This window comes from Janthinobacterium sp. SUN033 (assembly GCF_030397595.1).
GTDB lineage: Bacteria > Pseudomonadota > Gammaproteobacteria > Burkholderiales > Burkholderiaceae_D > Janthinobacterium > Janthinobacterium kumbetense.
In genome coordinates, this window is the sequence record NZ_JAPQNV010000001.1 from 1480739 (window position 1) to 1538409 (window position 57671).

32 protein-coding genes (2 of these 32 running past the window's edge) are annotated in these 57671 nt (G+C 66.3%); 16 read left to right on the top strand and 16 right to left on the bottom strand.

The window, feature by feature from the left end:
- The 4 genes from OX460_RS06785 to OX460_RS06800 all read right to left on the bottom strand — a co-directional run.
- Positions 1–1370, bottom strand: the 5' portion of a protein-coding gene (locus OX460_RS06785; protein WP_289898158.1) for a Gfo/Idh/MocA family oxidoreductase. The gene continues 22 nt to the left of window position 1, outside the view; only the first 1370 of its 1392 coding nucleotides appear in the window; the start codon lies at positions 1368–1370; the stop codon falls past the left edge of the window.
- Positions 1371–1436: 66 nt separating this feature from the next.
- A complete protein-coding gene (locus OX460_RS06790; protein ID WP_289898159.1) occupies positions 1437–4484 on the bottom strand; it encodes a TonB-dependent receptor in 3048 nt (1015 codons plus the stop codon).
- A 503-nt stretch (positions 4485–4987) separates the two neighbouring features.
- The gene (locus tag OX460_RS06795) at positions 4988–7933 is read right to left on the bottom strand and encodes a TonB-dependent receptor (RefSeq protein WP_289898160.1); all 2946 of its coding nucleotides are present in this window, start codon (positions 7931–7933) and stop codon (positions 4988–4990) included.
- Between the two features lie 104 nt (positions 7934–8037).
- A complete protein-coding gene (locus OX460_RS06800; RefSeq protein ID WP_289898161.1) occupies positions 8038–11388 on the bottom strand; it encodes a TIM-barrel domain-containing protein in 3351 nt (1116 codons plus the stop codon).
- 345 nt (positions 11389–11733) lie between these two features.
- Here OX460_RS06800 and OX460_RS06805 point away from each other — a divergent pair, with 345 nt between their 5' ends.
- From OX460_RS06805 to OX460_RS06840, 8 genes are all read left to right on the top strand, one after another.
- Positions 11734–12882, top strand: a complete 1149-nt coding sequence (locus OX460_RS06805) for an SIS domain-containing protein (protein WP_289898162.1) — start codon at positions 11734–11736, stop codon at positions 12880–12882.
- On the top strand, positions 12869–13822 hold the full coding sequence (locus OX460_RS06810; RefSeq protein WP_289898163.1) for an ROK family protein: 954 nt from the start codon (positions 12869–12871) through the stop codon (positions 13820–13822). The genes OX460_RS06805 and OX460_RS06810 overlap by 14 nt, the downstream gene beginning before the upstream one ends.
- Positions 13822–15165, top strand: a complete 1344-nt coding sequence (locus OX460_RS06815; RefSeq protein WP_289898422.1) for a D-tagatose-bisphosphate aldolase, class II, non-catalytic subunit — start codon at positions 13822–13824, stop codon at positions 15163–15165. Before OX460_RS06810 ends, OX460_RS06815 begins: the two co-directional genes overlap by 1 nt.
- 35 nt (positions 15166–15200) lie before the next feature.
- Positions 15201–15968: a DeoR family transcriptional regulator gene (locus OX460_RS06820; RefSeq protein WP_034781637.1), complete on the top strand. Its 768-nt coding sequence runs from the start codon at positions 15201–15203 to the stop codon at positions 15966–15968.
- A 3-nt stretch (positions 15969–15971) separates the two neighbouring features.
- Complete coding sequence (locus OX460_RS06825) at positions 15972–17066, top strand: N-acetylglucosamine-6-phosphate deacetylase (protein WP_289898164.1); 1095 nt, start codon at positions 15972–15974, stop codon at positions 17064–17066.
- Positions 17067–17104: 38 nt separating this feature from the next.
- The gene (locus tag OX460_RS06830; RefSeq protein WP_289898165.1) at positions 17105–18892 is read left to right on the top strand and encodes an MFS transporter; all 1788 of its coding nucleotides are present in this window, start codon (positions 17105–17107) and stop codon (positions 18890–18892) included.
- 208 nt (positions 18893–19100) lie between these two features.
- Positions 19101–20498: an amino acid permease gene (locus tag OX460_RS06835; RefSeq protein ID WP_289898166.1), complete on the top strand. Its 1398-nt coding sequence runs from the start codon at positions 19101–19103 to the stop codon at positions 20496–20498.
- Between the two features lie 59 nt (positions 20499–20557).
- A complete protein-coding gene (locus tag OX460_RS06840) occupies positions 20558–21844 on the top strand; it encodes a DUF445 domain-containing protein (protein WP_289898167.1) in 1287 nt (428 codons plus the stop codon).
- A 7-nt stretch (positions 21845–21851) separates the two neighbouring features.
- Here the strand turns inward: OX460_RS06840 and OX460_RS06845 are convergent, their stop codons facing one another.
- From OX460_RS06845 to OX460_RS06855, 3 genes are read right to left on the bottom strand one after another with little or no spacing between them, the layout of a single operon-like run.
- On the bottom strand, positions 21852–22874 hold the full coding sequence (locus OX460_RS06845; protein WP_289898168.1) for an LLM class oxidoreductase: 1023 nt from the start codon (positions 22872–22874) through the stop codon (positions 21852–21854).
- A gap of 18 nt (positions 22875–22892) precedes the next feature.
- The gene (locus tag OX460_RS06850) at positions 22893–23516 is read right to left on the bottom strand and encodes a glutathione S-transferase family protein (protein WP_289898169.1); all 624 of its coding nucleotides are present in this window, start codon (positions 23514–23516) and stop codon (positions 22893–22895) included.
- The gene (locus OX460_RS06855; RefSeq protein WP_289898170.1) at positions 23513–24910 is read right to left on the bottom strand and encodes an MFS transporter; all 1398 of its coding nucleotides are present in this window, start codon (positions 24908–24910) and stop codon (positions 23513–23515) included. The genes OX460_RS06850 and OX460_RS06855 overlap by 4 nt, the downstream gene beginning before the upstream one ends.
- A gap of 123 nt (positions 24911–25033) precedes the next feature.
- On the opposite strand from OX460_RS06855, the gene gcvA reads away from it, so the two are divergent.
- On the top strand, positions 25034–25936 hold the full coding sequence (gcvA, locus tag OX460_RS06860; RefSeq protein ID WP_289898171.1) for a transcriptional regulator GcvA: 903 nt from the start codon (positions 25034–25036) through the stop codon (positions 25934–25936).
- On the opposite strand, the gene OX460_RS06865 is transcribed toward gcvA, so the two are convergent.
- Entirely contained in the window at positions 25933–26190 is a 258-nt protein-coding gene (locus OX460_RS06865) for a hypothetical protein (protein WP_289898172.1), read from the bottom strand. The genes gcvA and OX460_RS06865 overlap by 4 nt on opposite strands.
- A 425-nt stretch (positions 26191–26615) precedes the next feature.
- On the opposite strand from OX460_RS06865, the gene OX460_RS06870 reads away from it, so the two are divergent.
- From OX460_RS06870 to OX460_RS06885, 4 genes are all read left to right on the top strand, one after another.
- Positions 26616–28421: an alpha/beta fold hydrolase gene (locus OX460_RS06870; RefSeq protein WP_289898173.1), complete on the top strand. Its 1806-nt coding sequence runs from the start codon at positions 26616–26618 to the stop codon at positions 28419–28421.
- Between the two features lie 23 nt (positions 28422–28444).
- On the top strand, positions 28445–29290 hold the full coding sequence (locus OX460_RS06875; RefSeq protein WP_289898174.1) for a universal stress protein: 846 nt from the start codon (positions 28445–28447) through the stop codon (positions 29288–29290).
- A gap of 101 nt (positions 29291–29391) precedes the next feature.
- Complete coding sequence (locus OX460_RS06880; RefSeq protein WP_289898175.1) at positions 29392–30450, top strand: alpha/beta fold hydrolase; 1059 nt, start codon at positions 29392–29394, stop codon at positions 30448–30450.
- A 79-nt stretch (positions 30451–30529) separates the two neighbouring features.
- Positions 30530–31228, top strand: a complete 699-nt coding sequence (locus OX460_RS06885; protein WP_289898176.1) for an alpha/beta hydrolase — start codon at positions 30530–30532, stop codon at positions 31226–31228.
- Positions 31229–31237: 9 nt separating this feature from the next.
- Here the strand turns inward: OX460_RS06885 and OX460_RS06890 are convergent, their stop codons facing one another.
- A complete protein-coding gene (locus OX460_RS06890) occupies positions 31238–32224 on the bottom strand; it encodes a magnesium and cobalt transport protein CorA (RefSeq protein ID WP_289898177.1) in 987 nt (328 codons plus the stop codon).
- Between the two features lie 185 nt (positions 32225–32409).
- Here OX460_RS06890 and OX460_RS06895 point away from each other — a divergent pair, with 185 nt between their 5' ends.
- From OX460_RS06895 to OX460_RS06905, 3 genes are all read left to right on the top strand, one after another.
- Positions 32410–32937 (top strand): sigma-70 family RNA polymerase sigma factor, encoded by a 528-nt coding sequence (locus OX460_RS06895; protein WP_289898178.1) that lies wholly within the window; start codon positions 32410–32412, stop codon positions 32935–32937.
- 1 nt (position 32938) lies between these two features.
- Positions 32939–33907: a FecR domain-containing protein gene (locus OX460_RS06900; protein ID WP_289898179.1), complete on the top strand. Its 969-nt coding sequence runs from the start codon at positions 32939–32941 to the stop codon at positions 33905–33907.
- Positions 33908–33969: 62 nt separating this feature from the next.
- Positions 33970–36390, top strand: a complete 2421-nt coding sequence (locus OX460_RS06905) for a TonB-dependent receptor (RefSeq protein ID WP_289898180.1) — start codon at positions 33970–33972, stop codon at positions 36388–36390.
- 60 nt (positions 36391–36450) lie between these two features.
- Here the strand turns inward: OX460_RS06905 and OX460_RS06910 are convergent, their stop codons facing one another.
- The 7 genes from OX460_RS06910 to OX460_RS06940 form a co-directional block, all read right to left on the bottom strand.
- Complete coding sequence (locus OX460_RS06910) at positions 36451–38007, bottom strand: hypothetical protein (RefSeq protein WP_289898181.1); 1557 nt, start codon at positions 38005–38007, stop codon at positions 36451–36453.
- Between the two features lie 479 nt (positions 38008–38486).
- A complete protein-coding gene (locus OX460_RS06915) occupies positions 38487–41006 on the bottom strand; it encodes an ATP-binding protein (protein WP_289898182.1) in 2520 nt (839 codons plus the stop codon).
- A 10-nt stretch (positions 41007–41016) separates the two neighbouring features.
- A complete protein-coding gene (locus tag OX460_RS06920) occupies positions 41017–42045 on the bottom strand; it encodes an NrtA/SsuA/CpmA family ABC transporter substrate-binding protein (RefSeq protein WP_289898183.1) in 1029 nt (342 codons plus the stop codon).
- The gene (locus OX460_RS06925; protein WP_289898184.1) at positions 42042–43679 is read right to left on the bottom strand and encodes a response regulator; all 1638 of its coding nucleotides are present in this window, start codon (positions 43677–43679) and stop codon (positions 42042–42044) included. The genes OX460_RS06920 and OX460_RS06925 overlap by 4 nt, the downstream gene beginning before the upstream one ends.
- A 174-nt stretch (positions 43680–43853) precedes the next feature.
- Positions 43854–44603: a sigma-70 family RNA polymerase sigma factor gene (locus OX460_RS06930; protein WP_289898185.1), complete on the bottom strand. Its 750-nt coding sequence runs from the start codon at positions 44601–44603 to the stop codon at positions 43854–43856.
- Positions 44600–57196: a filamentous haemagglutinin family protein gene (locus OX460_RS06935; RefSeq protein ID WP_289898186.1), complete on the bottom strand. Its 12597-nt coding sequence runs from the start codon at positions 57194–57196 to the stop codon at positions 44600–44602. Before OX460_RS06935 ends, OX460_RS06930 begins: the two co-directional genes overlap by 4 nt.
- A 165-nt stretch (positions 57197–57361) precedes the next feature.
- Positions 57362–57671, bottom strand: partial view of a FecR domain-containing protein gene (locus OX460_RS06940; protein WP_289898187.1) — the end only. The gene runs 668 nt beyond the window's last position; 310 of the gene's 978 nt are visible here — the last part of the coding sequence; its start codon lies beyond the right edge, outside the window — the gene reads right to left on this strand; it ends in the stop codon at positions 57362–57364.

A 57671-nucleotide genomic window follows, 5' to 3' on the forward strand; every position in this document is an offset into this window, starting at 1 on the left:
AAGATAGGCTTGCGCGATTTCCACTGCCCGCCCGTGAAGTCCGGGAAGTCCAGGGTCTGGAAGTTGGCGGCGATCGATTGCTCGGACAGGGGCGTGATGGCGCTCCACGTCACGGCATCGTAGATATCGATCGGCATCGGCGCATTGGCCTTCAGCGCTTCGACGAAGGCGTGGATGACGAAGAAGTCCATGCCGCCGTGGCCCGCGCCTTCCGCTTGCGCCGCATACTTGCGCCATACCGGGTGCTCATACTTGTCCTGGTAAGCCTTGAAGTCATCCCACTGGTGCGGCTTGCTGACGCCCTCGATATGGATGGCATTGTTCAAGTCCATCCACAGGCCGTCCGTGCCTTGCACGCGGAAGCCCAGCGAATACGGGCGCGGCAGGCTCGTATCGTGCTGCAGGATGATGGTTTCGCCGTTTTCGCACGCCAGGGTGGTGGTGACTACGTCGCCCAGCTTGAATTTCACCTTGGCGTTCGCATGCTGCGCGCCGCCCGGCTGCTTGACGATATAGTCGTGCAAGCCGCGCGCCTTGGTGGCGAAGGCGTTGATGCGCGTAAAACGGTTGCCGCGGTTGATGTTGGTGTACATGGCGCACGGGCCGATGCCGTGGCTCGGATACAGTTCGCCATTGCGCTCGACCGAGTGCTGCGTGCGCCAATGGGCTTCCGACCAGCCCTTTTCGCCGAATTCCACGCCGCCGCCATACGGCTTGGCCGGATTGCCGCTGTTGAATTTGACGACGCGCAAATCGTGCTGGTAGCCGCCCTGCAGGTGCAGCAGTTCGCCGAACAGGCCCGCGCGCACCATCTGCAGCGCAGCCATCACGTCGCGGCGGTAGCACACATTTTCCAGCAACATGTACGGCGTGCCCGTTTTCAGCTGGGTGTTCAGGACATCCCAGTGGTCTTGCAGGCTGATGCCGGCCACCACTTCGCAGCCGACGGCGATCTTCGCCTGCATGGCGGCGATCGCCATGGGCGCGTGGAATTCCCACGGCGTGGCGATGATCACGCCATCGAGGCCGCCCGCGTCCAGCATGCGCTTGTATGCTTTCTGGTCGCGGTCTTCGCCATACGTGCGCGGACGGGGCTTGCCGGCTTTGGCCACCTGGCCCAGCGCGTGTTTCAGCATGATCGGCTCGATATCGCACAGGGCGACCACTTCCACGTCGTCGCGGCGCACCAGTTCAGCCAGCAGCACCTGGCCGCGCATGCCCGTGCCGATCACGCCCAGGCGGACCTTGTCGCGGCCGGCCACGGGGGCGGCGTTGGCGTCGCCAGGCAGCAGTGCGCTGCCGGCCATGGCGCCACCGGCCAGCGCGGCGCTGGCGGAGAGGAAATTGCGTCGATTGATTTGTGTTGTCATTGGTCTCTACTCGCTTCCATTGGTAATGTTCGTCGCCGGCCCGCCATACAGCGGGCCGGCTGCAGTTTAATAGGTGTATTCAGCCGTGAAGCGCACCGAACGCGGCGCCGTGCGGCCATCGACCTGCAGGTAATTGCGGGAGATGGCGCCATGGTCTTCGCGCGTTTCGGTGTAGCGGGTCACGGTCTGGCTGTTGAACACATTGAAGACGTCCACTTTCAGGCTCAGGCCCTTGACGGCGCTGGGAGTATAGGCCACATTCATGTCCAGCTGGGCTTGCCAAGGCAGGCGGCCCTGGCTGCCGCGCGGCGCCGGCTTGCCATTGCAATAAAAGTAGGAATCGCCGTAGTCTTTCTCGAACCTCAGGTTATCGGGCAGCGCGCCGATGCAGTTGCGCGGTGCGCCCGAGGTCAGCGACAGGTTGGCGCCCACCATCACGTCCGGGATGACTTGCATAAATCCGTAGGCCTTGAAGGCGTGGCGATGGTCGCCCGGCAGGTAGCCATACGCGTTGTACATCAGTTCCTTGTGGTCGTCGCTGACCGTCAGGCCCACGTCGCCGCCGCCGATGCTGTCCGTCTGACCTTCCATATTGCCCTTCAGGCCGGACAAGGTGTAGGTCAGCTTGCCGTACCAGCCATTCGTGTACGGGTGCTCGATGAACATGTTCAAGGCGCGGTAGGTGCGCGATGGCAGCGGGTTGCCCCACTCCGCCGCCGAAATATCCACGCGGCGCAGGCCCTTGCCATCGTCAAAGTCCACCATCAGGCTGTTGTCGCGGCCCGGGTTGATGATGGCGCACTGGAAGCCGCTCCATTTGCCCGTATCGACGCCGTTGCGCGTGGCCCAGGCTTGCAGCGGACGCTCGTCGCAGACGTCGTCGTTGGTGTCGTTCAGCTTGCGGTACAGGAAGCTGGCGCCCACCACCAGCTTCTTGCTCAGGGCGCGTTCGAAGCCCAGCGAGAATTCATCCTGCGACAGCGGCTTCAGGCCCACGGCCGTCACCTCGCGCGCATCGCGGCTCTGGCCATACGCGTTGTTGGCCGAATACGGCTTGCTGATGGCGTGCAGGCCCGTCGGCGCGCCCGTGACGGGATCGACGCCCGTGTAGGTGAACATCTCGCTGGTGGCCAGGAAGGGGCTGGCCATGTTGCTCGACAAATTCGATGGCACCGGCAGGTGGTAGCGACCGCCGTTGGCGAAGAATTTCAGGGTGCCGTCGCCCAGGTAATCCCAGGTAGCGCCCACGCGGGGGGCGATCATGTTGCGCTGCGAAATGAAGGCCACGCCATCGGTGCTGTAGTTGGTGAACTGTTCGCGGCGCAGGCCCAGGTCCAGCAGCACCCGTTCCGTGACCTGGTAGTGATCCTGGATGTATTGCGCCGATTGCACGCTGGTCGGACGCGCCAGGTTGGCGTTCAATTCCTTGCTGACGTAATAGCCGTCCTTGCCGTAGCCGTTGCCCTGGGCCGGCGTTTCAAAGGCGCCGTTGATCAGGAGCGTCGGATCCTTGACCTTCTGGTACTTCCAGCGATAGCCGCCGGCCAGACTCAGGCCCACTTTCGATTCCACGTCGATGCGGTCGATGCCGCCGCGCAGCGAATGCTTGCCCAGCTTGTATTCCAGGTCCAGGCGCTTGGCTTTCTGGCGGTCTTCCGACGACGGGTCGACCAGAGTACCGGTCACCATTTGCGGATTGGTGTACGTCAGGCCAGGCACCTGGGTCGATTCATTCGACGACGTTTGCGCCAGCAGCGGATTGTAGCCTTCCGGGGTACGGCGGTGCGAAGTGCGCGACTGCCCCATCATCGCCGTCACCGTCAGGTTGTCCGTCAGGTAGCCCGTGTACTTGAAGATGTCGACATTCGCGCCCGGCGCGGCCGACGAGCCGCAGCAGTTGATGGTGGTCTCGCTCCCGCCGCCAGCCACGTTGTTGCGTTTCAAGGTGGCATAGTCAAAACCATAGCTCTGGCTGTCCGTAGTCGTGCGGTCATACAGCTTGGTATATTCAAAGTGATGGTCGTCCGTCAGGTTGTAGTCCAGCTTGGCCATCATGCGGTCAACCTTGCTCTTGCTCTCGCGCCAGCCGTTCGGCAGCACCTTGTCCACCAGGTCGTCGCGCGCACCGGCGACGGCGCCGCCGTCCGTGCGCGTCTGTTCCAGCGCCACGAAGGCGAACAGCTTGTTCTTGATCAGCGGTCCGCTGCCGTACAAGCCGACCACCTTGCTGGTGCTGCCGTTATCGCGGTTCCAGTACTTCAAGGTGCCATCCGTCTCCGGATTGGCGCCCGTGTTCGGGTAGTACCGGTTTTCCGTCGTGCCCTTCAGCGAGCGGGGGATGATGGAGACCTTGCCGCCGAATTCGACCTTGTTGCCGCCGCTCTTGGTGGTGATGTTGATCACGCCGCCCGTCGAGCGGCCGAATTCCGAGCCGTAGCCGCCCGACAGCACCTGCAGGTTGGAGATCGCGCCGAACGGCAGCTCCGACGCGCCCACCTGGGTCAGGAGGTTGGTGATGGGGAAGCCGTTGACGTAGAACGCGTTTTCGGACTGGCCCGAGCCGCCGATCGACGGTGCATTGCCATACACGCTGTTGGTGCCGCGCGCCACGCCCGGCGTCAGCTGCACGATGGAGGCGACATCGTTGCCGACCGGCAGCGCCTTCAATTCCTTGGCCGTGAAGATCACGCCATTGTTGGTGTTCGACACGTCGATCGGATTGCGCGACGCCTTCACCACGACGGTCTGCTCCTGGCCCACGGGGCCAGCCGCGCTGGCCGGGCCGAAGTTCGCTTCCGCGCCGGCGCCGATCAGGGCCTCGACTTCCTGCGACGCTTCCACCGAACCGGCACGCAGCACGCGCACCGCATAGCGGCCTGGCGGCATGGAGTTGGCCACATAGCGGCCCGACGTATCCGGCGTCAGGCTGCGCTGCACGCCCGTCGCCAGGTTTTCCAGCACCACGGTGGCGCCGGCCGGCGCGCTCACTTCGCCGAAAATGGTACTCGTGGCGTTCGACTGTGCCCAGGCCTGGCCTGGCACGCCGGCCGCCAGTGCGATCACGATCGCGGCGGCGCGGCTGATGTCGCGCAATTTGAGTCGGGTGCTATGCATGATGTCTCTCCGTCTATATCGAGGGTTATGCGCGCCCTCCCCGCTCCAGGGCGGAGTCGGGGGAGCGCAATTTTTATGGTGGTCGTCGGCCGGTGCAGCCAGGCAGCTGCACCTTTCGGGAAATCAGTCCGCATCGGCTGATTTTCGTTTTCTTGGGATTACTTTAAAAAGAAAAATAAGTATCGTCAACAAAAAGAAAGTTAAAACGGTAATTTATCGCTCAATCGAGCAAATAAATGCAATTTATCTTTCGATTTAATCTGTGGAGCGTCAAATAACTTTCGCTATCGTGGTGTAGCAGATACACGCGTCTGCAGGAAGGTGGCAAACAGAGGACGATCCGCGCGGGAATCAGGGGAGGAAAACACGAACGACGACAGGGCAAACGTCTTTCGCTTACGTTTATCTTTCGTATTGTGCATTTCGGAACATTGTCTTTTCTTTTCCATGGCAAAACCCCGGCCCGCCACAGGCAAGCTGGCGGACCGGGGCAGTGTCACGCCTTAAAAGAACTTGTAGCTGGCCGACAGGGCAAACTGGCGGCCGAACAGGTCCTGGCTATGGTTGTAGCCTTCCCAGCCGTTCGGGTCGTAGTACGGCTGCTTGTTGAACGCGTTTTTCACGTTCAGGCCCACGTCCAGGTGCTTGATCGGCTTCCAGCTGAATGCCAGGTTCACCGTCGTGTACGAGGGCGCCCCCTTGCACTGGCCGGCCGGCAGCGCCACGGAGGCGGCGGTGCAGTTTTCCGGCGTGTTGTCCTTGTCCCAGGGGCCATACGCCCAGCGCGTCTTGCCCGAATAGTTGATGAAGACACTGCTGACGAAGTTGCGGTAGCTCCAGTCGGCGTTGACGGTGGCGCGGTAGCGCGGCGAATCGTAGTAGCCGACGGTGTTGCCCTTGATGTCGCTGCCGTCTTCGCTGTCGTGGGTGTCGCGCTTGCGGATGGTGGCCGCAATGCCCGTACTCAGCTTGCCCATGTCTCCCAGCGAAAAGCGCGTGCGCGCATCGATGTCGACGCCGTCCATCAGGGTGCGGCCACGGTTCGAATACGAGTTGATCAAGCCACCCAGGTTGCCCACCGAGTAGCCGGGCACGCCGCCAGCGCACACGCCCGCGTTGGCGGGATTGGCGCACATGGCCGCCACGGCCGCCACATTGCCACGGTCAGCGTCGGTCAGGTCATTGCGGATGGCGCTGGGCGTGCCGGCCAGGGTCGGACCGTATTTGTCCACCAGTTCCGTAAACAGCTCGTTGAAGTCCTGGCGCACGATTTCGTCGCGGCGGTTGATGAACCAGTAATCGATGGAGATGCTCACGTCCTTGGCCGGCTGCAGCACCAGGCCTACGGTGGAAATCTTGGCCTTTTCCGGACGCAGGTTCTGGTTCGGCGGCGTCAGGCCGCCCACCGTCGTGGAGCAATTCGAATTGAGCAGGCTCTTGCCCAGATCCGCATCCGTCGCCACCTTGGACTTCATCAGCGCGCGCGCCATGGCATTCGTTTCATCGCAGCGCACCGTGTCGCGGATGCCGCCCACCTGCGCAAAGACGCCGCCCGTGCCCGATTCGGCCAGGTTGGGCGCGCGGAAGCCTTCGGAATACGTCCCGCGCAGCATCAGGTCGGGCCGCGCGCGCCAGATCACGCCCAGCTTGGGCGCCAGGTTGGCGGCGAAGTGCGGATATTTGTCCAGGCGCGCGGCCGCATTCACTTCCAGGGTGTCGGAAAGCGGCACCACCACCTCGCCGAACACGGCGGCGATGGTACGCCGGCCATCGAACCAGGAACCGCCCTGCTGCGTGATCAGGCCATTGGCCGCATCCGTGTTGCCGGGCGTGAGAAAACTCTCGCGCATGACATTGGTGCCCACGGCGGCGCGCACTTCGCGCTCGCCCAGCTTGAACAAGGTGCCTTCCAGCTTCGCATCCCAGGTCATCAGCTTGGTCCAGGATTCGATGGCGAAGGTCGGGTAGGCGCTGCGCAGCAGCGCCGCATTGGCCTCGCTGATTTCGCCGAACTTGTAGGCGGGATTGTCCGAAATGAACGTGCGGCCGCTGACGGGGTCTTTCGTGAACGGGCCGAATGCCTGTTCAAAACCCTTGATGTTGATGTTCGCCGTCTGGAACAAGGTGGAATGGCTGCCCGCCACGCTGAGCGCCGTTTCAAAATCCCAGCCGCCGCCGATGCTGCCGCGCAGGCCGACGAGCGCGCGGTAGTTTTCATCGACGTTCTTCTGGCCGAAGTGGCCCGTCGCATCCTGCAGCAGGTAGTTCAAGCCGGCCGCACCGCCCATCTTGGCCACCATGTCGGCATCGAGCTTGCCTTTCAGGTAGACGTTGTTGGGGCTCAGGAATGGCGTGGCGAAGGTGTTCAGGGTATTGCCCGTATTGCGCGCGAACCAGTTGTTCGTGCTGCCGCTGTTAAAGCTGGACGGGCCGTTTTCACCGCGCATCTTGATGTGGGTGAAGGCGCCTTCCGCGAACGCTTCCAGGTCGCCGCCCAGTTTCAACCGGCCGCTCAAATAAGCCGTGGCGCGCTCCGAGGTGGGGCCCGTATCGAGCTGGTTGGGCAGCGCATTCCACACGCAGCGCGTGCCCGACGCTTCCGTGATGCTGGTGTTGCAGCCAGGCGCGGCACGCTGGGTGCGCGCATTGTTGTTGGCCTTGTCGAAGACAAAGAAGGTCCCCGGGTTCATCGTGCCCGGTTCGCTGCCGACGCCCACGCGCATGTTCGGGATGAAATTGGGATTATTCGCATAAAAATACGCGGGACGCTTCTGCCAAGTGTCGGCCAGCGCGATGCGGTCGCGCTGGTAGACGTTCACGGAACCGTAGATGTTGTAGCCGTCGCTGGCCAGGTCGCCCAGGCCATACAGCACGCTGGCCTGGCGCTCGCCATAGGACTTCACGCTGGGCGAAAACTCGCCGTTGGCGCGCGCTTCCAGCCCCTGATACGACTTCTTGGTGATGACGTTGATGACGCCGGCCACGGCATCGGAGCCATACACGGCCGACGCGCCATCCGTGAGGATTTCCATGCGCTCGATGGCCGCGGCGGGAATGGCGTCGATATTGACGAACATGGTCTGGAAGCCGGCCGGCGCGCCATAGAACGACAGGCGGCGGCCATTCAACAGCACCAGGGTGCCCTGCGCACCCAGGCCGCGCAGGTTCGCCTGCGAACCGCCGTCCGAGCCCGTGAACATCGAGCGGAAGTCCTGCTGCGCCGGACGGGCGGCGGGCAGGTTGTCGAGCACCTGCAGCAAGGTGAGCGCGCCCATGTTCTCGATCTGCTTGGCGTTGATCACCTGTACGGGCGACGCCGTTTCCGCGTTGATGCGCTTCAGGCTGGACCCCGTCACTTCGACGCGCGCCAGCTTTTCTTCCTCCGCTGCCAGCGCCGTTGACGCCAATCCTACCGCCACCATGGCGGCCATCAGTTTTTTCAAGTGCATTCCCATCTCCCTTTTTATCAGTGATTTGTTTTCGTCAGGTTGCAAGAGCCCCTCCCCGGTCCGAAGAGGGGCTCGTTTTTGGTGAAATGATGAAGTGAAGTTGCTTAGCGCGGCTTGACGGTCGCGCCTTCCGTGCCGGTCAGCACGGCGTTGGCCCAGTTGCCGCAGACCCGGGCCGGGTGGGCGCCGCGCGCGCCCAGGGTGCGCAAACTGAGCTGGCTCAGGCCGCGCACGTCGATTTCGGGTTTGACCACCCCGGGAGCCGTGACCAGGCCGCTGTCATACAGCAGCCGCTCACCGCTCCAGACCTGGAATTGCAAGCCGCCCGCGCTGCGGCAGCTATCGTCCACGCCCAGGTCGGCGCGCAGCAGATTCCAGTTGCCCGCCAGCTGCAAGTCGATGCGGCTGGCTGGTCCCACGCCGAGGCCCTTGCGGAACCACAGCCCGTTCATGCGCATCTCGGCCGCCTTGCCGGCTGGCCTGTCTTTCGCGATATGCTTCGGCAGCGCCAGGTCCGACAGATAGCGCTGCACCTCCTCGCCTTCGGCCACGCGGTGCTCGAGCACGCGGAATTCGGACAGGGTGACGGGCGCCACGTCGGTCGCCAGCGCCGCATCGAACGCGCGCGCCACCGGTGCGCCTTGCGCCGCCGTGACCATCGGGTCGGTGGACGCCGCGCCATCGCCTTCCGGATTTTGCGTGCTCATCACGCGGAAGCGCAGCAGGCGCCCGGCCGTGGCAGGGAAACTGATCGTCTGCGTGCCCTGTTCCAGTTTCAGGGTGCCGCGCGCAAGCGGCGCGCCCCACTCGCCATTGTTGTCGCCGATGTAGATTTCATAGTCGCGCACCTGGCCATGCTTCCAGTGCTGGTCGTTGCGCGGCGCCAGTTCGATGCCGTCGACCAGGCGCCGTTCCGTGAAGCCGATCACCCATTCGTGCGGCCCGCTCTTCACGGACGGGCTGCGCACGGTGCGGAACCAGGTCTCCGGCTTGCCATCGAAGGCGTTTTCCAGCGGATAGCCATTTTCCTCAAACGGACGTCCCACCACCTGCATGGCATCGGCCGGCAAGGCGCGGCCCGGCACGGGTGCGGCCGGGAAATCCGCATCGATTCTCGCCACGGCCAGCGCGCCGGCCACTTGCAAGGTCAAGGCCTGGCGGATATCCTGCGCCGCCACCTTCACGTGCAGGGTGCCCTGGCGGTCGGCAGCATCGAAATACCAGCCGTCCAGCGCCTTGTCGTAGGCGGCGCGGTCGCCGGACGCCGCGATCACGCGTTCGCCTGCCCGCACGGCGGCCGGGGCCTGGCCCGCCAGCATGCGCAGCGCATAGCCGCGGCGCGCTTCCTGGCCCTGGTACTGGCCATCGACGGCGCCGATGTCGACCTGCACGTCGCTGCCCGTCTGGCGCATGCGGATGACTTGCTGGCTGAAGGCGCCGCCCTGGTACTGGCGCGTGTTGCCGTCGTCTTCATACAGCGTGTATTCGGAGCCGCCGTGCGGGTAGATATCGAGCGTGAGCTGATCCTTCGGCTTCTGGCCGTCGTACAGCATTTCCGGATACATGGGCAGGATGGCGCCGGCCCGCACGAACACGGGCAGCTTGTCCAGCGTGACCTGCATGTCCAGGTCGCGCCCTTTCGCGTCCGCCGTGGCCTGGCGGCCGTCCCAGTAGTCGTACCACGTGCCCTGCGGCAGGTGGATGCCCTTGCGCCAGCCGCCGCTGACGGCCTGGCTGCGGTAGACGGGCGCCACCAGCACGTCGCGGCCCAGGAGGAACTGGTATTTATAGGCTTCCGTGTAGGCGGCCGGGTCTTGCGGGTAGTCCCACATCAGGCCCCGCACCAGCGGCGCGCCCGATTGCTCCGCTTCGCGCACCAGCGTATACATATACGGCGTCAAACGCATCTTGAGCTTCAAGTAGCGGCGGTTGATGTCGCGGTACGGCGCGTCAAACCACCACGGATGCTTGCGCTCGGCCGCGGCCCAGCCGGACATGCCCATCAGGACGGGCGTAAAGCTTTTCCACTGCAAGTCGCGCAGATAGGTTTCCGGGCTGCCGCCAAAGATGGCGTCCACGTCGCCGGACGCATACGCCTGGCCGGACAGGCCCGAGCCGATCAGGGTCGGGATGTGCCAGCGGATGTAGTCCCAGCTGGCACTCTGGTCGCCCGTCCACGCCACGGCGTAGCGCTGGATGCCGGCCCAGCCCATCACCGTCCACAGAAATGGCCGGCTGTCGGAGTTGTTCAGGATGCCGTCATAGGCCGACTTGTTCGCGTCCATGGCAAACTGGTAGCCCTTGCCCGTCCACGCCACGTCCAGCTTTTGCACGCGGCTGCCCGCCTGACCCACTTCCCACGCGATCTTGTCGACGCCGTTTTCCGTCCACAGACCCGTGCGGAAGCCATAGCCGGCCAGGCCCTTCACGGTTTCCGGCAAATTCGTGTAGCCGCAGCCATAGCCATCGTTGGGCAGAATCCAGCCGCCCGGCATGTCGTGCTCGCGGTACTGGCGCGCCACGCTTTCCACCACGTCCGGCGTCTTGCCGGTCGGGCCATCGGTCCAGCCCTTCGGCACGGAACCGGGCTTTTTCACGTTGTCGCCATCGTTGTAGCAATCGGCGTCGCCGTATTCCAGCGCCCAGCGGGGCAGCATGCGGGCGCGGCCCGTCAAGTCCGTGTAGCGGGCGACGACGTCGCGCACGTCCTTGCCGACGAAGAAATACGCGTCATAGCGGCCTTCCGCGTGCTGCAGCGATATCTGTTCCTTGTCGCGCAAGTCGTAGTTCCCGTCGGACCAGGTATTGCGCAGCATGCCCCAGCCCCGTGAACTCATGAGAAATGGCGCGGGATTCGGCCGGTCGCCCTCTTCCCAGCCGCCCGAATACGACACGGGCACCTGCTTGCCCTTGAATTCGAAGCGGCCATTCTGCTGGCCGCCGCCAAAGTATCGTTCGCCGGGCAGGCTGGAAAGCACCTGCACGCCCTGCTTGTCGTCGAGCGACAGCGGCTGCACTTCGCGCCACAGGGGCACCGTGTCGCCCTTGCGGTACAAGGTAAAGCGCAGCGGCTTGCGGTCGATGCGCAGGCTCAGGGCTTCGGTGCTGATCAGGATATGGCCGGGCTGTTCGTCGATCTGGTATGCCACCTGTGCGGCCGGCTGGCCCACGACGATGGGCGCGGCCTTGTCGCCGGGGCCCGTCAAGCCCCCCTTGCCGCCCGCCTGGATGCGCAGCACGTCCGCCTGCGGCAGGCTGATACGCAACTGCATGCCCGTGTCGCTGCGCACATCCCAGCCCAGCGCCTCGCCCTTGACCACGTCGGCCGGGTGCACGGCGGACAATGACTGCAGATTGCCGATGGTCGCGGCCTGCAAGCCAGGCGCTGACAGGGTGGCAAGGGCGGCGAGGACACAGGCGGCAAGGAGGCGGCGGGGAAGCGGGAGAGGTTTCATCGGCTGGCTTTCAGAAGTAATTCAATGAAATTACTTTAAGAAGAAAAATAAATATCGTCAACCAAAAGAAAGTTTTGACGCCAATTTATTAATAAAATACCTAAAATCAGCTCATTTATCTTACGTTTTACCAAAAAATCACGATACATACTTTCGTTATCGTCGCATTTCAGCGACAGGCCGCGCCGTCACACGCTTTCACGCTGCACTGCAGCACGCTCCGACACCGTTAAAACGACACTATTTCGCAAGTGGATTAAAAATTTACTTTCGTTTTACTTTCGTATTTGACTTTTCGAAATTTAGTATTTATGCTTTCTCCAACAAACACTTTACTGACACTCCATGACTACCCTTCTTCAGCGTGACATTCAAACCTGGCGCGACATCGGCGGCCTGCACACGGCCGAGGAAATCGCCCACCAGCCAGCCATCTGGCGCGCGCTGTCCGGCATTTTGCGCAACGAGCAAGCCAGCCTGGCCGCCTTCCTGGGCGACGCGCTGTCCAATCCGCAGCAGCGCGTCATCCTGACGGGCGCCGGCAGCTCGGCCTATGTGGGCGAGATCGTCGTCGATACCCTGAACGCGGCCTGGCCTGCGCAGATCCGCGCCATCGCCACCACCACCCTGCTGACGCATCACGAGCTGTACCTGGAAGCGGATGCGCCCACCCTGCTCGTCTCGTTTGCCCGCAGCGGCGACAGCCCGGAAAGCCTGGCGGCCGTGGAACTGCTGCGCCAGGTCGTGCCCGGCGCGCGCTTCCTGAACATCACCTGCAACGCCGACGGCAAGCTGGCGCGCCAGGGCGCCAACGACAGCAACACCTATAATCTGCTGATGCCGGAAGGCAGCTGCGACCGCGGCTTCGCCATGACCAGCAGCTTTAGCAGCATGCTGCTGGCGGCCCTGTCGGTGCTTGGCAAGGACACGGATTTACAGCGTCTGGACACGCTGGCGCAGCTGGGCGAGCAAGCCTTGCGCGACTGGTCGGCGCCCGTGGCGGACCTGGGATCAACACCCGTGCAGCGCGTCGTCTACCTGGGCAGCGGCCCGCTGGAAGCGCTGGCCAAGGAAGCGGCCCTGAAAATCCTGGAATTGACGGGCGGCCGCGTGATGGCGATGGCGAATACCGCACTGGGATTCCGCCACGGCCCGAAATCGGCCGTCACCACGGAGTCGCTGGTAATCCTGCTGCGCAGCAGCAAGCCGCTGGCGCGCCAGTACGAAGACGACCTGCTGAAAGAACTGCAGCGCGACAGCGTGGCGCAGCGCTGCCTGACGGTAGGCATCGGCGGCGACTTATCTGCCAACTTAGCGGCCGATGCGCCGGCCTGGCCCGACGCCTGGCTGGCCCCTCTGTGGCTGCTGATGGCGCAGCAATATGCACTGCACCAGTCCGCGCTGCTGCAACTGCGCCCCGACAATCCATTCGCCGGCGGCATCGTCAACCGTGTCGTACAGGGCGTCACCATCTATGGCCATGACCAATTCTAATCGCACCGCCGGCTACCACGGCATCGACATCGGCGGCAGCAAGATGGAGCTGGTCGCCTTTGCCGACCGCGACGGCGCGCTGACGGAAGCGTTCCGCGAACGGGTGGCCACGCCGGGCGACGATTTTGCCGCCTTCGTGCAGGCCATCGTCGACCTGGTGGCGCGCGGCGACGCCGCCCTGGGCACGACGGCGCCCGTCGGCATCGGCTTGCCCGGCGTGATCGACAGCGCCAGCGGACGCCAGCTCAGTTCCAACGTGCCGGCCCTGAACGGCCGCCTGGTGGCGCAAACCCTGCAGCAAGCCTTGCAGCGCCCTGTCGCCATCGGCAACGATTGCCAGTGCTTCGCCCTGTCGGAAGCGCAGGGCGGCGCGGCCGACAATGCCGCCAGCATGTTCGGCGCCATCCTCGGCACGGGCGCCGGCGGCGGCTATTGCGTGGGCGGCCAGCTGCTGCGCGGCTTTAACGGCGTGGCCGGGGAATGGGGCCATTGGAGCCTGCCCGCCACCCTGCTGGCGCAGCACGGCCTGGCCGAATACCCCTGCCCGTGCGGCAAGGCGGGCTGCCTGGAACGCTATGTCTCCGGCCCCGCCATGCGCAAGCTCCACGCTCACTTTGGCGGCGACGGCGCCGAACCGCTGGCGATCGTGGCGCGCGCCAACATGGGCGACGTCGTGGCCCAGCGCACGGTCGCCGTGCACCTCGATGTGCTGGGCCACGCGCTGGCCGGCCTGGTGCTGGCCTACGACCCGCACGTCATCGTGCTCGGCGGCGGCTTGTCCAAGCTGCCGCACCTGTACGACAAGCTGCCGGCCGCCGTCAAGCGCCACCTGTTCCCCGGCGTGCACGTGCCGCCTATCCTGCCGCCCCGCTTTGGCGACGCCGGCGGCGCGCGCGGCGCGGCCCTTTTGATACGACAACATACAAAGGCGTCAACATGATGAAGCAAGCGGAAAACCCGACTTTTACCCTGTCCCCGATCCAGCAAGTGATCAAGGCGCACCGCCGCGGCGAGCGCATGGGACTGTACGCCGTCTGCTGCAGCCACCCGAGCGTGCTGCGCGCCGCCATGCGCGTGGCCAGCGAATACGACACCGTGCTGCTGGTCGAGGCGACGTCGAACCAGGTCGACCAGTTCGGCGGCTACACGGGCATGACGCCGGCCGTTTTCCGCGACACCATGCTGGCACTGGCCCGCGAACAGGGCTTCCCCGCCAGCCGCCTGGTGCTGGGCGGCGACCATCTGGGTCCGAACGCCTGGCAGCACCTCGATGCGGCCACCGCCATGGACCATGCCGAAACCCTGATCGCCGCGTATGCGTCGGCCGGTTTCCATAAGATCCACCTCGATTGCAGCATGCGCTGCGTGGATGACCCCTTGCAGCTCGACGATGAAACCGTGGCCGCCCGTTCCGCGCGCCTGTGCATCGTCGCCGAGGAAGCGGCGGCCGCCGCCGGCTTCGCGCCGCCCGTCTACGTGATCGGCACGGAAGTGCCGATTCCCGGCGGCGAAGCGTCGCTGGTGCAGGCCGGCGCCGTCACCAGCCCGCAAGCGGCGCGCCGCACCCTCGACGTGCACCGCCGCGCCTTCCTCGACAACGGCCTGCATGGCGCCTGGCGCCGCGTCATCGCCATGGTGGTGCAGCCGGGCGTCGATTTCGACCAGAGCAGCATCCAGCACTACGATGCGGATGCCGCCGCCGAGCTGTCGGCCTTTGTCGCCGAGCAGCCTGGCCTCGTGTTCGAAGCCCATTCCACCGACTACCAGCGCGAAACGGCGCTGCACGCCATGGTGCGCGACCATTTCGCCATCCTGAAAGTGGGCCCGGCCGCCACCTTCGCCCTGCGCGAGGCGCTGTTCGCCCTGTGCCAGATCGAGGAAGAACTGCTGCCGGCGCACGCCACCTCGCAGCTGATGCAAGTGCTCGACGACGTGATGGTGGCCAAGCCGAAGAACTGGATCAAGCATTACCTGGGCACGCCGGAAGAACAGCGATTGATGCGCCGCTACGGCTTGAGCGACCGTTGCCGCTATTACTGGGGCGAGCCGGAAGTGGCGGCCGCGGTCGGCAAGCTGCTGGCCAACCTGGACGCCGTGGCCATTCCGCTGCCGCTGCTGAGCCAGCATTTGCCGGAACAGTACCTGGCCGTGGTGCAGGGCAGCTTGCCAGCGCAGGCGCCGGCCTTGATCGAGCACAAGATCGGCAGCTTGCTGGCGCAATATGCGCGCGCCTGCAACCGCAATGCGGCAGTGGCCGTCATTGCCGAAGCGGCAATCTGTTAAGCTCGGTATTTTCATTTTTTACTGAGCCCGCCACCATGCGAAATACCAGCCAACGCCGTGAATCCATCCTCCAAATGCTTGCCCAGCAGGGCTCGGTGCAGGTGACCGATCTGGTGGAAAAGCTCGGCGTGTCCGCGGTCACCATCCGCAGCGACTTGAATGCGCTGGAAGCGCAAGGCATGGCCACGCGCAGCCACGGCGGCGCGACCCTGACGCGCACGCCACCGCCCGAGCACACGATACGCCAGAAGGACGCCATCAACCACGAGCAGAAGGAGCGCATCGGCGCCTATGCGGCGCGGCTGGTGGAACCGGGCGACAACATCATCATCGACTCGGGCACCACCACCATCTCGCTGGCGCGCCATCTGCGCGACGCGACGGGCGTGACGGTGGCCACGAATGGCCTGAACATCGCGTGGGAACTGGCCGACGCACCCGGCGTGGACCTGATCCTCACGGGCGGCCTGCTGCGCAAGCAATCGCTGTCGATCCAGGGCAGCCAGGCCGAAACCTGTTTGCAGGCCTACAGCTTCGACAAGCTGTTCCTGGGCGTGGACGGCTTCGACCTGCAGTTTGGCGTGACCACCCACCACGAAGCGGAAGCAAGCCTGAACCACAAGATGGTGGAACGGGCCAAGAAAATCATCGTCCTCACGGACGCCTCGAAGTTCGGCCGCGTCAGCCTGCACCGCATCGTGCAGCTGGACCGCGTCGATACCGTCATCACCGATGCCAGCATCAGCCAGGAGTACCGCGAAGGGCTGCAAAAGCTGGGCATCGAACTTTTTATAGCGGAATAACACATGCTGAGCGGCAGAATCCTTACCCCATCTGGCTGGATCACGGGCACCATCACCTTTGACCAGCGCATCGTCCAGATACAAGAAGACCCTGCCGCCGACAGCGCGCTGACCATCCTGCCCGGCTTCATCGACCTGCACGTGCATGGCGCGGCCGGCGTCGACATCATGGAAGGCGACAACGCGGGCGCCACCGTGGCGCAGGTGCACGCGCGCCACGGCACCACGGCCCTGCTGGGCACCACCCTGACGGCGAAGGAGCCGTCGATCCTGCGCGCCCTGCAAGGCCTGGCCGGCGTCATCGCCGAGCGCCCCGCCAACGGCGCGCGCATGCTGGGCGTGCACCTGGAAGGCCCGTTCCTGAACCTGCACCGCCTGGGCGCGCAGCCGCCCGACGTCGTGCAGGCCAGCCTGGCGCTGGTGCAGCGCTTCCACGCCATCGCCCCCATCAAGGTCTTGACCATGGCGCCGGAAATCCCCGGCCACCTGGAACTGATCCCGCAGCTGGCGGCCATGGGCATCCGCGTGCAGATCGGCCACAGCGCCGGCACGTATGACGAAGGCGTGGCGGCGCTCAACGCCGGCGTTTCCGGCTTTACCCACCTGTACAACGGCATGACGGGCATGACGCATTACGACCCCGGCATGGTGGGCGCCGCGCTGGCGCATGCCGAGTACGCGGAAATCATCCCCGACCTGCAGCACGTGGCCAAGGGCGCCCTGCGCGCGGCCCTGCGCGCCATCCCCCGCCTGTACGGCGTGACGGACGCCACCTCGGCCACCGGTATGCCCGATGGCGAATACGGCCTGGGCACGCAGCGCGTCTACAAATGCCTGGGCTGCGTGCGCCTGGCCACGGGCTCGCTGGCCGGCAGCGTGCTGACCATGGACCAGGCCCTGCGCAATTTCGTCGACCTGGGCCTGGACCTGGCCGACGCCTCGAACCGCTTGTCGCTGTACCCGGCCGACTACCTGGGCGAATCCGAACGGGGCCGCCTGGCGCCCGGCGCCTGGGCCGATATCGTCGTCCTCGATTCCACATTACAGCCAGTGTCCGTCTTCGTCGAAGGCGCGGCCATCGATCTTTCCAGCCGCTAGACCACCTCAACCCACCTCAACCCCGTCCCGGAGTTTTCATGCACGACACGTCACACAAGGCCCCCGTGTGGGCCATGCGCTACCTGCTATTTATTGCCGGCATGGGGGGATTGCTGTACGGCATAGACATCGGCATCATCGCCGGCGCCCTGCCCTACCTGGAATCGACGGCCTCCGTGGCGTGGAAACTGACGGCCCAGCAGCTGAGCTTTATCGTCGCCGCCGTACTGTTGGGTTCCGTCCTCTCCTCGCTGTTCGCCGGCACCCTTGCCGACATCCTCGGCCGGCGCTGGGTGATGTTCCTGGCCGGCGCCCTGTTCAGCGCCAGCATCCCGCTGATCGCGCTGGCCGACGGCTACATGCCGCTGCTGCTGGGCCGTCTGCTGCAAGGCATCAGCGGCGGCTTGATCGGCGTCGTCGTGCCCCTGTACCTGGCCGAATGCCTGCCCGCGCAGCAGCGCGGACGGGGCGCGGCCCTGTTCCAGCTGCTGCTGACCATCGGCCTGGTGGCCGCCGCCCTGATCGGCCTGCTGCAGGCGCAGACGGTGGAAACGGCCACGCAGGCGGCGCAAGCGCTGCCGGAAGCGGGCCGCATCGCCGCCATTTTTACCGCCAAGGACCACGCCTGGCGCAGCATCTTCTGGGTCTGTCTGACACCCGGCCTGGTGTTTACCGTCGGCGCCCTGCTGCTGGCCGAATCGCCGCGCTGGCTGGCGCAACGGGGCCGCATCGAGCAGGCGCGCCAGTCGCTGCTGCGCACGCGTCTGCCTGCCGACGCCGACATCGAACTGCGCGAGATGCAGGATACGCCGGAAAATACGGCCAAGGCCGGCGGCAAGGCCAGGGATCCGCTGCTGAGCCGCCGCTACGTGCTGCCCTTCCTGCTCGCTTGCCTGATCCTCGCCTGCACCCAGGCGACGGGCATCAATTCCATCCTCGCCTACGTCGTCAATATCCTGAACCAGGCGGGCCTGTCGGGCGCCTCCGCCAACATGGCGGACGTGTTGTTGAAGGTGCTGAACGCCGTGATGACGGTGGTGGCCGTGCTGCTGGTCGACCGCAAGGGCCGCAAATTCCTGCTGATGCTGGGCACGGGCGGCATCGTCGTCTCGCTGCTGGCGGCCGGCCTGCTGTTCCGCGGCGCCGAAGCGCACCTGGCCGACGTGCGTCCCTCCATCGCCACGCAGGTGCAAGCGGACAGCCTGGCCTTGCGCCTCGATGCGGCCACCTTGGCGGCCCTGGGCGCGGCAACCGACGGCACGCCGCAACAGCTGACCATCGCCTACGCCTACGGCCCGTTCACCAACGTGAAAAGCCTGCGCAGCGACGATCCCGTACTGCGCCAGGTGACGATCGCCCGCGCGGACGCCGTGCAGGCCGACAGCGTGATCGGCGTGTTCTTCCGCAAGCTGCACCTGAACCCGTTCGCCGACCCGGCCGCCGGGCGCGAGGCGCCGCTGCGCATCGAGAAGGCCAGCCTGGGCCCCGTGCCATCGTCCACGCACGGCTGGCTGGTGGCGATCGCCATCTGCGTGTTCGTTTCCAGCTTTGCCGTGGGGCCGGGCGTGTGCGTGTGGCTGGCCCTGTCCGAGCTGATGCCGACCCGTATCCGCTCGAACGGCATGAGCATCGCCCTGCTGGTCAATCAATTTGTCTCGACGGTGATCGCCGCCATCTTCCTGCCGACCGTGGGCTTGCACGGTTATTCGACGCTGTTCTTCTTTGGCGCCGGCTGCACCGTGCTGTACTTCCTGGCGGCGGCCTTCCTGCTGCCGGAGACCAAAGGCAAGACACTGGAAGAGATCGAGGCGCACTTTTCAAAGTAAGCCAAAGTAACCATTTGTAGCAGTCTCCTTTTCAGCCCCGGCCACTTCCGGGGCTGTTTTTTTGCCCGCAAGACAAGCTTCCGGGCTGGCGCGCACGCCAAAGTACGGTTTTCCTTCTGGAATCTTGGCCGCCTGGGCTAGAATCTGGCTGCGTCGTGCTACTCACGAGGCGGCAATGGCGCCATGACAAAAACCACCAGGAGACACAGTGAGCTTATTTAGAACCAAGAATTTGGATGACATGATTGCCCACAGCAAGAAGCCAGGAGGTCTGGCCAAGGTGCTGGGGCCCTTCGACCTTGTCCTCATGGGCATCGGCGCCATCGTCGGCACGGGCATTTTCGTGCTCACCGGCACGGGTGCGCTGACGGCCGGCCCCGCCCTGTCGCTGTCGTTTGTCGTGGCGGCCGTGGCCTGCTGCTTCGCCGCCCTGTGCTATGCGGAATTTGCCTCCACCGTGCCGGTGGCCGGCTCCATCTACACCTACAGCTATGCGACTTTGGGCGAGCTGGCCGCCTGGATGATAGGCTGGGACTTGCTGCTCGAATACGGCCTGGCCGCGGCCGCCGTCTCCGTCGGCTGGTCCGGCTACTTCCAGTCGCTGCTGTCGGGCTTTGGCATCGCCCTGCCCGTCGCGCTCACCGCCGCGCCGGGCGCCCTGCCCGGCGTGACCACCTTCATCAACCTGCCGGCCCTCGTCATCATGCTGGCCCTGACGGCCATGCTGGGCTGGGGCGTGCGCGAATCGGCGCGCCTGAACAACATCATGGTGGCCATCAAGGTGGGCGTGGTGCTGCTGTTTATCATCTTCGGCGCGCGCCACGTGCAGCCGGCCAACTGGCAGCCCTACATGCCGTTCGGCTACCACGGCATGCTGAGCGCCGCCGCCCTCGTCTTCTTCGCCTTCATCGGCTTTGACGCCGTCACCTCGGCCGCAGAGGAAGTCAAGAAACCGTCGCGCGACCTGCCGATCGGCATCATCGGCTCGCTGGCCGTGTGCGCCGTGCTGTACGTGGTGGTGTCGGCCATCATGACGGGCATCGTGCCATACCAGAAATTCCTCGGCGTCGACCATCCCGTCTCGCTGGCGCTGCAGTATGCGGGCGAAAACTGGATCGCCGGCTTCGTCGACCTGGGCGCCATCCTCGGCATGACCACCGTGATCCTCGTGATGGCGTTTGGCCAGACGCGCATCATCTTCGCCATGTCGCGCGACGGCTTGCTGCCCAAGCGCCTGTCCACCGTGCACCCGCGCTTCCACACGCCGTTCTTCGCCACCTGGCTCGTCGGCATCGTGTTTGGCCTGATCGCCGCCGTGATCCCGCTCAACATTCTCGCCGAGCTGATCAACATTGGCACCCTGGCCGCTTTCACCATGGTGTCGGTTGCCGTGGTGGTGCTGCGCAAGCGCCGTCCCGACCTGCCGCGCGCCTTCCGCTGCCCCGGCGTGCCGTACGTGCCGGCGCTGGCCGTCATCCTGTGCGTGGGCCTGATGAGCTTCCTCAGCTGGGTCACCTGGGTGGCCTTCACCATCTGGCTGGTGATCGGCCTGGTGATCTACTTCGGCTACGCGCGTCGCCGTTCGCTGCTGCATCCGCAACAGTAATCGCATCACTGCGCCATCGCAGTAAGATGGCGGTCTCGCAACCCTGCAGGCCGCCATCCATGCAACCTTCCCCCGACCTCATCGCACAGCTGGACCGGAGCACGGACCAGCTCAAGCGCGCGCGCCTGCGCAGCATGCAGTGGCTGGCCGTCGGCTTGCTGCTGCTGGCCGCGCTGGTCTTCGCCGTGGCCCGCTCGCAGCGGGACGGCCACCCCGCCTGGGGCTACGTGGAAGCGTTTGCCGAAGCGGCCATGGTGGGCGCGATCGCCGACTGGTTCGCCGTCGTCGCCCTGTTCCGCCACCCGCTGGGCATCCCCCTGTGGCATACGGCCATCATCCCGAACAGCAAAGCGGACATCGGCCGCAGCCTGGGCGCCTTCGTGGAAAACCATTTCATTACCGAACAAGGCATCGCCGAACGCATCGTGCAAGCCGACCCCGCCGCGCGCCTGGGCGCCTGGCTCGGTGACGAGACGCACGCGCGGCAGCTGGGCATGGCCGGCGCCGGTGTCGCCAGACAGCTGCTGGCGATGGCCGACCACGACAAACTGGGGCGTCTGCTGCGCGAGCAGGTCAGCGGCTATCTGGGCCAATTGAATGTGTCGGACGTGGCGGCCGACTGCATCGATGCGCTGATCGCCGACGGCAAGCCGCAGGAATTGCTGGACTTCCTGCTCGACCGCAGCGCCGCCTACCTGGACGATGAGCACCACCACGCCGCCATCGGCGACTTCGTGCTGGGCGCCTTCCAGATCGAGAACGCGCTGGTGAAAAAAGCCGTGAAAGCGTATGAGCCGCGCATGATCGCCTCGCTGCAGAAATTCGCCCTCGCCGTGCGCGTCGATCCGGCCCACCCGCTGCGCCAGCGCATCGCCGGCTGGATCGCCGACAGCGCGCTGCACCTGAAGGCCGACCCGCAGTGGCAAGCCACGGTGCGCCGCTACCAGCTGCAGCTGATCGCCAGCGACACGGTGCAAGCCATGCTGGGCGACGTCTGGAACCACCTCCGCGCGCGCCTGCTGGCCGACCTGCACGCCGACCAGCCCGTGCTGGCGCAAGCCATCGCCAGCCTGGCGCGCAACACGGGCACGGTGCTGGGCGCGGACCAGGCCGCGCGGGCATGGCTGAACGACGCCATCGTCGCCGGCAGCGGCGCGCTGGTGCGCCGCTACCGGGGCGAGGTGGGCGCCTTCATCGCCGCCCGCCTGGACCTGTGGAGCAAGGACGAGATGAGCGAGCGCATCGAACTGGCCATCGGGCGCGACCTGCAATTCATCCGCATCAACGGCACCGTCGTGGGCGGCCTGGCCGGTTTGCTGATTTATACGGCTACCCAGCTGTTCTAGGCCGCCTTCACCAGCGCGGCACGGCCTTGGCCGGCGCCGCATGCGAGGGAAAATGCGGCAGCACTTCCTGCGCCAGTTCCTGCAGCACCTCCGCGGCCGGGCGCTGGCCATGCTGGATGCCCAGCGCCGCATGGTTGACGCCAGCGTCCCGCCATTCACCGAGCAAGTCGATCAAGCCCTTGCGTCCCGTGCGCAGCACATAGCCGCTGCGCACGGGCGTGCGCGGATAATCGGGGTCGTCCACCAGGTCCAGCCACTCGTTGCACATGTGCGGGCGAAAGCCGCCATCGGGTATGCAGGCGCGCCAGGCGCGGATCTTGTCCGCCAGCCGGCGCGGCCCGTCCGGCGTATCCGTCGCTTCCGGATACGTCAGCCATCCATCGGCGTGGCGCCCGATCCACTCCAGCGGCTGGCCCGAGGAACTGGTGACGACGAGGGGAATGGCGCCCGCCACGGGCTTGGGCAGCAGTTCGAGGCCCGCCAGGCTGCCCAGCGGGCCGTCGATGCTGGCGGGACCTGCCCGCAGCAGCTGGCGGAACATGTGCACGGCCTGCGCATAGCGCGCGCCGCGCGTGGCATACGGCACGCCATACGCGGGAAATTCGCTGGCCCGGTCGCCCGACGCCGTGCCCAGCACCAGGCGTCCGCCCGACAGCTGGTCGATGCTGGCGGCCGCCTTGGCCAGGTCGATGGGATGGCGCAGGGTGAAAATGGCGCTGCCCGTGGCCAGGGCCAGCGAGTCCGTGCGCGCCGCCAGATACGCCAGATAGGTCCACGGGTCGAACAGCTGGCCCGCGTCGCCGAAGCGCGGGTCGAACAGGGGAATGTCGCGCACCCAGGCGGCGGCAAAGCCTTGCCGGTCCATGGCGGCGACCAGGTCCTCCTGGCCGGCCAGCGCCTGCATGTCGCCCTGGTAAAAGCGCAGCGGCAGATAAATGCCGAGGGTGAGCGCGCCGGGCGCGAACATGCGGCGGTAGCCTGCATGGTGGGCAAACGCGTGCGAGGACGCGCCGCCGGTATCGATCGTCATATTGTTCCTTGATGTAGGTCAAGCACCCGTGGCGGGCGCGGGAAGCGTGATGCCCAGCTGCACGGCCGGACGGGCCGCCACGCGGGCGTACCAGGCGGCCACGTGCGGCCAGTCATCGAGCTTGAAGCCGACCAGGTCGGCGATGTGCAGCCAGCCGAAGCTGGCGATGTCGGCGATGGAATAGTCGTCGCCGGCCAGATAAGCGTGGTCCGCCAGGCGGCCATCCATGGTGGCCAGCGCCGCGTCGCACAAGTGGCGGAAGTGCGCCGTGGCGACGACATCCGCCCCGCCGTCGGCCAGTTCAAAATGCACGCGCTGGCCCAGCATCGGCCCCATGCTGGCCGCGTGAAATTGCAGCCAGGTGATGGCGGCCCAGCGCTGCCGTGGCTGCGCCGGCAGCAAACGCCCCGTCTTTTCCGCCAGGTACAGCAGGATGGCGGCCGACTCGAACACGGTGATGCCCGTGTCGTGGTCGACCAGCACGGGAATGCGCCCGTGCGGATTGAGGGTCAGGAAGGCGGGCAAGCGGTGCTCGCCCTGTTCGATGCGCACATGGCGCAATCGATAGGGCAAGCCCAGTTCGGCCAGCGCGATGGTGGCCTTGAAACCGTTGGGCGAGCTGTCGGTATAGAGCTCCATCATGACGCCGCCTCCTGGCGCGCGGCCTTGCCGGGCAGGATGGCGATGGCGCAGGCCAGGCCCGCCGCCACCAGGCAGGCGGAAACGAGGATGGCGCTGCTGTAGCCTTGCGCGGCCGTGCCGCCGCCGGCCAGCACGGCGATGCTGACCGCCACGCCCACGGCCAGGCCGACGGCCGAGCCGACTTCCTGCGTGGTCGTCAGCATGCCGCCCGCCAGGCCATGGTCCGCTTCCGGCACGCCGTCGATGCCGGCCACCGTCCAGGCGGGAAACGCCAGGCCATAGCCGATGCCGGCCAGTACGGTGCCGGGCAGGATGGAGGCGGCCCACGACGCCAGCGTGGCCAGCGACGCGCCCAGCATGGCCAGGCCGCCGATGAACAGCAGCATGCCGCCAACGATGACGGGCTTGGTGCCGCAGCGGGCGATCAGCGCCGGTCCGGCCCACGCGCTGGCCAGCGTAAAGGCGACGGCCATCGGCAGCAAGCCCAGTCCCGTGCGCGTGGCGGAAAAGCCCAGCACTTCCTGCATGGCCAGCGCCACGACGACAAAGGTGGGGCCGAGGGCCGTATTGGCCAGCAGGGAGACGATATTCGCGCCGCCCGTCGAGCGGCGCAGGAAGACGGCCAGCGGCATCAGCGGCGTGGCCACGCGCCCCTCCACCCAGACGAACAGCGCCAGCAAGGCCAGCGCCAGCGCGACCAGGGCAAACGTGAGTGGATGCGCCAATCCCACATGCTCGCTATTGGCAAAGGCAAACACCAGCGTCGCCGCGCCCGACGCCACCAGCAGCGCGCCCCACACGTCGAGCGAGCCGCCAGCCGCGGCGGCATCGGGCCGGCCCTGGGGCAAGGCCGGCGACAGGGCCAGCACCAGCAAGCCGACGGGCACATTGATCCACAGCACCCAGCGCCAGCCCAGCAGGTCCGTGATGAAGCCGCCCAGTATCAGTCCCGCGACAAAGCCGCTGGCCGCCACGGCCGTCCAGGCGCCGAGCGCCCGGTTGCGCTGCGCCGGCTCGGGAAACACGGCCAGCAGCAGCGAGAACGCGGCAGGCGAAAACATGGCGGCGCCGAAGCCCTGCAGTGCGCGCGTGGCCACCAGCATGGCCGGGCTGTGCGAAAAGCCGCCCAGCAAGGAGGCGGCCGTGAACAGCAACAGCCCCGCGATGAAGACGCGGCGGCGGCCAAACAGGTCGGCCGCGCGCCCGCCCAGCAGCAGGAAGCCGGCGATGGCCACGCCATACGCATTGATCACCCATTGCAGCCCGCCGGGCGTGAAGCCCAGGCTGTGCTGGATTTGCGGCAAGGGGATCATGGTGATGGAAAAATCGAGCAAGGCAACGAATTGCGTGGTGCACAGCAAAAGCAGGCAAAGCTGCCGATGTGAAAGTAACATGGAGATCCTATCGATATAGTTTTACTCGACGTCAAAAGAACGCCGAACTCCCCTATAATGCGTTTTCCAAGAGCGAAACAGAAACGATGTTTTTTCGCGCTTAACTTTAGAAAAACTATATCGATGACGCATCCTTTACCGCTCCAGGCGCTGCGCGCCTTTGTCGAAGTGGGCCAGCGCGGCAGCATCAAGGCGGCCGCCGAAGCGCTGCACGTGACGTCGGGCGCCGTCAGCCAGCAGATCCGCCTGCTGGAAGAACGGGTCGGCATGCCCCTGTTTACGCGCGAACGCCAGGGCTTGCGCCTGACCGAGGCGGGCGCCAGGGTCCACCCCGCCCTGCTGGGCGCCTTCGCGCAGATCGCCGGCGCCAGCCAGGCGCTGGAAGACATGGGCGCGCGCCAGACGCTCACCGTCAGCACGGTCGCCACCTTTGCCGCCGCGTGGCTGGTGCCGCGCCTGGGCCGCTTCAACCAGCGCCATCCCCATATCGAGGTGCGCGTGGAAGCGACATCCGCGCTGGTCGACCTGCGCCGCGACCGGGTCGACGTGGCCTTGCGCCACGGCCTGGGCGACTATCCGGGCTTGCAGGTGACGCGTTTGATGGCGCCCGTGCTGGTGCCCGTCGCCAGTCCATCCCTGATGGCGGGCCAGCCGCCCATCGCCACGCCGGCCGATTGCCTGCGCTACCCGCTGCTGCACGATACGGACCGCGCCGACTGGTCCCTGTGGCTGGCCGCGCATGGCGCGCCGGACGGCAGCGAGGATGCGGCGCGGGCGCTGCGCGGCTCGGCCTTCGAAGATGATTTTCTGTTGATACGCGCGGCCGAGGCGGGCCAGGGCCTGGCCCTGGTGCCGCAGCTGTATGCGCAGGAAGAAATCGCCGCCGGGCGCCTGGTGCAAGTGCTGGACTTGCCGTGGCCCGCGCGCTTTGCCTACTACCTGGTGACGCGGCCCGACGCAGCCGCGCGCCCTGCCGTGCAGGCATTCATGGCATGGATTTGCGAGGAAGCGCAGGCCACGCGCTAGAACACATCGCCGCCGGCCGCACACGACACCACGCCGCACGCGGTGCTGAACAGCACCGGCACGCCGGCGCGTCCCATGGCGATGCAGCTTGCGGCGGGCAGCACGGCCAACAGCAGCGCCAGGTAGGCGAGCACCTGCAGGCGGCCCAGGGCCGGTCGCACAGCGCCCGCGGTATCGCGCGCCATGCCGCGCCTGAACGCCGTATTGCCCCTGCAGGCATCTGCCCTGCCGCTTGTCATCCAGTTCGTAAGCATGTCCCTCTCCTCGATTCCGGTTACCAGCCTGTCCCGCCGGCTTGAACGGCCTGCACGCCTGCTGGTCAGGCTGTAATGGCATTTTGCTGCATAAATTTACCAAATACAATAAATAAATCCAAAAAGAAACAATTTTTTTGGTTTGCCAGCATGCATCGTGGCGCAAAGAAATCCGCCTTGACAGAGTGTAGAATGGGGCACTGGAGGCTGGCGCCGCCATCAAATCCGGGTATCGCCGCATGAAAAATTCAACTTTAATCATTGCAATCAGTAAATTCGTTGGAATGCATTTCATATATGCAACAAACGGACTCTGCCATCCCGGCGGCAGGTTGCCGGCCGCAGGCATCCGGCCAAACTTGATGTAGATCATAATTTTTTGAACAAGCTCTTGCTATCCTGTAAAAAAATGACGGGAGCCCCGGATGAACAAGACGCAGTCGAGCAATGCGGAGCAAAAGTTTGCACATGAGCGCCTGGGCAGCGCCTGGCAAGGCGTGCCGGTTCCCGGCTATCCGGAAAGCGCGCCGGAAGGCGCCACGCTCGACCTGCTGCTGAACGCCTGGCTGGGCAAGTTCACGGGCGGCATTTCGCCGGCCGCGCTGGGCAACGCGTATGCCGACTGGCTCAGCCACCTGGCGCTGGCGCCGTCGAAGCAGCAAACGCTGCTACAGGAGGCGTGGAAGAAGATCGGCCGCTGGCAGCAATATGCCTGGCAATCGGCCCTGACCGGCGGCGCCGCCGAGCCGCCGTGCATCGCGCCGCTGCCGCAGGACCGGCGCTTCGACGACCCGGCCTGGCAACGCTGGCCCTACAATCTCGTCTACCAGGGCTTCCTGCTGCAGCAGCAGTGGTGGCACCGCGCTACCACGGGCGTGCGCGGCGTCTCGCCGCACCACGAGGATGTCGTCACGTTCACCGTGCGCCAGTGGCTCGACATGCTGGCGCCGTCGAACTTCCTGCTGACCAATCCCGTGGTGCAGCAAGCCACCCTCGCGAGCGGTGGCGCCAGCCTGGCGCGCGGCATGGTCCACGCGGCCGACGACTGGCAGCGCGCCGCCATGGGCGCCGGCGCGGCCGGCGAAGCCACGTTCAAGGTGGGCGGAAACGTGGCCGTCACGCCGGGCAAGGTGGTCTACCGCAATGACTTGATCGAATTGATACAGTACGCGCCCGCGACGGAGAGCGTGCATGCCACGCCGCTGCTGTTCGTGCCCGCCTGGATCATGAAGTTCTATATTCTCGACCTGTCGCCGCACAATTCGCTGGTGCGCTACCTGGTGGGCCAGGGCCACACGGTGTTCATGATTTCCTGGAAAAACCCGCAGGAAGAAGACCGCGAACTGTCGCTGGAAGACTACCGCCAGCTGGGCGTGATGGATGCGCTCGACGCCGTTGCCCGCATCACGGGCGCGCCGCAGGTGCACGCGGCCGGCTACTGCCTGGGCGGCACCCTGCTGGCGATCGCCGCCGCGACGATGGCGCGCGACGGCGATGCGCGCCTGGCCAGCCTCACCATGCTGGCCTCGCAGGTGGACTTCAAGGAGCCGGGCGAACTGTCACTGTTCATCGACGACAGCCAGGTCAGCTTCCTGGAAGCGGCCATGTGGAAGCAGGGTTACCTCGATACGAAGCAGATGGCGGGCGCCTTCCAGTTACTGCGCTCGAACGATCTGATCTGGTCGCGCCGCTTGAACCACTACCTGCTGGGACAAGATGAACAGGACAGCGACCTGATGGCCTGGAACGGGGACGCCACGCGCATGCCCTGCCGCATGCATTCGGAATACCTGCGCCGCCTGTTCCTGCACAACGACCTGGCCGAAGGCCGCTACCGCACGGCAGGCCGCCACATCGCCCTGTCCGACATCGATGCGCCCATCTTTGCCGTCGGCACCCTGACGGATCACGTGGCGCCGTGGCGCTCCGTCTACAAACTGCAGTTGCTGACCGACACGGACGTCACCTTCCTGCTCACCTCGGGCGGCCACAATGCGGGCGTCGTCTCGCCGCCGGGCCAGCCGCGCCGCAGCTACCAGCTGGCCACGCACCGCCACGACGCGCCCTATGTCGACGCGGACAGCTGGCAGCGCGACGTGCCGCACCATGACGGTTCCTGGTGGCCCGCCTGGCAAGCCTGGCTGGCGCAGCAAGCGGGCGCGCAAGTGGCGCCGCCGGCCATGGGCCCCGACCTGGGTGACGCGCCGGGCAGCTACGTGCTGCAGACCTGACAACTGACAACCGAGGAAACGCCATGCCCTACACCACCCTGCTGGTCCACGTCGACAATTCCCGCCACTGCGCCCAGCGCATCCGCCTGGCCGTGCGCCTGGCCATCGCCGAAGGGGCGCACCTGATCGGTTCGGCCATGAGCGGCATCTCGCGCTATGCATATGGCGGCGGCGTCAACGCGCTGCAGTTTGCGCCGGCGCAGATGCAGGCGCTGCGCACCCAGGCCAGCGAAGCCTTGCACGACTTCGAGCGCATCGCGCGCGAGGAAGGCCTGGGCGCCTACGAAACGCGCTTCGTCGACGACGACGCGCAAGGCGCGCTGCTGCTGCAGGCGCGCTATTGCGACTTGCTGATCCTGGGCCAGACGGATGCGCAGGATACGCCGTCGCGCGTCATCGCCGGCACGGCCGAATACCTGATGCTCCATTGCGGCCGGCCCGTGCTGATGGTGCCGCACGCGCCCTCCGCCGCGCCGGCGGGCGCCGCGCAGCATCCGCTGCTGGCCTGGAACGGCAGCGCCGAAGCGCTGCGCGCCATCACCGATGCGCTGCCGCTGCTGCAAAAGGCGCGGCAAGTCACCCTGGCCGTCGTCAATTCGCACGCCCAGCCGGCCGCGCACGGCGAGCAGCCGGGCGCCGACCTGGCCCTGTACCTGGCGCGCCATGGCGTCAACGTCGAGGTGCTGCAGCACGACACGCCGCCGGGCCAGGACGTGGGGACGGCCCTGCTGACCATGGCTGCGCAGCGGCGCTGCGACCTGGTCGTGATGGGCTGCTACGGCCACATGCGCCTGCGCGAAGCGCTGCTGGGCGGCGTCACGCGCACGGTGCTGCAAGAGACGACGTTGCCGGTGCTGGTGTCGCACTAGCGCGGCCGGCGGGCCTTCAGCCTTCCTTCACCCGCCCCTCATCCACGCTTCATGCGCGGCGGCGACACTGCTCATGCCCTTACCCACACCAGGAGTACAGCATGAGCAAGACACCCGGCGCCCCCGCGCATTTCCACGCCCGCAGGCACTTTCTGTCGGGGATGACGGCGCTGGCCGGCCTCGCCGCATGCGGCGGCAGTTCGCTGCCGCGCGCCTCCGCCGTGACGGACCGGCAGATCGGCGTCGCCCCCGGCGTCAGCCTGCACGTGCGCGACTGGCCATCGGCACGGGGCGGCAGCGACGACGTGATCGTGCTGCTGGCCGGCCTGGGCGCCAATGCGCATGCGTTCGACAGCCTGGCGCCCGCGCTGGCGCGCCGCCACCGCGTGCTGGCCGTCACGCGGCGCGGCTACGGTTCGTCGAGCAAGCCAACGCCCGCCAGCGACGCCAGCTACTCTCCCGCCACCCTGGTGGCCGACCTGCTGGCCGTGCTGGACGCACTGAAGGTGCCGCGCATCATCCTGGCCGGGCATTCCATCGCCGGCAACGAGCTGACCCTGTTCGCGGGCAGCCACCCGCGGCGCGTGCGGGGCCTCGCCTACCTGGATACGACCTTCGATTACCTGGCCAGCGGCGGCTATGAAGAACCCGCACCGACGCCCTATGACGAACCGCCGCCCGGCCAAGCCGACCTGGCATCGCCGGACGCCTCGATCGCCTATGCCAGGCGCATCAACAAGCAATGGTGGCCCGCGCTGGAAGCGAACTGGCGCGATGCGCTGGAAGTGTTGCCCGACGGTTCGGTGCGGCCGAACACGCCGCCCGCCATCGCCAGGGCCATGGACGTGGCGGCGCACAATTTTTCGCCCGACTACCGCCGCGTGCGCGTGCCGGCGCTGGTCGTCACCGTCGATCCCGGCACCTTGCGCAACCTGTTTCCATGGCTGTTGCAAGCCGATCCCGCCACCCGGGCCGCCGCGCAGGAAGTACTCGACTTTATCCGGCCCCTGCGCCTGGCCGACGGCGAGCGCCTGGCCGCCGCCCTGCCCGGCAGCAGCCACCTGGTAATGCGCAACGGCTTCCACAGCGATTTCTTCATCGAGTACGAGAGCACGGTGGTCGATGCCATCGAGGCCATGCGCTGGGAAGGTCTACAATAGGCGTGCAGCCAGCCGCCGCGCAGTGCCTTTTCGAACACGGCGCGGTCTTCTCCGTTTCCCTTGTCCCAAGGAGTTCCGCATGAGCAAGCAAGCCACCATCGTCCTCGTCCACGGTTTCTGGGGCGGCGCCGCCCACTGGAGCCGCGTCATCGTCGAATTGCGGCGCCACAGCCACACGGCCATCCGCGCCGTCGAACTGCCCTTGACGTCGCTGGCCGACGACGCCGAGCGCACACGCAAGATGGTGGCGCAGGTCGATGGCCCGGTGTTGCTGGTGGGACACTCCTACGGCGGCGCCGTCATCAGCGTGGCCGGCAATGCACCGAATGTGGCGGGCCTCGTGTACATCGCCGCCTTTGCCCCCGACGCGGGCGAAAGCCCGGGCAGCATCACGCAGGAACACCCGCCCCTGGGCGCAGCCAGCCTGGAAGGCGACAGCGACGGCTATCTGTGGGTCAAGCCCGAGCAATACCATGACAGCTTTTGCCAGGACCTCGACGCGGAAGAAGGCGCCGTGCTGGGCGTGGTGCAGAAGGCGCCGCTGGCCAGCACCTTCGGCGACACCGTCGGCGACCCGGCCTGGAAACATAAGCCCAGCTGGTACCAGGTGTCCAGCGCCGACCGCATGATTTCCCCCGTCAACCAGGAGCGCATGGCGGCGCGCCTGCAAGCGAGAAAGGTCATCACCCTGAACGCCAGCCACGCCTCGCTGGCTTCGCGCCCCGTGGAAGTGGCGGCGCTGATACTGGAGGCGGCAAGCGCGCTGGCCGCAGCGTAAGCTTGCCGGCTACAGCCAGCCTTCGCGCTTCAGGCGGCGGTGCAGCCACCAGCAGCCGGCGATGATGACGACGATCACGGCCGGATAGCTGCCGCGCCACTTCAGCTCCGGCATGAATTCGAAGTTCATGCCGTACAGGCTGAAGACCATGGTGGGCACGGCCAGGATGGCGGCCCAGGCGGCCAGACGCTTGACGACCTCGTTCTGGCGGATGGAAATCTGCCCCAGCGCCACCTGCATGGCCGAATTGACCAGCTCGCGCATCTGCCCCGCCGTATGCGTAACCCGTTTGACGTGGTCGAGAATGTCGCGGTAATAGATGCGGTTTTCCTTGGGCACGATATCGCCATGGAAACGGATCAGCTGGGTGCAGATGTCATGCAGGGGGTTGACGGCCGCGTCGAGCTTCAGCAGCTCCGTCTTGAGCTGGTAGAAATCCTGCAGCTTGTCTTCGCTCAAGCTGGGCTTGAACAGCTGCAGTTCATGGTGCTGGAAGCGTGCCTGCAGATGGTCGATGCAGGGCTGGTACTGGTCGACGATGAAATCGATGATGGAATACAGCACGTAGCCGGGGCCGCTGGCCAGCTTCTCGGGCACGCTTTCCTTGCGTTCGCGCAACTTCGCATAGCCAGCCGAGGCGCCGTGGCGCACCGTGATGATGAAGCGGGGGCCGAGAAAGACGTGGGTTTCGCCGTAGACGATGGCCTCGCCATCCAGGGTGGCCGTGTGCATCACCATGAACAGGGTGTCGCCGTACTCTTCCAGCTTGGGGCGCTCGTGCGCGCCCTGCGCATCCTCGACGGCCAGTTCGTGCAGGCCGAAGGCCGATTGCAGCGCGTGCATGGCCGTGACGTCGGGGCTGGCCAGGCCGATCCACACGAAACAATCGGGGTCGCCGAGGAAGTCGCCCACCTTGTCGATATCAAAGTGCGCGATCTTCTTGCCGTCGCGATACGCTTCGCAATTGACGACGGCGGCGTGGGTACTCAGGTCCATGGTGTTTTTCGGCCAGGGGCAGCAATATTGGGGGGCCAGTATAGCGGAAAGCCCATGATTGCCATGCCAATCCGGCTGCCGCATTGACATTCGGGCACGTCAATGTAAAATGAGAACCATTCGCATTTAAGAAGAGCCTGCATGCGCCAGCGGCACGGGACTTCCGCGCCAACCTGGAGTGTGCCGTGACATATGCCGTATCGCCTGCCGCCGATTCTCAAAGCCCCATGTCATTGAGTCAGCTGTATGGCCAGCACCATCCGTGGCTGTTGCGCTGGCTGCGCGGCAAATTGTCCTGTACGGACCACGCGGCCGACCTGGCGCAGGATACCTTCATCAAGCTGCTGGCCACGCCCGGCGAGCGCGCCGTCACCCTGCGCGAGCCGCGCGCCTACCTGACCACCGTGGCGCGCCGCCTGCTGATCGACCATTACCGCCGCCAGTCGCTGGAACAGGCCTGGCTGGCCACCCTGGCGCAGCTGCCCGCCCCCGTCACGCCGTCGGCGGAAGACCGCTTGCTGATCCTGGAAACCCTGCACCAGATCGACGCCATGCTCGACGGCCTGGGGGCGAAGGTGCGCACGGCCTTCCTGCTGTCGCAGCTGGAAGGCATGGCGTATGCGGACATCGCCGCGCGCCTGAAGGTGAGCGAGCGCACCGTCAAGCGCTACATGGTGCAGGCGTTCGAACAATGCATCCTGCTGCTGGCCTGACATGAGCGCGGCCCTCGATGCACGCGCCGCGCGCGAAGCGGCGCACTGGATGATGCGCCTGCAAGGCGGCGAACTCGACGCTGCCGCGCAACAGGGGCTGGCCCGCTGGCGCGCCGCCCACCCCGACCATGAGACGGCGTGGCAGCGGGCCGAGCAAGTGTGCCGCACCTTCGGCATGCTGCCCCCGCCGCTGGCCATGCCCTTGTCCAGGCAAGTGCTGGACCGCCCGGCCCGCGCGCAGCGCCGCGCCATCCTGAAGACCCTGGCCGTGCTGATCGTCGCCGGACCGGCCGGCTGGGCCATATTGCGCGTGGCGCCATGGCAGGCATGGACGGCCGAGCTGCGCACGGCGACAGGCGAAATCCGCCACCTCACCTTGGCCGACGGCAGCGGCCTGAGCCTGAATACGGCCAGCGCCGCCGATGTCGCCTTCGGCGCATCCCTGCGCTTGCTACAGCTGCGCGGCGGAGAGATACACGTGGCGACCAGCCCCGATCCCCTCGGGCGCCCCTTCATCGTGCGCACCAGCAACGGCAGCATCCGCGCCCTGGGCACGCGCTTCACGGTGCGCCAGGACGACAGCCTGCTGGGCGCGCGCACCCACGTGGCCGTCTCGCAGGGCGCCGTGGAAGTGCGGCCCGCCGAAGGCCGGCCCGTCACCGTGCAGGCGGGCTGGCAAGCCAGTTTCGATGAAACGGCCGCCGGCGCGCCGCAGCCGCTGGCGCCGCACGCAGCCGCCTGGCTCAAGGGCTTGCTGTACGCGGACGACACGCCGCTGGAGCAGGTGCTGGCGCAGCTGGCCCGCTACCGCCACGGCGTGGTGCGCTGCGATCCGGCCGTGGCGCGGCTGCGCGTGTCGGGCGTGTACCAGCTGCGCGACACGGACGCCCTGCTGGCCCTGCTGCAAGCGTCGCTGCCCATCCGCGTGCGGCGCCACGGCCGTTGGTGGATTTCTGTCGAGCCCGCATAAAAATTTTTGAGAACAATGTCCCTTTCCGTCATGTGCCCCGTCAATCCACACAGGACCAACACATGAACGAAGGGAAACAAGCAATGAAGCACTACCGCCACACCAGCATCACCCTGGCCCTGCTGGGCAGCCTGGCCTTGACCGCGCCCGCATCCGCCCAGCAGCAACCGCAGCAGGCGCCCGCGCGCCACTACCAGGTGGCCGCCGGCCCCCTCGGTGCCGTCCTGTCCGCGTTTGCGGCCGACGCCGGGGTCAGCATTTCCGGCGCCGCCGGCCTGTATGCGGGCTTGAACAGCCGCGGCTTGAACGGCAACTACCAGGTGGCCGACGGTTTCGCCCGCCTGCTCGATGGCAGCGGCTTATACGCTGTCGACCAGGGCGGCGGCCACTACGCCGTGCGCAAGCTGCCTTCGGCGGCCGACGCTGCCACCCTGCCCGGCATCGCCGTGCGCGCCACGGCCGAGCGCAGCACGAGCACGGAAGGCACGGGCTCGTACACGACGCCGGCCACGGCCAGCGCCACGGGCCTGGTGCTGTCGCTGCGCGAGACGCCGCAATCGGTCAGCGTCATCACGCGCCAGCGCATGGACGACCAGGACTTGCTGACGGTGCGCGACGTGCTGCGCAATACGCCCGGCATCGCCGTCAACCAGTTCGACACGGAACGCAGCACCTTTTCCGCGCGCGGCTTCGACGTCGACAATTTCCAGTACGACGGCGTGCCCACCACGTATAAGGTGCAGTATTCGGGCGGCGAGTCGGAAATGGATTCGCTGATCTACGACCGCGTGGAAGTGACGCGGGGCGCCACGGGCTTGCTGACGGGCGCCGGTTACCCGTCCGCCTCGATCAACCTGGTGCGCAAGCGGGCCAGCGCCAGGCAATTCGAAGGGCAATGGTCGCTGGCGGCCGGCTCGTGGAGCGATTACCGGGGCACGCTCGACCTGGCCGCGCCGTTGAACGGGGATGGCTCCGTGCGCGGCCGCGTGGCCGGCGCCTGGCAAGACCGCAAGTCGTTTACCAATGGCTATTCGAACCAGCGCCAGCTCGTCTACGCCACCGTCGAGGCGGACCTGGCGCCCGGCACCGTGGCCATGCTGGGCGCCAGCTACCAGAAGAACGACCCGAAAGGTAGTAACTGGGGCGGTTTCCCCCTGTGGTACAGCGACGGCACGCGCACCGATTTCGACCGGTCCGTCACGACGGCACCCCGCTGGGCCGCCTGGGCCACGGAACAGACGAACGTGCACGCCACCGTCGAACATGCGCTGGGCCAGGGCTGGAAAGCGCAGGCGCAAGCCATGTACAGCAAGCACACGGAAGACACGCCGCTGGTGTTCCTGGCGGAGCGGCCCGATAGAATCACGGGCCTGGGCATGCTCGGCTACCCGAACCGCTACATCGGCGCGCGCGACCAGAGCAGCGCCGACATGAAGCTGTCCGGCCCGTTTACCCTGGGCGGACGCCAGCATGAAGTCATCGTCGGGGCCAATTACACGGTGCAGCACGCCGAGTTCAGCGTCAAGGAAGCGCTCGACCCTGAACCGATCGGCAATTTCCTCGCCTGGGATGGCAGCTACCCGCAGCCGGCCTGGGGCGAACTCGTGCTGTCGGAAAAATACACGACCAAGCAATATGGCGCGTATGGCGCGGCGCGCCTGAACCTTGCCGACAACACCAAATTGATACTCGGCGGGCGCTTGAGCCGCTGGGACAAGGACCGCATCGGCTTTGACGGCAGCGCCCGCTTTGCCTTCGCCAAGAGCAAGTTCGTGCCGTATGCGGGCGTGGTGGTGGACCTGAACGACACCTATTCGATGTATGCCAGCTACACGGACATCTTCCGCCCGCAGGAAAACCAGGACCGCACGGGCGCCTGGCTGGACCCGCTGACGGGGCAAAGCATGGAAGTGGGCTTGAAGGGAGAACTGGCCGGGGGCCGGGCCAACGGTTCCATCGGCATCTTTGAAATCAAACAGGATAAGCTGGCCCAGCCGGACGGCGCGCACAGGATTCCCGGCACCACCACGCAGGCGTACTACGCGGCGCGCGGCGCCACCAGCCGCGGCATCGAGGGGGAATTGTCTGGCCGCCTGGCGCCGGACTGGAACGTGACGGCCAGCGCCAGCCACTTCCGCGCCAGGGACCGCGAGCAACAGGATATCAACACCCTGTCGCCCCGCTCGACGGCGCGCCTGTTCACCACCTGGAAGGTAAAGCCCGACCTCACGGTGGGCGGCGGCGTCAACTGGCAAAGCAAGTTCTACTTTGACGACGAAGGCCCGAACGGCAAGGAAAGAGTGACGCAGGAAGCCTACAGCACAGTCAGCCTGATGGCCACGTACCAGCTGTCGCGCCAGTTGACGGCCCAGCTGAACGTGGAAAACACGCTGGACAAGAAGTACATCAACATCAACACCTACGCGCAAGGCACGTATGGCGTCCCGCGCAGCGTGCGGGGGACGTTGACGTACCGGTTTTAACGTAGCAGCCAGTATTTAGCGTACACGCAGGACGGGCACTGGTAGCAACACGATTCATGCCTATCTAAGCTCGTCCGTGTGCGCGGTCGCGTATTTCACGTGCAATTCAACATGAAAATTCGGAGCATCGCATGGTTTCCAATCAAATGAACTCGTTCGGACATCGGGTGTGCATGACCCAGCCAAGACCCGATCAGGCTCAACTCCAGCAATCAACCCTGCTTCCGACACAATCTTGATATTGTCGTCATTCATTACCTTCCTGATTGCATTGGCAACTACCCGGGCACGTAACTGCGACTGCTGAAAATACTTATTGCCATCTTTATCGTTGGGAAGTAGTACATTCTGATTCTGGCGAACGCCTTGCACAAGGACCAAAATGCTGCGCGGAACACCCGCGCCACGAACTGTCAAGAGTACGTCGTGCAGCCGCTCCAGAATGTCAGCGTTCAACTCCTCGCCACGCGATTCAAGTCCAAGGTCATGCGTAAGATCGAAACAAATATCCATCGCAGGACTGCTGGTAATGACACGCAATGAAACCGAGTCGAATCGAAGGGAAATTTTTCTTCGCACCACCTGCTCGGTACCGAAGATAGTGGAGCGATCCGGCCCTCGCAGGCTGAAGCTCACAAGAAAGATAGCGCCTATGCCTGTCCACATTACATCAGCGCCATGCAATAGCAATCGCCCCTCTGCAGTTCTACGACAGTCCAGAATAGGTCTGCCTATAAATTCGGTGGCGCGTTCAATCGTACCCAATTCCGCCTCAGCTACCTCAATACTTACATTCGAGCTTCGAATACCCATGGCATTGAAAGCCATCTGCGGCAATGTCATGGGTCCGGAGTAAAAAAGCACAAAGGCAAGTGGCAAAAAAAAGAAAAAAGCATATTGCCACCAAACGACTGAACGTATGGATTGGCGCGTAACCGCGTCTGGCTGCTCGCTTGACGTCACCGTAATCAGCATCAGCAAGGTGAAAAATCCAGCCAGGAAGCAGCCGATTAATAAGAAGGTAAAAACCATCAAGCCTTTGACGAGAACCAGACTCAACATCACGATGAACACGACGAGGGAAAATAATACTGAAAAAAAGCCGCGCAGCGGACTTGGCAGCTTATTGAGTGGAGTCCTGCTATTTCTCGTCGCCCCCTTGCGAAATTGACGTATTTTCTTTGGAATCCAACGCAAACGGGGCCACCAGCGAGAAGTCGGAAGGGCCGCTATTTCCTGGATATATCGCAATGGACGAAATGGCGATAATTTCTTACGCCTGAACCGGCACTTGTATCTTATGTAATTGACAATCTGCAGTAACCATAAAGCAGAAAAAGTTCCATAAATCCAGAGTATTCCATATATAAAACTGAAGGCCAACGCAATAAATACAAACAAAATTATCTCGCCTGGCGCCAAGGCGGAAGGGAAAAATTTAATTGAAAATAAATATGAAAATACGACGATAGCGCCAATAGCAATGGCAATTTTGTATGCCAATGATGCGAGGTGATTGACGTTTTCTATGCGTTTGGTATTGGCATCGTTTCTTTCTAGCACCTCAGTTGGCATTGGCGCGTCTGTCGATGGGGTATATTGATTTCCGGATGACATACCCCCCTCCGTTGACAATAGTAATTAATCATGGCACCCAAAATATGGGTGTCGTACAGACATATATAGACCTAAAATAAGACCTCTCCCTTACGGAATAATTCGCTCCTCGCCCAAAAAAACCAGTACATTGCGGCGGCAGCGGCAGGGTCTCACTGTCCGCACGCTCGAGGTCACGGCGCCGCCATTGCAGCAGCAGGATGCTCTCAGCCATCATACTCAGATAGGATCGCGGATGGCTACCAGCTGTCCCGTGTGCAGAATGCGCACGACTGTTTCGGAAGCCACGTCTTGCGCTTCTGTTTTGTTGAGCAGCCGTAACAGCAGGCGTTGCAGCACCCATCCCCCGTATCCCGTAAAACAGGCGGGCCGCCAGCGATTGCTCATGCGGCAAGAGAGATAGTACGGAGACTCATCTATCAGACTCACGAATGATAATGATTCTGATTGTATTTTTACATCGGACCGCCGGCACGGCCCTACCCCGTCGAAATGACCATGTTCAAGGCGCGCCGCAATTCCTTCAGCCGGGGCGGCTTGCCCAGCACGCAGTTGACGTGTTCCGGGTAGTCGCTGTCGGCCGCCAGGCGCTGGCCCCAGCCCGTGAGCATGATGATGGGCGTGGCCGGCGAATGCTGGCGCACGGCGCTGGCCACCTTGCGCCCGTCCACGTGGGGCATGCCCAGGTCCGTGATGACCACCGCGAAATGCTCGCCCCTGTCGCAGGCGGCCAGGAAACAGTCGATGCCGGCCTGGCCGCCATCGGCGGACACCACGTCGTGGCCGTCGATTTCCAGGATATCGCGCAGGGACTTGAGCACCATCGGGTCGTCGTCCACCACGAGGATGCGCAGGCGCGGCGGCACAGCGTGGGCCGTGTCGGGCACTTCGACCCCCTCGCCTTCCGCGCAGGCGGGAAACGCCAGGCGCACCGCCGTGCCCTGCCCCGGCGCCGTGACGATGTCGATGCCGGCCCCATGGCGCTCCATCATGCCGTACACCATGGCCAGGCCCAGGCCAGTGCCCCGCTCGCCCTTGGTGGTAAAAAACGGCTCCAGGCAGCGGCGGCGCGTATTCTCGTCCATGCCGATGCCCGTGTCCCCCACTTCGACCTGCACCTGCCGTACCCCGGCCTGGCCTGACGCGCCGATGCAGGCCGTGCGCACGGTCAGGGTGCCGCCTTCCGGCATGGCGTCGACGGCGTTGAAGACCAGGTTCGTCAGCGCTTCGCGGATTTCGCCCACGCTGCCGGGCAGCATGGGCAACCCGTCCGTCAGCTCCATGCGCAGGGCGATGACGATGCCGCGCTGCTGCGGCATGTCGCTCCAGCGCGCGCGCGTCAAGTCCAGCACCTGCTGCACCACCAGGTTGACATTGATGGGCGACAGCGCCAGTTGCGGTTCGCGCTGGCGGTAAAATTCGCGCATGCGCGCCACGGTGGCGGCCACGTCGTCGATGGCCCGTTCGATGACTTCCAGGCAATGCCGGCCCTGCGGACTGAGATTGGTTTCCGTCTCCAGCAAGGACTCGGTGTACAGGGCCACGGGGGAAATGGCGTTATTGATATCGTGCGCGATGCCGCTGGCCATCTGCCCCAGCGCGCGCAGGCGCTCCTGCTGCATTACCGACTGCTGGGTCTGGCGCAAATCGTCATACGCGCGCTGCAGCGCGCCATAGAGCTGCGCCTGGTTGGCGGCCAGCGCCACATGCTCGCTCAGCTGGCTGAGGAATTCGCATTCGCCGCTGGTGAAGCTGTGCGCGGCACGGCGCGCCACGATCAGGATGCCGAAGACCGTGTTTTCAGCCAGCAGCGGCGCCATGACGAGGGCGCGCAGCCCCCCTTGCGCCAGCCGCTGCGGAAACGGAAACGCCACATCGGCGATATCGGCTTCATACACGAGCTTGCCGCGCACGCAGCTCGACAGGCCATTTTCGTCGATGGGAATGTGCGCGTGTTCGCTCATCATGAACGACTGCGCCAGCGCCTCGCTGCGCACGCCCACGCACGTCACCTGCAGCGCGTGCTGCGACGGCTCATACAGGCAGATGCAGCTGAAATCGATGGGCAGCTGCTCTTCCAGGCTGCGCACCACCACCTGGAAGATGCTGCGCAAGTCCTGCCGCTCGCCGATCGAGCGCGTGATCTGCTGCAGCAGGTTCAGGCGCTCGAGCTGTTCATGCACCTTGCGCTCGGCCAGCTGGCGTTCGGCGATCTGCGTTTCCAGGGCGGCATTCGTGTGCGCCAGCTCGTCGCGCGAGACGGTGGTGCGGCGCAGCTTTTCCGTCATGCCGTCGAAGGCGCGCGCCAGGTCGCCGATTTCATTCTTGGTGTGCACGCCGAGCGCAAAATCGAGCTTGCCGGCGCCGACGATCAGGGTACCCTGGCGCAGCTTTTCCAGCGGTCCCGTGACGCTGGTCATGGTGAAGTAGATCAAGCCGGCCACCAGCGCGATGATCATGCCGCCAAACAGCATCACGGCCACGTTGGCTTGCTGCTGCGCCTCCAGCACGCCTTGCCGGCTCAATTCGGACAGCCGCATCGCGTCCGAGATCATGCCCTGCACCTTGCCCATGATCTGGCCCGACAGGCGCGCTTCCAGCTCGCCCAGCACTTCGCGCCGCTGCGGGTCCTGCCCCAGCTCGCGGTGATTCGCGACAAACAGCTCGAACAGGCCGCCCACGCCGGCCAGGTCGCCCTGCAATTCGCGCAGCAGCTTGCGCTCTTCGTCGCCGTTGAAGGCGGGCGTGGCCAGCAGGCCCGTGGACAGCGACTCGCTGCGCAGCTGCCACTGGGCGCGCGTGCGCGCGCCATGGTGCAGCGCGTATTCGATCGACAGGTAGCGCAGCGACGTGACGGCTTGCAGGATATCGGCCGCCGCCTTGTTCTTCGCCAGTTCGCGCTGCATCGCCATGGTGGTGGAGAACAGCACGGCGACGATGATGGCCACCAGCACCACGCAAAACAGTTGGGCCAGCTTGAAGCGCGTGACGATTTTCACGGTGGCCCTCTCAATGAATGACCGTCACGGCCGATGGCGCCACGGCTTCCAGGCCGTCCAGGTAGACGGCGTCGAGGAAGTTCGGCATGTCGCCGCGCTCGCCCAGGCGGTTCTTGATGGCCCAGCGCGCCTCATCTTCCAGCGCCAGCAGCAAGCCCTGGTCGAGCACGACGCCAAACTGATAACCGTGCCAGGCCGCCTGCAGGCGCGCAGCTTCGCCGGGCGACGCCCTGGCAAACAGGGCGCGCGCGGCGTCGGGTTCGTCCTGGCAAAAGCGCGCGCCGGCGATCAGCGCGCGCAGCACCTTGCGCATCGTCGCCGGGTGCGCACGCACGTAATCGCCCGCGCCGGCCACGTTGAACAGGCCCGCATACACGTCCTCGCCATAGAAGATGGCCGCCTTGCCCGCGATGGCGTGCGTCATGGCCGTCAGGAACGGTTCCCAGCCGGCCGCCGCATCGACCTCGCCCCGCGCCAGCGCAGCGGCCAGCTGGTCCGGCGCGTAGTTGTGCAGGGTGACTTCGCCGGGCAGCAGCTTCTGGCGGTTCAGGAAGGCGTCCAGCGCGAACTGGCCGGAGGTGCCCAGGGTCACGCCGATGCGCTTGCCCTTCAGGCTGGCGGGCGTGGACACGCCGCGGTCCAGGCGCCCCACGATGCCGTGGTCGCGTTCGGCCTCGAAGATGCTGGCGATGATGACGACGGACTGGTTCTTCAGGCTCGCCAGCACCACGGGAATATCGGACACGGTGCCCAGGTCGGCCTGGCCCTGCAACACGGCTTCCAGCGACGCCTTGCCCGACGAGTAGGATTGCAGCCGCGCGTGGATGCCTTCGCGCGCGAAATAGCCCTGCCCGTGCGCGGCCAGCACGGGGCAGCTGCCCACGTATTCCGCGTTCACGGCCAGGCGCAGCTCTTCCACGGGGACGGGCGGCGGCGCGGGACGGGCAAACAGCCGCCAGAGGGCGATGGCGGCCAGCACCGCCAGCAGCAGTGCGGCCGCCAGCCAGACCGTCCGCCGCGCTGGCGTCGGGCCGCTCATGCGCTGCACTGCGCCGTGGCCAACTCCAGCGCGCTGTTGACGGCCTCGGAAAACGCCACCACGTCGACCGGCTTGGTGAGATAACGGTAAAAACCGGCCGCCAGCCCCTGGCGGACATCGCCGGGACCCGCCACGGCCGTCAGGGCGATGACGGGAATATGCGCCGTGCGGGCATCGGCGCGCAGCAGCTGCATGACTTGCGTGCCGCTGATGTCGGGCAGATCGATATCCATCAGTATCAGCTGCGGCAGGTGGCGGCGCGCCATCTCCAGGCCCGTTTGCCCGTCGCCGGCCGACAACAGGTCGAGATCGGGGCGAAAATGGATCAGGCCCGCCACCAGGGTCACGTTCAGGGGATTGTCTTCCACATACAGCAGCGTCTTGCGCTCCGGCAACGCTATCGGCTCGGCGCGCCGGGCAATGGCGGGCGGGCGCGGGCTTTCCTGCAGCGGCTGGCGCGCCGGGCAACTGGCGATGTCGAGCCAGAAGGTGCTGCCGCGCCCCGGCGTGCTGGCCACGCCGAGCCTGGCCTGCATGGCTTCGGCCAGGCGCTTGCTGACCACCAGTCCCAGGCCCGTGCCCTCCTCGTCGCGCGCATCGCGTCCCAGGCGATTGAAGGGCTGGAACAGCGCCTCGAGCTGCGCGGCGCTCAACCCGGCGCCCGTGTCGCGCACGGACAGGCGCAGCCGGCGCGCATCGACGGGCTGGCAATCGACGTGGATCTCGCCCTGTTCGCGGTTGTACTTGACGGCGTTCGACAGCAGGTTGATCAGCACCTGCTTGAGGCGCGTGCGGTCGGCCAGCACATGCAGGCCGACCGCTTCCACGAACGTCAGGGTGATGCCGCGCTTGTGCGCCAGCGGCTCCATCATTTGCCAGCATTCGTGGTAGATGCCGGCCAGGTCCACGGGCTCCATCGACAGCGACATATTGCCCGACTCGATCCTGGCGATATCGAGGATATCGTTGATCAAGGTCAACAAATGCCGGCCGGCGCCGAAGATGTGCGAGGCAAAGGTTTTTCTTTCCTGCGCCGTGGAGGGGATGGAATCGGACGTCAGCATCTGCGAAAAGCCCAGGATGGCGTTGAGCGGCGTGCGCAGCTCGTGGCTCATGCTGGACAGGAAATTGGTCTTTTCCTGATTCGCCCGCTCGGCCACTTCGCGGGCCAGCTGCAAATCCTTGTTCATGGCGTCGAGTTCGGCCGTGTGCTGGCGCAGCAGCAGTTCCAGGCGCGCATTGGCGATGCGCAACTGGCGCGTTTCCAGCGCCCGCGCCAGTATCAGCAGGATGCCCGACACCTTGAACGGCTTGACGACGTAATCGAGCGCACCCGCCTGCATGGCCTGCACGGCCGAAGCAATCGTGCCTTCGCCCGTCATGATGATGCAGGCCAGGTCGGGATCGATCTGCCGCGCCGCTTCCACCACGGCGATGCCGTTCATGCCCGGCATCATCAGGTCGACCAGCAGCAGGTCGAACGATTCGACGGCCAGCAGCGACAGCGCCGCCTCGCCCGAGGCGAGCCCCGTTGTGTCGTAGGCCTGGCCGCGCAAGGTGTCGCACAGCGCGCGCACATGCGCCAGCTCGTCATCGACGATCAGTATCCGCGGCGGCATTGGTGAGCTGTTCATGCATTCTCCTGGCGGCATGGCCTTGCGGACCGGGAACTTGCCCCGCAACATGCGTTCCGAGCATAGCACTTGAAAATTACCAAAAATACACGCTTTGTCACGCGCACGGCGGCGCCAGGACGCCAGGCCGAGGCTAGGTCATGACGGGCAGCCCCCGCAGCAGCTTGTCCGGGGTCAGCGGATAGCAGGCCCGAGGCAGCAATCTGGTAAACGAACGTTCAGCCGCAGGCCGCGCCGGGTCGTGCCGACGCCCCCCTGCGCCGCGTAACCCGTGTGGCGCGCGCAATGGTCGAGCGCCTGGCGCAGGGCCGTATCGACATTGCGCAAGGACATGTCGTGCCGCTCGGCCACTTCCTGGCGGGTCAGCTCATCCACGCGCAGCGCTTCGAGCACTTGCCGGTGGCGCCGCGGCAGCAAGTCGACGGCCTGCGCCAGGCGCCGCACGTCCGCCTGCAGCTCGGCCAGGCGTTCCGGCCCGGCCGCCGTATCGGCCAGGAAATCGACCAGGCCGGCGGCGCCATCGTCACCGCCCTCGTCCGCATACAGCCAGGCGCGGTTGCGGCGCAGGCTGTCCATGGCCGCATTGCACGCCACGCGGAAGACATAGGCGACGGGGCTGTGCGCCAGCGCCGCACCGTCGCCGGCCGCCAGCGCGCCCAGCCGCAGCCAGGCGTCGTGCAGGCTGTCGCTGGCCAGCTCGGTGCAGCCCAGGTGGCGCACCAGGCGCCGGTGCAATCCCGCGTAATTGCCTTCCAGCACAGCCTGCAGCCGGGCGCCCTGCGTCGGCGCCGGCATCGGCAGGGGCGCCACGTCGTTGGCCGCCTGCAGGCGGGGCCGGATGGCGGGCCGGCACCAGGCCATGCCGGCATGCCCCGCCGCGCGCAGGGGCAAGGCAGCAGCCACATTCGCCATGCCGGCCATCATGGCGACAACCTGCTGCGCTCTTGCGCCGTCAACTGGCGCGTGGCCGATTCCGGCAAGGTGCCCAGTCCCAGCACGCGCACGGCGCTGCGCGGGTTGTAGTCGGCCGCCTCGATGCGCGCGCCCTCCTGCGGCGCCGCTTGCGCACTGTCGGGCGGTGCGTCATTGCCAAAGCCCAGCACGCGCACCGTGAATACGGATGGCTGCGCGGAACGGGTGGCGGCGCGCTCGCGCTGCACCACGTCCTGCGCCGCGGCCGTGGCCTGGGAAGCGGCCGCGCTGGCGTTCGTCATGGCCGCCACGTTGACGGACGCCGCCGTCGGCATGCCCTTCGCTTCGCCCTTGACCTGGATGTTGGCCGCATTCATCACCTTCAGCGCGGCCAGGTTGACGTTGCCCGAGACGCGGATGCCCGCCTCGCCCGCGTCGATGGTGCCCAGCGGGGCCAGCAAGTCCACGTCGCCGGCCGGCACTTCCGCGATCGGCGCCAGGGTGGCGATGCCGGCGCCCGTGCTCGGCACGTCGGACGACAGGGTCACGTTGCCCCAGTTGTCATATACGCGCTTGGGCGGCGTGTAGACGATGGTCGACTTCGAACCGCGGCCCGCGTTGATGTCGCCTTCCGACGACCAGCCGAGGATATCGCCGCCAAACGTCGTCATGATGCGGCTCTGGCCCAGCAGGATGCTGCCGTGCGAGAACAGCTCGATATTGCCGCCGCCCTTGGTGATGACGCCCGAGGTCGCCGGCGGCGCCTCGCCTTCGATGCCGAACACCTGCCTGCCGCCCGGCGTCAGCAGTTGGATGTCGCCGCCGAAGTTCGTGTGCACGTAGCCGCTGCGGGGGTAGTAATCCCAACGCTGCTCGCCGTCATTGCGCACCGCGTACAGGCCGCGGTACATGACGATGTCGCCCGCATAGGCAAGCGCCTTGCCGTTGGCGTCCGTGGCCGGCGCCAGGGCCGCGATGGCGTTGCGGCTGCGCAGGAAACTGCCATAGCGCGAGCTGTCCCAGTCGTTGTATTCGCGCCCGCCCGCCTTCAGTTCCGCGAAATACACATTGCGGGCGAACACGCGCTGCTGCGGCTCGGGCAAGGCCAGGTAAAAGGCCAGAACCTCGGCGGCCGTGCCCTTGAAACCGTAGCGTTCGCCCAGCCACGCCGCCAGTTCGCTGTCGTACGCTTTCACGACCTTGCCGGCCTGGTCGGCCAGCGGCACGCCCTTCTGCGCCACGTTCGCCGGGTCCAGGTAGGGCTTGACGAAGCGCAGGTAATCGAGACCGGCCGCGCCCACGCCCGCCTGCATGGCGATGCCGGCGCCCGGACGCTTGTCGCCCGCCACCACGGGACCGAGGCTGACGACGCTGCCCTTGTCCTGCATCAATATATTGCGCCCGGCGCTAATGTCCAGCGTGCCGGGGCCGGCCACGTTGAAGGAGCTGTTCAGGATATCGCGCCCGGCCGACACCACCGACACGTCATACACATTGTTATGCACGACCAGGTTGCTGATATTGCGGAAGCTCATGTCGCTGCCGCTGGTATTGCCGTTAATGGCTTCCAGCTGCGCCGTGCCGCTGCCGACGATATCGCGGCCCGCCTTCATCCACACGGGCTGACCGCCCTCGTACCAGGTGATGCCTGCACGCCTGACATTGGAAAATTCGAGGATGCGGCCGCTGTTCACGCCCACCAGGTCACCCGTGACGGCATAGATGCGGGCCGTCTGCGTGCCGCTGTTGGCGGGACCGGCCGAGGAGTTGGGACCGAAGGCGAACAGCGGGAAGTTCCATTTCGTCGCCGCCGTCCCCGTGCTCGAGATATTCGCCGCCAGGGGATCGGTCACATTAGGCTGGACATCCCAACCCGTGAAACCCGGCTTGAACGGCGTCGCCATGCTGTCGGCAGAGGCGCCGGACTGGCTGACGGAAAAACCGCCCGCATAAATGGAGTCGCTGGCCATCCATTGCAGCTGGGCGTTGGGCGACGGCGCCAGCAGCAGTGGGTGGTCATATTCGCGGATGGTATTCGGATTGCCGATCGCCTTGCCATAATACAAACTGCCATTCGCGGCCGCGGCCCGCACGATGGCCGGATAGACGACGGCAAGGTCGGTGTCCGTGTCGATCGCCGCAGTCAGCGGGATCATGTTGCCACCGGCGGAGTACAGATCGAGCGCCGTGTGCGGCGTCCACAGGCTGAACCAGCCGTAGCCATACCCCTGCTCGCCCGCCGCGCCGGTGAACGGCGTGGCATTGAACGGGGTCACGCGGCCCGGGTCGGCCACATCCTGCAGCACCTGGTCGCCCAGGGTTGCCACGCTGAACGTGGCGTCGCCCGGTACCAGGGTCATGGCGCCCCGGGGCGTGGCGCGCGTGGCGCGGAAGGCATCGTAGGCGCGCGATTCCAGCGGCACGTGATCGCCCCCCCAGGTACCGTACTGCAGCGCCACGCTGCCCAGTTGCGTGGCCGACGCTTCCGCATGGCCACGCAAATCGACCAGCGCGCCATTCAGGTGGCGGCCACCGGAGCCGCCGCCTGGGTTGAGGGCGCCGCCCACGCGCAAGTCCAGGTCGCCGCCGCCCGTCTGCAGCAGGCTGCCGTCGGCCTGCATGCGGCCCGTGCCGCCCACGGCCAGCAGCAAGCCCTGCGAACGGGGATTGATGCTGCCGTTATACGTGCTGCCGGTCAGCGGCGCCAGCACGCCGGCGGCGCCCGCCACCTCGGCGCGCACATTGCCGCCGCCCAGGGTGCCGAAACCCGTAAAGCCCAGCACCGTGTCGGCCAGGGTGGGGCGGCCCACGTAGCTGCCGAAATTGATCCACCACGCCACCGGCTGGGGTTGGCCACCCGTAGCCACGCCGCCGCTGCCCTGGCGCCACAGCCAGTTGCCTACTGCCACAGAATCGGCCATGCCATCCTTGCTGACCGGACGCTGGCTGATTTCGCTGGACTTATCGACCAGCGAACCGCTCAAGTCGCCCCCCACCTTCAGCAGCAGGTTGCCGCCCTGCTCCGGATACCAGGCGCGGTAGACGCTGTCGGCGCCGCCGTCGACCAGGCGTTCATGCGCGCCGTCGGGGTTGCCCAGCACCTTGCCGTCGGCATTGCGCGAACGCGGCAGGTTGTACGGGTCGCCGGCCGCCGTCGGCGCGGACGACATGCCGGCCGTGTACACGCCATACAGGCTGTCCATGCGCAGGCTGCCGCCGCTGACGAGGTCCAGGTCGCCCGTGCCCGTGCGCAGCACGCTGTAGCGCAGGCTGCTCGCCTTGTAGTCGAACGTGGGGTTCGATGTGCCGCACCAGGTGGGGTTTTCCTCGCAAATGGTGGGCCAGCCCAGCGCCACCGGATCGAGCAGGTCGCCCGCCTTGGTCTTGGGGTCGCCAAACTCTTCCGCGCCTTCCCTGGTCCATACATAGGCCACCTTCAGCAGGCACATGGTAGGGTCGTTGGCGCAAAACACCTCGACAGTCTGACCGAACTGGCTGGTAAATTCCTCGGTGATGGGTTCGCCCGCCACGATGCCGGGAATGCCTTCCCGCTCGCCCAGCTCCTGCGCTTCCTTGGTCCAGTACTGCACGCCCTTCGGCGGGACCAGGATGCCGTACATGCCGTAGTGGCTGTCGGCCAGGCGCAGGGTGCCGCGCGCGGGATGCGCCTGCACGCCGCGCGTGTCTGCCCCATCCAGGTCGGCGCCAGCCACCAGGCGCATGCCCCACGCTTGCGAGCCTTCGGCCAGCATGGGCGCGATGGCCCACAGCTTGCCCTGGCTGCCCGCCACTTCCGGACGCAGGCCGATTGAATCCACATTGGGCAACAGCTTGACGTCGGTGCCGGACGGGATCAGCGAGCCGACGGCCAGTGCCAGCTGGCCGTTGAGCGCGAACACCGAGCGCTCGCCCGCCACGCCCGGCAGGGGCACGCCCTTGGGCCAGGTCATGGCGCGCAGCGTCACCGATTGCTTCAGTACGCTGCCCGCATCGAGGCGCATGCCGGCTGTCAAGGTCTGCGCCGTGGCCAGCAGGGTGCCGGCCGCGTGGACGATATTGCCGGCGCCGTCGCGCACGGCGGCCGCCAGCACCGTGCCTGGCGGCAAGGTGATCGCCTGGTCCAGGGTCACGGCCACGGGCAGGCGCGTGTCGGCCAGCAGATTGAAGCCCTTGACGGGCAAGTCGTAATTGAGCGCGATGCCTCCCGGGAACAAGGTGCCGTCGGCCAGGGTCACGCCCTTGCCCGGCACGATGACGTCGCTGCCGTTGATGTCGCGCCCCGGCAACAGTTTCCAGCCGCTGTCGTCCTGGGTGGCGGGCGGCGGCGCGAAGCCGTCATTGATGCTGCCATAGATGCTCAAATCGCCCCCGGCGCGCAGCAGCAGGCTGCCCACCTCGCCCGAGCCCCGCAAATTGCTTACTTGAAAGCGCGGATTCAGGCTGGCATAACGCATGCCCGACAGATCCAGGTCGCCCTGCACCACCAGGTCGCCATCCGCCGTCTTGCTGACGATATCGACGCCGGGACGCAAATGCAGCGCGTCGGCATACGCGGCCGTGGCCAGGCCCGCCAGCTTGCCGTTGCGCAAGTTCGTATTGGCCAGCGCCGCATCGATGAAGGCCGTGCTGTCCCCATGCTTGCTGTCGAGGTAAGCCTGGTTGATCACCTGGTAAGGGCGGCCGCTGACCGAAAGGTCCGTGGCGTAGGCCGCGTCGTCGTAGCGCTGCATGGCGTTGACGGCGATGGATTTCGCGCCGCGGATGGTCAAGCCGCCGCCGGCGGCGATGGCGATGTCGCCAAAGGTGGCCGCGTCAAGGTCCGTGCGCGCACCGCCGCTGCCCAGGCGCGGCGCGCTCAGCTCCACCGTGCCGCGCGCCGCGCCGTCGTGTTCGCCCTTGCCCTTGCCGGCCACGGCCGCCGTGCCGTGGCGCACGTCGATCTGCGCGCCGCCTGCCAGGTTCAATACACCCTCGCCCGCATTCAGCTCCACCGTGGCGCGGTTCGGGCTGTCGATGATCTTGCCATAGCTGTCGACGCGCAAGACCGTGCCGTGCGCGTCGAGCACGGCGTTGCCGGCCAGAGTGACGCCGTGCCGGCCGGCCAGGCGGATGCTGCCCACGCGCTCGCCGCTGGCATCGATCACGCCAGCGACGGTGAGGCGGCCATTGTCGACGGCCACCTGCACTTCGCCCGCCTTGACCTCATTGCCGATCGTCAAGTCGCCCTGTTTCAGCTGGAAGCTGCGCGCGCCCATCACGCCGCCGTCCGTCAGGCGCTGGTTCAGCGAGGTGAACTGGTTGTCCAGGGTGCCGCCGGCGCCCAGGGTCTGCGCGCGCACGTCCACGCTGCCCTTCTTGTACGGCACCATGGTGCCGCCCGCGTCGTAGCTGCCGCTGGCGCCGCCCAGGATCTTGCCCTGCAAATCGACCATGCCGGCCGCGCCGTCGAGCGCCACGGCCTTCAGGCTGCCGGCGCGGTTGTTCTCGGCCGACAGGTCGATCACCGCGCCCGCCCCCTGGCGGATATCACCGGTCCGGCTATCCAGGGTCACGTCGCCGCCCCAGCTGTATTTGTCCACGTCAAAGAAGGTGGTCTTGCGGCCCGCCATGTCGATGCGCGCGCCGTCGGCCACGGTGATGTCGCGCAGGGCGTTGACGGTAAGCTTGCCGCTAGGCAACACCACGGCCGTCGCCACGCTGACGCTGTCGCCGTTCAAGGCCAGCTGGGCGCCCAGCGCGGCGCTATTTTTGACGGGAGCCGCTGGCGCAGCGCCGGCCGGCGCCGCCACCTTCAGCGCGCCGCCCGCCGTGTAGCTGTGCGCGGAACCGGCGTCGCCCGTCAGCAGCGGCGTACTGATGTTCAGGTTGCCGCCGCTGTACTGGTAGCCCTTGCCCGTTTCATACGCGCCCTGCGACTGGTAGACGGACAGGCTGCCCTTGTGGTTGGCCGTGACTTGTCCCGACGCTTTCAGGTTGACCGTGCCAAAACCGAGCGCCAGGCGGTCGAACGAGGCGACGCTGGCCGGCTGCGTGAACGGGCCGAAGCCGAAATCGATGCGTTCCGCTTCCAGGTTCAGGGTGCCGCTGCCCGTGCCGGCGCCGTGCGCAATCACATTGCCGGCCGGCGACAGGGCGCCGCCCCAGACCAGATTGGCCGTGCGGATGGTGGCCACCGTGCCCGCATCGCCCTGGCCATACATGGCGGGCGTGGTCAGCACCAGGCGCTCCAAGGTGGATTTCCCCGTCGTCTTGTCGTAGGTGTCGAGCACCACGTCGCCATAGAAATTGACGCTGTCCGCCGCGCTCAGCACCAGCGCCTGCAGGGCCGGCGCGCCCGCGCTGGTGTCGCCGCGCAGCAGGCGGTCCAGCACGCCCTGGTTCATGGCCAGGCCGTTGGCGCGCGTGCCGTTGGCCTGGGCCGCCGCCAGCGCTTCGCTGCTGCCCATGTTGATGGCGCCCACGGCCAAGCCCAGGTTGCGCGTGCCGTAGCGGGCGGAATCGTCCAGCGCGAAGCTGCCATTGGTCGACAGCAGCAAGGTGCCTTCCGAGTACAGGCTGGCCGTACCGATGCGGATGCCGCCGCGCGCCGTGCCACTGACCGGCGCCACATTGAGCAAACCGTTCGACGCGGCCAGCATGTGCACGTCCTCGCGGCCCTTCTTGTAGATGAAGCCGTCGTTGGCATCGTAGGCCGCCTTGCCCTTGCCCAGGGTGCTGATGCCGGCGCCGGCCGCGATATCGATCAAGCCGTCGCCCAGCAGATAACTGCTGGGGTCCTGCGCGACGAGGAACACCTCGGGCGCCGATAGCACGGCCCCCGCGCGCAGGTAGATGGAGCGCGCCGAATTGGCGCCGAAACTCACGTAGTTGCCGGCCTGGCCATATTCCACCGACGGCGCATTGCCCACCAGGATACGGGCTGCGCCGATACTGTTCAGGCTCGAGGCGCGCACGCTGACCAGTCCGGCGTCGCGGGTGGCCGGCGCGCCGTCGGCAAGGATTTCAATGTCGCCCTTGGCGCTATTGCTCGGCATCACGATCACGGTGCCGCCATAGCCGCCCTCGGCGGCGCCGAACTTGCCGGTGCCCTTGAACTGGAAGGTGTCCAGGCCGCCGTCCTGCATCATGCTCAGCTTGAGCGTTTTCGCATCGGACGGCAGCAGCGCACGGGGAATGCCCCGCGTTTGCGCGTCGGCCAGCGCGAATGCGGCATAGCCCGTTTCGTTGTACTGCGAATACGTGCGCAAGACCTTGGCCGGCGTGAGTATCAGCTGGCTGGCCAGCGGCGCGCGGATGTCCGTGCCGGCGATCGACATGGTGCCGGGCGCGGCCCAGGAACCGTTGCGCAGCGGCTGCGCCGGGGCCGCGCCGCTGCCCTGCCCCGCCAGACCGTTCAGTTCCACGCGGAAGGCGCCCGGCAGCAAGGCGTAGGTCGACGGCATCAGCGTGTAGGTGCCGGCGGCCAGGCCAGGCACGCCGCTGCCTATCGTCACCTGCCGGCCCACGGCCGGATCGGACGCCGCCTTTTCGCCGCCCGCGGGCGCTTGCGGCGCCTGCGCGCCCGGCACGATGGCGTACACGGGGTTGGTGGCCAGTCCCGGCAGGACAAAGCCGCCGTTCGCGCCCACCTGCGCCAGCGGATGGTAGCGCGCATCGGTGGAGCCGCCGCGGCCCGCGATGAAGCCGGCACCCGCCAGTTCGCCGCCGCCGGACAGGTCGAGCAGCGCGCCCGGCCGCACGTCCACGGCCACGCCGCCCAATTCCACGCCGTTGAGCAGGCCGCCCTGCGCATTGATGCCGCCCACGCCCATCAAGGTGACCGGCTTGCCGCTGACGTTCCAGGTCTGGCCATCGACGGTGCCGCCATACGGCATGACCAGGCCCGCGCCGCTGACGGAACTGATGCTGTTGGCCAGCAGATTCACGCTCAGGCTCTTGTCATTGTCATAGCGGGCCGCGCCGATCACCAGGCGCCCCAGCGGCGCACGCACGACGCCGCCCTGCTCGATATGCGCCGCTTCCAGCTCCAGCGAGCCGAAAGCGGAAGACGGCATGGCCGGCACGGCATCGGTCGCGCGGCCGATGGTCAGGCTGCGCGCAGGATCGTAGCCGAACTTGCCGCCAACGGAACCATAGCCCACGCGCACGGCGGCGCCGGCGCCCGATTCCGGATACAGCTGGGCTGCAACGAGGGTCATGTCGCCCGGCGTGGACAGCACCGTCGTCGCCTCGTTACCATCCCAGCCCAGCGGCGACAGCAGGAAGCGCAAGTCGCCGCGGCTGCTCAGGCGCACGTCGTCAGCCAGCATGTTCACCGTGCCGCGCACGTCGATCAGGTCGCCCGCAATGCTGATCTGGCTGGCGACCGGCGACGCCCCCGCGCTGCCCGGCGTCGTATAGAAATCGCGGCCGGCCGGCTTGATGCTGGCCAGGCGCACGTACGGCGCCGCGATGCCGATGCGCGCGCCGGGCTGGCTGCCGGGCGACAGCAGCGGCGCGCCGTACAGCTGGAAGCTTTGCCGCATCGTCAGCGACACGTCGCCATCGAACGAAGCGGCGCCCAGCAGCGCCAGGTTGCCGAAACCGCCCGCCTCCACCTGCTCCACGGAAAAACGGCCATGGCCATAATGCAGCGTTGCCGCGGCGTCCTGCGCGCTCACGTGCGCGGCCAGGTCGCTGGCGCCCTGGCGCTGCGTCATGGCCAGCTGGCGGCCCTGCAGCACCTTGGGCGTGGCCAGTACTTTCAGGTATTCGGGCGTGCCCGTGGCCACGGACAGGGTGCCGCCCGCCGCGCCCGCGCCGCCGGCCCTGGCCCGCAGCTGGCCATCGAGATACAAGCCATTGTTCGACGCCAGCGCGATGCTGCCGCCCGCACTGGCCACGTCGATGGCGTCGCCATTGACGTCGAGCACGGCGTGCGCGCCGGACGCGTCCAGCACGGCGCCGTCGCGCACGACGACGAACAGGCTGGCCGCCGAAGTGCTGCCCTGCGCATGGTCGATCTCGCCGCCGACGACAATGCTGCCGCCATCGACCACCTTGCCGTAGCGCCGGCCCTGCGCATCCGTGGCGCTGACGGCGCGCGCGGCCACGTCCAGCACGGCATGCTCGCCGATCCAGATGGAGCGGCCATGGCCGGCCGCCTCCACCGCCTCGGACACGGGCTTGTCGACGCCCACGCCGCCCAGGCTGATCTTGCCGCCCCACGCATTCAGGCGGCCTTCCACCGTCAGCTGGCCCACGCTGGACAGCTTGATGGACTGGCCCGCGTCGACGCTCACCACGGCGTTCTTGCCCACCAGCAATTCGGCGCTGGCCATGTCGGCCGCGCCGGACTGGATATCGCCCACCTGCAGGGCCAGGCTGGCGCCCTTGCGCTGCGTCAAGGTGCCCTTCAGCGGGTTTTCCGTGACCTGTTCCGGCATCCACAGGGCCAGTTTTTCATTCTCCACCACGCGCAGCACGGGCATGCGCACGTCCACCTGGGTGCCGTCCGCGACAGTCACGCCCTGCTTGCCGACCAGGCTGTAGCTGGAAAACCCCTTGTCGAAGAAGCCGCCGTCCAGCTGCAGGGTGCCGGCCTCGGGTTTTTCAATGTGGCCGATCATGATCTTGTTGGCCTGCAATTCCAGCTTGCCGCCGCCCGCCACGCCATGGCCGCGCACTTGCGCACCCTCGCCCAGCACCAGGTCGGCCTTCGGTCCGTAGCTGGCCAGGGTCACGTTGCCGCCCTTGCCGCCCTGCTGCTTCGCCTGCGCCAGGATGGCCGCGCCGGAACTGACGTCGACCAGGCTGCCATTGCCGATGCGCACGTCGCCATACGTTCGCAACGATACGCTGCCGCCGTTCATATAAGGCAGGCCGGCGGCGGCCAGCGGATCGCGCAGCACGTTACTGAGCAGGCCGCTGGCATCGAGGCTGACGCCGTCGGCCAGCACCAGCGTGCCCGGGGGCACGCCAGGATTGACGAAGGTGTCGAGCATGCCCAGCGCGCCGATCTGGTTCAGCACGTTGCCGGCCGCGATGCTGCCGCCACGGCTGCGCAGGCTGGCGTTCACCGCCACGTCCTTGCCGAACAGGGTGATATTGCCGCCATCGGCCACCTGCAGCGCGCTGTCGACGGTGATCGCGCCCTTGGCGGCGATGCGCAGGGCGCCCAATTGCTGATTGTTCAGCAAGGTGGTGTCGAGCAGCAGCTTGCCCTCGCGCTCAGTGGACAGCGCGCCTGTCACGTCGAGGCCGGCGGCGATGCCGTCCTGCACGCGCGTCAGGCGCACCTCGTCCATGACGGCGGACAGCGCATGCTGCAGCACGCCCGTGCGCTTGTCGAACATCGGCACGTACTGGCCCACGATCAGCTGCCCCCGCTGTGCGGCCGCCAGCTGCGACTGCTGGTAGCCGTCAAGCAGCGCTTGCGGCGCCTGCGCCTGGCGCTCGCCCTGGAAGACATCGCCCGCGATGCCCCCTTCCAGCACGGCCGACCCGGTCGCCACCACCAGCTTGCCCGCGTCGCGGCCCACCGTGTAGCCGTTTTCCAGGCGCTTCTGTGCGGCGATCAATGGATTGGCGTAAAAGGCGCTGGCATCCTTGCCCCAGCGCACATGCTCTTCCTCGTAACCCTTGTAAACGCCCGCATACGCCAGGTCGGCGGGCGCGCTGCCGGCCTCATACAGCTTGCCGTCCGCGCCTTTCAGCCAGGTCTGGCGCAGCTTGCCCGTCTGCACGTCCAGGGTGCCGCCCGACAGGTTGATGCTGGAGCCAAGCTGCGTAACGACATCCTTGCCGCCGAAGGTGACCGTGCCGCCCTGCGCCATCCATTCGCTGACGGAGTGGCCCTGCGTGCCCAGGTAACCGGCCACTTCCAGCAAGCCGCCCGCCGTGTACCAGCGGTCGCTGTCGTAGCCGTTCGTGCCTTTTGGCACGAACACCAGCTTGCGGCGGTCCACCCAGATATTGTTATTGATCAAAGCCTTGCCGTCGCGGTTGACGGGCGCATCGCGCTGCTCGTTGCCCTGCACGTTGATCTCGACATTGTTCGCTTCCATCGCCACCTTCACACCCACGGCGCCGGAAACGTCGAGCTGGGCGCCGTCGCGCAGCAGGCTGCGGCTGGCCGCGTTGACGGCGATCTGGCCGCCCGTGGCCAGGGTCAGGGAGTCGCCCATGAATTCCACCGTGCCGGCGCTGCCGATCTCGATGCGCGACTGGTCGCGGCGGTCGTTGACGGCGAGGATATTTTCCGTGGACGTCACGGCCGGGCCGCGCATGGCGTCGCGCTGGCTGTCGAGCGCCGTCGTCTTGCCGTCGTCCTCGACGAGGATGGCCGTGGTGGCGCCCCGTCCCACGGTGACGGCCGCGTCGCTGCCCAGGGCATTGAGGTGGATGGTGCCGCGCGTGGCCGTGGTGGTGGACGCCAGCAGCACGCCATCCTGCTGCACCGTGCGCCCGGCCAGGGTGATGTCGCCTTCGCGCGCCTGGATCAGGCCCGTGTTGACCACCTTGCCCGCCGTGCTGCCGGCCGCGAACTGCGGCGTGACTTCGCTGCCGCGCGTGGTCGACAGGGGGTTGCCATCCGTGCCCACGCCTTTTTTAATGCTAAAGCTGTCGCCGGCGGCCAGCAGGGCCTGGCCTTTCGGCGTGCTGATCTCGCCCCCGTTGTGGACTTCCTTGCCCAGCAGCATCACATAGCCGCCGCCTTCCGTGCTGCCCTTGGGCGCATTGCTGGCGATGCGCGCCCCCGCCTGCACCTCCACCTTGCCGGCCGCGTCCGTGAACGTCGTGGCGCCGGCCGTGCCGGGGCTGTAGATGCCGTTTTTCTGGAATTGCGCATCGCTGATGCGGGCCGCGGCCGCCACCAGGCTGCGCGTGTCGACCTGGCTCGCGCCGTTGAAGACGATGCCGTTGCGATTGACGAGCAGCAGCGTGCCGTCGGCCTTGATCTGGCCCTGGATCTGGCTGGGACGGGCTTGCGGATCGTTGACCCGGTTCAGCACGGCCCAATCCTTTTGCTGCTGGAACGTCAGGGTCGTGTCCTTGCCGACGTTAAACGTTTCCCAGTTCAGGATGGCCTTGTCCGCCGTCTGCTGCACCACCACGGCCGTCTTGCCGTTCGCTACCGTCTGCACGGGCGCCTGGGCATTGAGCCAGCCGGCCGTCAGGCTGTTGGTGTCGACCTGCAAGCCGCCTTTCACGAGGCCATCGGGTGCTCCGGGCACGCCGGCCGCCGCCTGGCGCGCCTGCGCCTGGGCCGCTTGCTGCGCGGCGATGGCGCGCGCGGCCAGGTTCAGGTTGTTGAGCGAGCGCTGCAACTGCTGATTTGCCTGCTGTTGCTGGCCCTCGGGCCGGCTGCCCAGCGGCAGCGGCTGGCCATTCGGCAGGCGACCCGAAGTGGCCGCCGTATTTTGCGCCGCACCCTTGGCCGCGAACCAGCCGCCGCTGAACGCCTGCTGCGCGCGGGCCGGCGTGGCAAAGGCGCCCGCCATCAGCATGGTGGTCAGTGCGTAGGCGAGCGGCGTGAGCCGCAAGCGGCTGCCCAGCGTGGAGGTACGCTGCGCGTCCATGTCGACGTTCGGGACTGGGCGCTGGGCAGTGTGAAGCTTGGTCATGGCAATGGTTTCCTGGCTAGAGAGAAGGGAACGGAGCCTGGCGGTAGCGCAAGCGTCCATGCCTCCATGACGTAGCCGGATGGCGGAAGGGATAATGTTTTTTGAAAAATATTTTCAGATATTTTCAAATAAGCCTGCCAAAGGGAAACCTGGAATCAGCGGAAATCAACTGAGCAGCACGATGCCGCCCGGCAAACTGGTCATTTGCGCGCCGTACAGGTCGCGTATCATCGCCAGCGCGCCATCGGTTTGCCCGATGGAAAAACGCATGCGCACGAGGCGGCGCCCCAGCTCGGCATTGCGCAGCACCACCCGGCCCGGCCGGTAGCGGTTGATTTCATCGACGACCTCGGCCAGCGGCTTGCCGACGAACGACAGCGCGCCCGTGCGCCACGCGCTGGCCTCCTCCGCTGGCGCGGCCGTGGCCGCCTGCACGCCCCGGTCGTCGTAGACCAGTTGCTGCCCCGCATCGAGG

Coding starts and splice junctions, on each gene's coding strand:
- OX460_RS06790 (WP_289898159.1), bottom strand. CDS start 4,484: ATGCATAGCACCCGACTCAAATTGCGCGACATCAGCCGCGCCGCCGCG.
- OX460_RS06795 (WP_289898160.1), bottom strand. CDS start 7,933: ATGCACTTGAAAAAACTGATGGCCGCCATGGTGGCGGTAGGATTGGCG.
- OX460_RS06800 (WP_289898161.1), bottom strand. CDS start 11,388: ATGAAACCTCTCCCGCTTCCCCGCCGCCTCCTTGCCGCCTGTGTCCTC.
- OX460_RS06805 (WP_289898162.1), top strand. CDS start 11,734: ATGACTACCCTTCTTCAGCGTGACATTCAAACCTGGCGCGACATCGGC.
- OX460_RS06810 (WP_289898163.1), top strand. CDS start 12,869: ATGACCAATTCTAATCGCACCGCCGGCTACCACGGCATCGACATCGGC.
- OX460_RS06815 (WP_289898422.1), top strand. CDS start 13,822: ATGAAGCAAGCGGAAAACCCGACTTTTACCCTGTCCCCGATCCAGCAA.
- OX460_RS06820 (WP_034781637.1), top strand. CDS start 15,201: ATGCGAAATACCAGCCAACGCCGTGAATCCATCCTCCAAATGCTTGCC.
- OX460_RS06825 (WP_289898164.1), top strand. CDS start 15,972: ATGCTGAGCGGCAGAATCCTTACCCCATCTGGCTGGATCACGGGCACC.
- OX460_RS06830 (WP_289898165.1), top strand. CDS start 17,105: ATGCACGACACGTCACACAAGGCCCCCGTGTGGGCCATGCGCTACCTG.
- OX460_RS06840 (WP_289898167.1), top strand. CDS start 20,558: ATGCAACCTTCCCCCGACCTCATCGCACAGCTGGACCGGAGCACGGAC.
- OX460_RS06845 (WP_289898168.1), bottom strand. CDS start 22,874: ATGACGATCGATACCGGCGGCGCGTCCTCGCACGCGTTTGCCCACCAT.
- OX460_RS06850 (WP_289898169.1), bottom strand. CDS start 23,516: ATGATGGAGCTCTATACCGACAGCTCGCCCAACGGTTTCAAGGCCACC.
- OX460_RS06855 (WP_289898170.1), bottom strand. CDS start 24,910: ATGTTACTTTCACATCGGCAGCTTTGCCTGCTTTTGCTGTGCACCACG.
- gcvA (WP_289898171.1), top strand. CDS start 25,034: ATGACGCATCCTTTACCGCTCCAGGCGCTGCGCGCCTTTGTCGAAGTG.
- OX460_RS06865 (WP_289898172.1), bottom strand. CDS start 26,190: ATGCTTACGAACTGGATGACAAGCGGCAGGGCAGATGCCTGCAGGGGC.
- OX460_RS06870 (WP_289898173.1), top strand. CDS start 26,616: ATGAACAAGACGCAGTCGAGCAATGCGGAGCAAAAGTTTGCACATGAG.
- OX460_RS06875 (WP_289898174.1), top strand. CDS start 28,445: ATGCCCTACACCACCCTGCTGGTCCACGTCGACAATTCCCGCCACTGC.
- OX460_RS06880 (WP_289898175.1), top strand. CDS start 29,392: ATGAGCAAGACACCCGGCGCCCCCGCGCATTTCCACGCCCGCAGGCAC.
- OX460_RS06885 (WP_289898176.1), top strand. CDS start 30,530: ATGAGCAAGCAAGCCACCATCGTCCTCGTCCACGGTTTCTGGGGCGGC.
- OX460_RS06890 (WP_289898177.1), bottom strand. CDS start 32,224: ATGGACCTGAGTACCCACGCCGCCGTCGTCAATTGCGAAGCGTATCGC.
- OX460_RS06900 (WP_289898179.1), top strand. CDS start 32,939: ATGAGCGCGGCCCTCGATGCACGCGCCGCGCGCGAAGCGGCGCACTGG.
- OX460_RS06905 (WP_289898180.1), top strand. CDS start 33,970: ATGAACGAAGGGAAACAAGCAATGAAGCACTACCGCCACACCAGCATC.
- OX460_RS06910 (WP_289898181.1), bottom strand. CDS start 38,007: ATGTCATCCGGAAATCAATATACCCCATCGACAGACGCGCCAATGCCA.
- OX460_RS06920 (WP_289898183.1), bottom strand. CDS start 42,045: ATGAGCGGCCCGACGCCAGCGCGGCGGACGGTCTGGCTGGCGGCCGCA.
- OX460_RS06925 (WP_289898184.1), bottom strand. CDS start 43,679: ATGAACAGCTCACCAATGCCGCCGCGGATACTGATCGTCGATGACGAG.
- OX460_RS06930 (WP_289898185.1), bottom strand. CDS start 44,603: ATGATGGCCGGCATGGCGAATGTGGCTGCTGCCTTGCCCCTGCGCGCG.
- OX460_RS06935 (WP_289898186.1), bottom strand. CDS start 57,196: ATGACCAAGCTTCACACTGCCCAGCGCCCAGTCCCGAACGTCGACATG.